Below are 55916 nucleotides of genomic sequence, written 5' to 3'. Positions count from 1 at the left end.
TGAACGTAATAAAGTTTGTTAAAATAAATAAATAATGTATCTCAAATGGTATAACCATTGATAAATATGTAAGAAATGCATAAAAAAATGTATGATAGAACGTGGATGTAGAAATAAACAAGAGTTATCACCTAGTTGGCTGTATAAAAGACTTGAAATAAAGCAAGAAGAGCAAAGCATTGACGATTCCAATAGAAAAAAATTAAGTTATTGGAAGAGTTTGCAGAACTATTTGATTATTGGGGAAGTGAATCTTAACTATGAAAAAGAAAACCATATATAAATGTACCAGTTGTGGTCAAGAACATCCAAAATGGCAAGGTTCGTGCAGTAGTTGTCGTGAGTGGAATACCCTTGAAGAAGATGATGTTACAATCGCTCCTAGCGGTGGTCAGAAGGGCATAATCAAAAAGAAGAATGTTATCATAAACCGTCTTACAGATACCGTATCCCAAAACAGTGATAGGATTGTTACCAAGTACAATGAATTTAATCGTGTAATGGGTGGAGGAATCGTTAAAGATTCTGTTACGATTATTACGGCTGTTCCAGGTGCTGGAAAATCCACACTCTTATTGCAAATATCAGATGATGTGGCAAAGCAAGGATTGAAAGTGCTGTATGCTTCAGGTGAAGAAAGTGATAGTCAGATAAAGAGAAGAGCAGAGCGAGTCTTGCAAGATATTCATAAAAACGTTTGGGTTTATTCTGATAATAGTTTGAATAATGTCTTAGGTTGTATTGACCAAGTAGACCCTGACCTCATTATTATTGATAGTATTCAAACTTTTGTATTAGAAGAATATCCGCAAAGACCTGGTTCACCTACGCAGACGATGGAATGCGCGAATACTCTCTTAAAGGTCGCAAAAGATGCACAAAGACCAAGAGCCATTATAATGGTTGGGCAGATGACCAAAGATAACGAATTAGCTGGGTTAAGAGCATTAGAACACTTGGTAGATGCTGTTCTTGTCCTCGAGGGGGAGGAAGGCGAGGAGCTAAAACAGCTATTTTCGACTAAAAATCGCTATGCCAGCACAGGAGAGCTTGGATTTTTCACAATGGGTGAGCAAGGATTAACACCTATTGATAATCCCTCAGAGTTCTTTATGACACAAAGAGACGAGAATGATGTAGTTAGTGGAAGTGCATTAACAGTCGTTAAAGAAGGTACAAGACCCATCATTTTGGAAATAGAAAGTCTGGTATCAACCACGTTCATGCCATACCCAAGCCGGATTGCTGAATGTTTAAAAAAGGACCATGTGAATACACTTATCAGCATCATGGAGCAAAGAGCCAATATCCCTCTTCATGATAAGAACGTGGTTGTTAAAACGACAGGCGGTATTCGTTTAAAAGAACAATCATCAAATTTAGCCGCGATAATGAGCATTGTTTCTTCCTGCAAGAATCAAGGTATCCCCAATGATACTGTATTTATCGCAGATATTGGATTAACGGGTGAATTAAAAAAAGTACCGACGTTAGAACTAAGAATTAGAGAGCTTGAAAGAATGGGTTTCAAACGTGTCTATATTGCGCTCAATGGATTGAAAAGCACAACTACGTTTTCTACAATAAAGGTAATCCCGTGTAAGACATTGAGTCAAGTCATCCACTCTGTATTTGGCGCTTCTTCTAAAGGCAAAGAGGAGAAAGCACCTTGGGATGAGGAAGATAATTAGAACTGATCTTTCAATATATACAACTTCTTTTAAAGGAATGAATTTTCCGTTATACTTAGTTGTAAGGATTTAGCAAATGAACTCCATCCAGTAGTACAGTTCGGATTAAGGGTGTTAGGTTGGATCAAAGCAGCATGAATTTCGAATGTGAAATGTATTATATATGTATGGGATTGTTTTAAGAAGAAGATTATAGACGGGACTTGTTCGGTGAGATCGGGTTGACCGGAGAAGTCAGCGGTGTATCCCGGATTAATCAACGTGTGAAGGAAGCGGAAAAGCTTGGATTCCGTAGAGTAACTATGCCGGAAAAAAGTTTGAAGGGATGAACTCATCCGCCCGGTATGGAGATTATCGGAGTGAACACGGTAGCAGAGGCATTGAAAGCGGCACTGGGTTAACTCGTGGTCATTCAACCTGCAAGCCTTCAGGAGGAAAATGATGAGCAAAGAAGAGATAAAGCGAGACGTCATGAGCCAACTGCTGCAAATGGTAGCACCTGGTACACCGTTCCGTGATGGGTTAGAGAATGTCCTACGCGCCAAAACGGGTGGACTTATTGTAGTTGGATATAGTACAGAAGTAACGGAAATCGTCGATGGCGGTTTTTCCATAGATTGTGATTTCTCCCCCAATTATTTATATGAGCTTGCTAAAATGGATGGTGCGATTATCCTTAGTGAGGACATCAAACGCATCCTATATGCGAACACACAATTAATCCCAGATTCCTCTATCTCATCATCGGAGACGGGAATCAGGCATAGGACTGCCGAACGTGTTGCGAAGCAAACCAATAAGTTGGTTGTTTCGATTTCACAGCGGCGTAACGTCATAACACTTTATCAAGGTAATTTGCGTTACGCGCTGAAAGATATTGGTGTTATCCTGACTAAGGCGAATCAAGCGATCCAGACATTGGAGCGTTACAAAGTTGTATTGGATCAGTCGCTTACCAATCTAAGCGCATCCGAGTTTGAAGAATTGGTAACATTGCACGATGTTACCAATGTCATTGCTCGGTTTGAGATGGTGCTGCGCATTAAGGCCGAGATTAACCGATACATTAATGAGCTTGGGAATGAAGGCCGCCTCATTAGCATGCAGCTTGAAGAACTTGTCGGGAATGCGGAACTTGAAGCGCGTTTGATCGTAAAAGATTATGTACGTGATTTATCGGAAGACCGCGTCAAAGAAATGCAAGCAGGCTTAAAGCGGTTATCCTCGGATGAACTGCTGGAGCCGCACCAAATCATCCGATTGCTTGGATATCCGCATACGAATTCAATTGCAGAAGAACCGGTGTCCCCTCGGGGGTTCCGAATTTTAGGGAAAATTCCGCGGCTACCGTCAATCATTATTGCCAATCTGGTCGAAAAGTTTGGTTACCTGCCTCATATGATGATGGCGACAATTGAAGAATTGGATGAAGTTGACGGAATCGGAGAGGTGAGAGCCCGCGCCATTAAGGAAGGTCTCAAAAGAATTCAAGAACAAGTGTTCATTGACAGACATATTTAAACTAGATACAATCATAAAGTATCATTGTTGAGGTTTTGTTAAGGCAAGGCAGTTTTATGCAGTCGAGGTTTTATTAAGTCGAGATAAGGGTATAGTAAATCCAGAGGTGGACAAAAACATATGTTAACGAAATCAATTCCCAGTCTTTTTACAGTAGGGAACTTATTCCTAGGTGTATTGTCAATTATTCTTGCTTTCAGTGGTGAACATGGAGTTGCAGCAGTACTTGTCATTGTCGCTATGTTGCTTGATGGACTTGACGGACGTGTAGCCAGAGCTTTGAACGCACAGAGTGAGTTCGGTAAAGAGTTAGATTCGCTGTCCGATGTCATTTCATTCGGTGTAGCACCCGCTTTTATCATGTATGTGGTTGCATTTAATGACCCGAATGTGATTAGTCCGGCATTTGCTTGGATTGTTACAGCGATCTTCCCGATTTGTGGAGCGCTCCGTTTAGCTCGTTTCAATGTTGTTGCCGGTACGCCTGGCTATTTTATCGGTCTTCCGATTCCAGCCGCGGGCGGAGTTCTTTGTACACTAGCTTTGTTCGTGAACGAAATTAATGTATATGTTTTGTTAGTGAGTACTATCCTGTTGTCTTACTTAATGGTAAGTACAGTGAAGTATCCAAACTTCAAAAAAGCGGGTATTCCGAAAGCAGCGATCTGGATTACGCCAATTATTGTTGCTGTAGCTATTTTGATCGCTATCAAGTGGCCAGAGTCTATTTCTAAAATGATTTTCGTACCCCTGTTAGCGTACGCGCTATATGGCCTAAAAAAAAACGTTGATGGGTTCTTCATCCGTCTCCGGAGAAAGAACAAAAGACGAGGCATGGACGACACGAATTCAGTGAAATCGGACGTTTAACACAGGTTTCGAAAATAAAAAGCATTTATTTTCTTCTGATGATTCAGAGAGAAAATAAATGCTTTTTTTCGTTTTCATGACATGTTGAATAGTCCCAGTGTTGTGCATTTCTTCGATTCGTTCTCAACGACTTGCTCCAAATTTACGTCTAGGATGTTACTAAGTGCAGACATATAGAAGAGGTTTCTACCCAGTTCCGTACTTACGACCTCAATGCATTGTTCACATAAGTGACCAGATACATGAGTGCCGAGTACATCCTTAGCCTCATCCAAAGTCATCTCAGGATGATACTCTTGCTTAGCTGCATGAACCTGAATACATCCACATTCCGTAATAGATTTCACCACGGAACGATTAGTAGCTGCGCCTGACTGTTGAAATTTGGATAAGACGTCAAGCAGACTTCGGTGACGGAGTAACAATTCAGATACTTGATCCTGAAACTGCTTTAAAGTCAAGGAGCTCATTCCATCCACCTCGGGTGTGTTGGTAACTTCTAATTTCATTATAAAGGAAGCCCTCTAATATTTCAATTTTCCATGTAAAGAAGTGATTAACGTTGGAGAAATTGGAACATAATTGTAATAAGGCTTAAAACAAGTTTGATTTAGGGGGTGAATCTGTGATGAGGAAATGGGTACAAATCATTTTGGCCATCATGGGTGGTAGTTTAGGTTATAGTTGGAGTGATTCGATCCTTCGAAAGACAGTGTTAATGAGTGATGCGGGACAAGTTATTTGGATTAATAGTTTATGCGCAGTAGGTATGTTCTTCCTTTCGTCATGGGTTGCTAGTCAGGGAATGAAACTGCTTATGAGAGGCGAAAGGAATGTAGCGGATATCCCGGTGTCCGATTTACTCTCAGGTACGTTAGGCTTAGTCATTGGACTGCTTATATCCGTATTGGTGTTCCCTGTACTGGAGCAGGCGAAGTGGGCTAGTCCCTTTTTACCGTTCATTGTGTCTGCGGTATTAGCTGTTATGGGGTTCCGTATCGGTTACAGCAAGCGGGAAGAGCTGGTTCAGATCATTGCAAAGAGTCGATCCACAGGCCCCGAGAAGCAGACACACCGTCCTTATGAGGAGCATAAGATTCTCGACACTAGTGTCATAATTGATGGCAGGATCGCTGATATTTGTAAAACAGGCTTTATCGAGGGTACCCTCGTTATTCCCGAATTTGTCTTGGAAGAGCTGCAGCACATTGCCGATTCATCGGATTTACTCAAGCGGAATCGCGGTCGACGCGGTCTGGACATTTTGAACAAAATTCAAAAGGAACTTGAAGTGAAAGTGCTCATTTACGAAGGAGATTTCGAGGAAATATCTGAAGTAGATAGCAAGCTAGTCCGACTCGCAAAAGTACTGCAAGGCAAAGTGATTACGAATGATTTCAATCTAAACAAAGTATGTGAACTGCAAGGTGTTTCTGTACTCAATATCAACGACCTCGCGAATGCAGTGAAGCCTGTTGTCCTACCGGGTGAAGAAATCATAGTTCAAGTCATTAAGGATGGCAAGGAGCATGGACAAGGTGTAGCTTATCTGGACGACGGTACGATGATCGTGGTGGAAGGCGGGCGTGAATTCATTGGGATGACACTCGAAGTGATGGTCACAAGTGTTCTGCAGACATCGGCGGGACGTATGATTTTCGCTAAACCGAAACTATTGGAAAAAGCACAGTAAAACCAGTATGATAAGGAGATGTAACATAGCTCTATGGGCCTATGCTTACGAAGAAAGCTTTCTTTTGAAAGCACTTAGTTGGAGGTCTTATGGGGAAGCTAGGAGTTATCATCGTGGCAGCGGGCAAGGGCTCGCGAATGGGAACGGCTGAAAGTAAACAATACTTACAACTGGGACACAAGCCAATTCTGGTACATACCTTGCAATTATTTCAAAACATACATGAAGTGGATGAAATCATTCTCGTTGTTGGGGGAACTGATGTAGATCGCTGTAGAGGCTTTGTGCAGGACTACGCTCTTTCCAAGGTCACTCATGTGCTAGCAGGAGGCGCCGAACGTCAAGATTCCGTTAGACGGGGTCTGGACTCCTTACAGAGGGATACAACGTGGGTACTCGTTCATGACGGTGTTAGGCCTTTTGTGAAAAAAGAACATGTGTTCGATTGTCTTGTGAAAGCACAAGAACAGGATGCAGCTGTACTGGCCGTTCCTGTTAAAGATACGATCAAAATCGTAGATACCGAGAAACGAATTCAATCTACACCCGATAGACGAAGCTTGTGGGCGATCCAAACGCCGCAAGCTTTTCGGCTTTCTCTTCTACAGGAAGCGCACGAACGGGCTCTTCAGGATGATTTCATGGGGACGGACGATGCGATGTTGGTTGAACGAATAGGAACAACGGTGCATGTGGTCGAAGGGGACTATTATAATATTAAGATTACGACACCGGAAGATTTGCCATGGGCAGAATGGATACTATACAACGTAAGGGGAGAGGGACAGCTATGATTCGCGTAGGACAAGGATTTGATGTTCATCAGTTGGTGGAAGGCCGTAAGTGCATTATTGGAGGCGTGACGATTCCTTATGAAAAAGGGCTGCTCGGTCACTCCGATGCGGACGTACTGCTGCACGCTATTAGCGATGCTATTTTAGGCGCACTGGGCTTAGGCGATATCGGGAAGCATTTCCCGGATACAGCTGCAGAGTTCAAGGATGCGGATAGTCTAGTACTGCTGAAGCAGGTATGGCAGCTGGCTAAGGACAAAGGTTATCACCTTGGGAATACGGACTCTACAATCATTGCGCAGAAGCCCAAAATGGCGCCGTACATCCCGCAGATGGTAGAAATTATTGCCGCTGCGCTAGACGCTAAGCCAGATCAAGTCAATGTGAAGGCTACGACGACGGAACAGCTTGGTTTCACGGGTCGAGGTGAAGGAATTGCTGCGCAATCGGTTGTTTGTTTAATTCGAGATGTGCTAGAATAGCAGGTAATATTGGGGAGAAGAGGGTACACACATGAATCAGCCTTTACGTGTGCGTTATGCACCTAGTCCGACTGGACATTTACATATTGGCGGTGCTCGTACAGCACTGTTTGATTATTTATTGGCGCGTCGCCATGGCGGTGCGTTCGTTGTTCGTTTTGAAGATACTGATCAAACTCGTCATAAAGAGTCTGGTATCGAGGATCAACTGAATGGCCTAAGATGGCTTGGTTTAGAGTGGGATGAGAGCGTAGATATCGGAGGTCCATACGGTCCTTATCGTCAGATGGAGCGCCTGGATATTTATAAGACGTATCTCGATCAATTGGTTCAGAGCGGCCACGCATACCATTGTTATTGCTCGGAAGCGGATTTGGAGCAGGAGCGGGCAGAGCAAGAAGCACGCGGGGAAATGGGCGGTTATTCAGGTAAATGCCGTAACTTAACACCTGAGCAGATTGCTGCTTATCAAGCTGAAGGACGCAAGCCTTCCATTCGTTTCCGTGTTCCAGAAGACCGGATTATCGGCTTTCAGGATAAGGTGCGAGAGCATGTTGAATTTGAATCCAATGGGATTGGTGATTTCATCATTGCACGTACCGATGGTATTCCAACCTATAATTTTGCTGTCATTGTGGACGATCATTTGATGAAAATCAATCTGGTTATTCGCGGTGAGGAGCATCTATCCAATACACCAAGACAAATCCTCATGTACGAAGCACTGGGACTTCCTGTGCCTGACTTTGCTCATTTAGCGCTTATCTTGAATCCAGATCGCAAAAAAATGAGTAAACGGGATGAATCCATCATTCAGTTTATCGAACAGTACAAAGAGCTAGGCTATCTGCCTGAAGCTGTTGTTAACTTCATTGCTCTGCTCGGCTGGTCTCCTGGCGGCGAAGAAGAAATGTTCACGAAAGAAGAACTTATTGCCCAGTTTGACCTGGATCGCGTATCCAAAAGTCCGGCTGTGTTTGATATGGATAAATTGAATTGGATGAACAATGCTTATTTGAAAAAGGCGCCGCTCTCCCGAGTGGTCGAGTTATGCGTGCCTCATCTGCAAAAGGCAGGATACATCCAAGGTGATTTGGATGCCGCAGTTCAAGAGTGGGTAACGGCTCTGGTAGGCCTCAATCAAGAGAGAATGCGTTTCGCGGCAGAGATCGTCGAGCTATCCAGCATCTTCTTCAAAGAAGAGTTGGTCATCGATGAGGAAGCAGCTGCTGTTTTGAAAGAGGAGCATGTGCCTGTTGTGCTAGCTAGCTTCCTCACGCAAGTCGAGCAAGCGGAAGCTTTCACCGTAGAAGCCATCCCTGCTTTGCTGAAACAAGTGCAGAAGGATACGGGCTTCAAAGGGAAACAACTATTCATGTCCATTCGTTCTGCTCTAACGGGGCAAGTGCACGGACCTGACTTAAATGTGTCTCTTTACTTACTTGGCAAAGAAAAAGTCGCATCACGTCTAAGGAACTTATTGTAAAGCGGGTTTCTTTTCGCTATACTTAGTTCAATATCGAATGCAATGATCAGGAGAGTACGTTTAACTAGGGATTTATCAGAGAGGATAATCGAAGCCGCGAGGCTTTGGCTGTGAGTTATCCAATTCCTGTAATCGGAAATGCACCTGGGAGCTGCCGCGCCGAATACTCGTAAGAGTAGGGTAGGCGCAGCCGGAATACCCACGTTACGGGAACTTAAGTTGGGAGACTTCCGAGTCACCAAGCAGAGTGGAACCGCGATAACTACGCCTCTGCAGCCATATGGCTGCGGGGGCTTTTTTTGTTTTAGAAGAAGAATCCTTGTATGATTTCTACGAAGAAGGTGAGAACATGTGGGCAACGATCAAATCTGATATATCCGCCGTATTCGATAACGACCCGGCTGCACGCAGCTGGTTTGAGGTTGTTTTTACGTATTCTGGTCTTCATGCGATTTGGTCCCATCGAATCGGTCATTGGTTTTACAAGCGAGGAATGTATACGATTGCTCGTATCGTTTCGCAGTGGAGCCGGTTCATGACAGGGATTGAGATTCATCCGGGTGCAACTATAGGGAAGAGACTATTTATTGATCATGGCATGGGTGTTGTTATCGGGGAAACCTGTGAGATTGGTGATGATGTCATCCTATACCAAGGGGTAACCTTAGGGGGGACGGGCAAAGAAAAAGGTAAGAGACATCCAACTATTGGCAATAATGTAGTTATTGGCTCTGGTGCCAAAATTCTTGGTTCTTTCCTTGTAGGCGAAAATTCACGTATTGGTTCTAATGCGGTAGTCATTCAGGAAGTTCCTTCCAATAGCACCGTCGTCACGATCCCTGCTAAACTTGTTAAGCGGGACGGGGTTCGTGTAAATCGTCTGGACCATGGGAACTTACCTGATCCTATTGTTGATATATTTCAGGAATTACAGAATCAGATTAATGATTTAAAACAGCAACTTGAACAAGAACGCCTTAAGAATGGAGAAACGAGAGAACATGACACTCAGAGTGTATAATACGCTAACGCGGAAAAAAGAAGAATTCGTTCCAATTGAACCAGGCAAAGTGAAGATGTACGTTTGCGGGCCTACTGTGTATAACTATATTCATATTGGTAACGGCAGACCGGTAATTTTCTTTGATGTTGTACGTCGCTATTTGGAATCTCAGAAGTATGAAGTGACCTATATTACGAACTTTACCGATGTGGACGATAAAATGATTCGTAAAGCCGAGGAGTTGGCTGTTACCGTTCCAGAGCTTGCAGAAACATTCATTCAAGCCTTTTTGGACGACGTCAAAACGCTTGGCGTTCACGATGCTACTTTGAATCCGCGTGTGACGGAGAACATCCAGGAAATTATAGATTTCATTGTCGCCCTAGTTGAGAAAGATTTTGCCTACGAAGCCGGCGGTGACGTTTATTACCGAACCAGCAAATTTGCGGAGTATGGCAAGTTATCCAATCAAAATCTGGAAGAGCTCCAATACGGTATCCGCATTGAAGTAGACGATCGCAAAGAGAGTCCTCAGGATTTTGTTCTGTGGAAAGCAGCCAAACCGGGAGAAATTTATTGGGATAGTCCATGGGGCCAAGGCCGTCCAGGCTGGCATATCGAATGTTCCGCCATGGTGCGCAAATATTTGGGTGAAACGATTGATATTCACGGTGGCGGACAAGACTTGACGTTCCCGCATCATGAATGTGAAATCGCTCAGACTGAAGCTGTAACGGGGCATCCGATGGCTAATTATTGGCTGCACAATGCCTTCCTTAACATTGACAATGAGAAGATGTCCAAGTCACTTGGCAACGGAATTCTTATTCGTGATCTCGTTAAACTAATCAAGCCGCAAGTATTCCGTTTCTTTATGTTATCCGCGCACTATCGCAATCCGCTGAATTTCAGCGATGAAAGCTTGAAACAAGCCTCTAACGCGTTAGAACGTATTCAGAATGCTTATGACAACTTGAAGCATCGACTTACTACTGCTTCTGCGACTAGCGAAATAGAATCAACATTAACGGATCGCCTGACTGCGATTGCGAGCCAGTTTGACGATAAGATGAACGACGATTTCAATACTCCGGATGCAATTACAGCGGTATTCGACCTTGTTGCTGAAGCGAACCTGTACCTGCAACAGGAGCGGGTAAATGCCGCCGCGCTGCAGCTTTTCTTAGATCAGCTGCAAGCGTTCGACCAAACCTTAGGGATTCTTTCGCAGCAAACGGATGAGTTGTTGGATGAAGAGATTGAGCAGTTGATTATCGAACGGACGGAATCGCGTAAGTCGAAGAACTGGGCTCGCGCGGATGAAATCCGTGATCTGCTCACAGAGAAAGGGATATTCCTTGAAGATACACCACAGGGAATACGTTGGCGACGTAAATGAGCGAGTCTATCCATGACGGTGCAAACCTTTTTATTTTTCCGCCATCTAAAAGTCCCCATTTACTGAATCCGCTTGTACTGGCATATATAGGGGATGCTGTGTATGAAGTATACATCAGGCAATATGTCATATCTGGACCTAACCATCGGCCGAACCATTTGCACAAAGCATCGACGGGATATGTCTCAGCCAAAGCGCAATCCAAATTGTTGGAGGCTTTGATGCCGATGCTATCGGAAGAAGAAGTAGACATGGTAAAGCGGGGACGCAATGCCAAATCAGGAACTACAGCCAAAAACGCGGAGGTGCTGGAATACCGGCACAGCACCGCGTTTGAGTGCTTAATCGGATATTTGTACTATAAACAATCTTTTGAGAGATTGAAGGAAATATTAGACTTTGCGATTACTTATAAGCAGAACAAGTAGCTTAAGCTAACGATGATTGTATTGTTCAAGCAAAACTTTTAGGAGGAACAGGAATGGATGAAGAATATATCGGCGGGAAGCACTCCGTTCTGGAGGCGCTTCGTGCAGGTCGGACGATTAATAAAATATGGATTGCAGAGAGTGCTCAGAAGCAATTCGCGGGTCCTATTGTAGCGGAAGCCAAAAATGTAGGCATTATCGTTCAGTTTTCGGACAAGCGCAAGCTGGACCAAATGGCTGAAGGACTTCAACACCAAGGGGTTGTAGCGCAAGTTGCTGCCTACGAGTATGTCGAAGTAGAAGATATTCTAGCTAAGGCTAAAGAACTCGGGCAAGAACCTTTTATCTTGATTCTTGATGAGATCGAGGATCCGCATAATTTGGGTTCGATCCTGCGAACTGCAGATTGCACAGGTGTTCATGGCGTCATTATTCCCAAACGTCGTTCCGTCGGACTTACAGCTACAGTTTCCAAGACTTCAGCTGGGGCTGTTGAATATGTTCCCGTTGCGCGTGTGACGAATATCGCGCAGACGATTGAGAAATTGAAAGAGCAGGGAGTTTGGGTCGCTGGAACGGATGTAACCGCCGCTCAAGACGTGTATAAAGCCAACTTTAGTATTCCAATAGCACTTGTTATTGGCAATGAAGGTAAAGGTGTTGGTCGATTAATTAAAGAGAAATGTGACTTCTTAGTTAAGCTTCCGATGGCAGGGCATGTGAATTCCTTGAATGCGTCCGTTGCCGCGGGGGTATTGATGTATGAAGTGGTTAGACAGCGTAATAAGAGTTAAATGAAATGGAACAGTTTCTGATTGTTGATGGCTACAATATTATTGGCGCTTGGCCGGAGCTGAGTAAGCTGAAGGACACGGATCTGGAGGGCGCTCGCGATCAGTTAATTCATATGCTAGCGGAGTATCAATCCTACTCGGGTATGAAGGTATATCTTGTTTTTGATGCCTATATGGTACCAGGACTTGGTAAGAAATATGTGCAGAGTAAGCTTACAGTACTCTATACCAAAGAGAAGGAAACGGCAGATGAACGGATCGAACGCCTGGTCACGAATCTGATGGGAAGGCGTAAGCAGATCTACGTAGCCACCTCGGATATGATTGAGCAGCATGTCATATTCGGTAAAGGAGCTCTTCGGATGCCCGCTGGTGAACTGCTAGTCAAAATCAAACAGAATCGCAAAGAAGTGAGAGAACGTATTCATCCTGAAACCTCATCCAAGCGTAATCCGTTCGAAAGTAAACTGAGCCATGAGCTCAAAGAGCAGTTCGAGCGGTGGCGAAGAGGAGAGTGAATCCTCCAAATGCTAGAAATGGTGCGGTTCCCCGTTGACGGTGTGAGTTTTCTTCATGTATACTTAACCTAAACTTTTATAGTGAATCTGGGTAGTCCTGCAGGCCGGAGGGATTGTTGGTGAGTGTCGACCTCAAAGAACTGAGAATGTATGATTATGACCTCAAGCCAGATGAAGACATCGTCGAAGCAGTTCGTGAAGGCAGTAGCGAAGCGTTGGAATACCTTATCAATAAATATAAGAATTTCGTACGTGCCAAAGCACGTTCTTATTTTTTGATAGGTGCAGACCGAGAAGACATTGTGCAGGAAGGTATGATAGGTTTATATAAATCTATTCGCGACTTCCGAGGAGACAAGCTTGCTTCATTCAAAGCCTTTGCTGAACTGTGCATCACTCGACAGATCATCACGGCTATCAAAACAGCAACGCGTCAGAAGCACATTCCTCTTAACTCCTACGTGTCACTGGACAAGCCTATCTATGATGAAGATTCTGATCGTACGCTGCTTGACGTTATTAGCGGTTCCCGGGTTACAGATCCTGAGGAGCTTGTAATCAATCAAGAAGAGTTTACGGGCCTTGAAGATAAAATGGGAGAGATATTAAGTGACCTAGAGCGCAGGGTGCTGATGCTCTATCTCGATGGCAGATCGTATCAAGAAATTGCCGTTGATCTCGATCGTCATGTGAAGTCTATTGATAATGCTCTTCAACGTGTTAAACGCAAACTTGAACGTTATCTAGAAGTCCGAGATTTGTAGGAAGTACCCGCGCCGCTTAAGCTGTGCGGGTGTTTTTCTTTGGGGGAATGTTTAACAATTGTCTAGAGGGTCTATACTGATGATACTCTCGCATTTATGAGACTTCTGCCTTGACACCCTATTACGGGTTGTGATAAAGTATTTCAGGTAGCCCTAAAAGTCGCTTTCTTTTTGACGCGCTTAGAAGGGCTTTAATTAGAAAGTGTCTGTAGGAGGTGTACATCATGCGGGTCATCATCACATTAGCGTGCACAAATTGCAAACAAAGAAACTATGCATCCACTAAAAATAAGCGCAACAATCCCGACCGTATTGAGTTGAAGAAATATTGCAAATTTTGCAATGAACATACTGCTCATCGCGAGACTAGGTAGTTCTTTGGAGGTGTAGTTTGTGGCGTTCTTGGCTAGAATGAGACAAAGCTTCGGATCCACTTTTTCCTTCTTCACCGACAGTTGGTCAGAACTCAAAAAGGTCAAGTGGCCAAGTCGCAAAGAAATGACTACCTATACGCTTGTCGTTATTGGTACCGTAACTTTTGTTGCCATCTATTTTTTTGTGCTGGATCTAGGAATTTCTGAGTTGCTGCGCCTTGTTTTTAAATAAACAGGACTATAGGTGAATTTATTCATGGAAAAAAGATGGTACGTCGTACATACCTATTCAGGGTATGAGAACAAAGTGAAAGCCAACCTAGAGAAACGCGTTGAATCTATGGAAATGACGGACAAGATCTTCCGTGTGCTTGTGCCTATGGAAGAAGAACTGGTAAACAAAGACGGCAAGAAAAAAGTCGTCATGCGTAAAGTTTATCCGGGTTATGTCCTCGTAGAAATGATTCAAACGGATGACTCTTGGTATGTCGTGCGTAATACGCCAGGAGTAACTGGATTCGTAGGTTCTACAGGATCCGGCTCTAAGCCGACTGCATTATTACCTGAGGAAGTTGAATCTATCCTGAAGCATATGGGTATGGAAGAGCCGAAGGAGAAAATCGACTTCGAACTCAAAGAAACCGTACGCGTCAAGGTAGGACCTTTCGCAAACTTTGTCGGCTCTGTTGAAGAAATTGTTGCTGACAAGGGTAAACTTAAGGTACACGTCAACATGTTTGGTAGAGAAACCCCGCTTGAGCTCGATTTCGACCAAGTGGAAAAGCTATAAAACAAGAAAACCAAGGGTTTCTACCAGGTCTATTCCTCGGGATAGACCTTCGTTAGTGGGATGGCAATGAGATCCCATATTAAAAGCAAGGAGGTGTCTATCATGGCAAAAAAGGTTATTAAAATCGTGAAGCTTCAAGTTCAAGCTGCGAAAGCAAATCCAGCACCACCGATCGGTCCAGCATTGGGTCAAGCAGGTGTGAACATCATGGCTTTCTGTAAAGAGTTTAACGCTCGTACTGCTGATCAAGTTGGTCTTATCATTCCAGTTGAAATCACTGTATTCGAGGATCGTTCCTTTACATTCATCACTAAAACGCCTCCGGCTGCAGTTCTTCTTCGCGTCGTTGCTGGTATCGAAAAAGGATCCGGTGAACCAAACAAAAAGAAAGTTGCAACTGTGAAACGCGCTAAAGTTCGCGAAATCGCTGAACAAAAAATGCCTGACCTAAATGCTGCATCCGTTGAGGCTGCAATGCGTATGGTTGAAGGTACTGCTCGCAGCATGGGAATCGTCATCGAAGATTAATTCCGCAAGGAATGCGGTTAAACGATAAGCGCAAGCTGTCGAAGTGGGTTTTCTTCGAGAAAACTCTTCAGCCGCTCGGTGGGAGGATTATCCGCTAATACCACTAAGGAGGATATTTAAAATGCCTAAACACGGTAAAAAATACCGCGAAGTATCTCAGCTTGTAAATGCTGAAACTTTGTATGATCCGTCAGAAGCAATCGAGCTTGTTAAGAAAACAGCTCCTGCTAAATTTGATGAAACTGTAGATGTTGCAGTTCGTCTGGGTGTTGACCCAAGAAAACAAGATCAGGCTGTTCGTGGTGTTGTTGTACTTCCACACGGTACTGGTAAAACGAAACGTGTACTTGTATTTGCTAAAGGCGAGAAAGCGAAAGAAGCTGAAGCGGCTGGTGCAGATTTTGTTGGTGATGCTGACATGATCAACAAAATTCAACAAGGTTGGTTCGAATTTGACGTTTGCGTAGCTACTCCGGACATGATGAGCGAAGTTGGTAAACTGGGTCGTATCCTCGGGGGTAAAGGTTTAATGCCAAACCCTAAAGCAGGAACAGTTACTTTCGACGTTACCAAAGCTGTTCAAGAGATCAAAGCAGGTAAAATCGAGTACCGTCTTGACAAAGCAGGCCAAATCCATGCTCCACTTGGCAAAGTATCTTTCGATGCTGATAAGTTGAACGAAAACTTCAAAGCATTGGTTGATGCACTTGTAAGAGCGAAACCAGCAGCTGCTAAAGGTGTTTACCTGAAAAACATTGCTGTATCCTCCACAATGGGCCCAAGCGTTCGCGTGAACCTGCAATCCTTCAGATAAGTAAAAGCTACCAGTTGACTTCGGTTGCTGGGCGTGATACTCTATCAAAGGTCATAAAAATGAATATGCAAACCGTAGACAGTAGGTGCCAACGTGCTTAATTTCCTACCGAGGTGTTATGATATATATAGCGATTTCTTTGTACATCAGGGAAAAAGTGAACACATCATGCCTTCGTAGCGTCTACGAAGGCATTTCTTATTTTAGATAAGGAATGCTGATGCTCCTACTGTTTGCGATCTTGAAAGATAAATGCATAAGAAGTGAGGTGTACTATGGCAAACGCGAAAATTCTTGCACAGAAAGAACAGGCAGTAGCTGAAGTAACTGAAAAGTTTAAAGCTAGTGCTTCTACAATCATAGCAGACTACCGCGGTTTGAACGTAGCTCAAGTAACGCAGCTGCGCAAAACCTTGCGCGAAGCTGGTATTGAATTCGTAGTTCTCAAGAACTCGTTGGCTAGACGCGCATCGGCAAATGCTGATTTAAGCGCATTGGATGAGTACCTAACAGGTCCAACTGCAATTGCTTTCAGCAATGACGATCTAGTCGCTCCAGCGAAAATCTTGACTGAATTTGCGAAAAAGAATGATCAATTGAGCGTAAAAGGCGGCGTGGTCGAAGGCCGCGTAGTTGGATACGATCAAATTAAAGCACTTGCTGAACTTCCATCCAGAGATGGTCTTCTCTCCATGTTGCTTAGCGTTCTTCAAGCTCCAGTTCGTAACTTTGCACTTGCTGTTAAAGCAGTTGCTGAGAAAAAAGAAGCTGAAGGTCAAGCTTAATTTTGTTTTACAACAACAACCACAAAATATATGAATGATAATGGAGGTTTAACCATGAGCAACAATGCAACGATCCTAGAAGCAATCAAAGGCATGACAATCTTGGAATTGAACGACCTGGTTAAAGCAATTGAAGAAGAGTTTGGCGTAACAGCAGCAGCTCCAGTAGCAGCTGGCGGTGGCGCAGCAGTAGCAGTTGAAGAAGCTCAAACTGAGTTTGATGTTATCTTGACTAGCGCTGGCGCATCCAAAATCAACGTAATTAAAGTAGTTCGCGAAATCACAGGTCTTGGCCTGAAAGAAGCGAAAGACTTGGTTGATGGCGCTCCTAAAGCAGTTAAAGAAAAAGTTAGCTCCGAAGAAGCAGAAGCTGTTAAAGCTAAGCTTACAGAAGCTGGCGCTTCCGTAGAAGTTAAGTAATCTTTCAATAGGAAACCTCTTGAAGCTTGACTTCAAGAGGTTTTTTTAACCGTTATAAGATGAGGTTTTTTACCCTTAGGAAAGCCTTAGGAACGCTCTCGTTATTTGATTTTCCTAAAGGTAAAAGTGAAGGAGGAATTCATAACGTGTCAGAGCATTACTATACGGAGCGACCGACGGTTAAACGAGATGTTCATACTATGCAGGAAGTACTGCGTGGCAAAACATATACGTTCCTGACGGATGCGGGAGTCTTTTCGAAAAAAGGTGTCGATTATGGTAGTAAGCATTTAATTGAAACCATGGAGCTGCGCGAGGATGCTAAGGTTCTTGATGTTGGGTGCGGCTACGGTCCTATTGGGCTAAGCGCAGCTGTGATGTGTCCGAAGGGGCATGTGACAATGGTCGACATCAATGAGAGAGCGATCGAGCTTTCTGTTGATAATGCGAAGCGTAACGGAATTACGAATGTGACCATACTCCAAAGTGATCTCTTGGAACAAGTACAGGGGCTGCGCTTTGACGCGGTTTTAACCAATCCGCCGATTCGTGCCGGCAAGGAAGTTGTTCATCGCATCTTTACAGATGCTTATGATTGCTTAGTTGATGGCGGGTCTATCTGGGTTGTTATTCAAAAAAAGCAGGGTGCTCCATCGGCTATGAAAAAACTCGAGTCTTTGTACAGTGAAGTTGCTGAGGTATCTAAAGATAAAGGGTACAAAATACTCAAAGCCACGAAGTAATCGAAAGCTTATTAAAGCAGTATGAAGTCTTTGTTGACAATCAAGGAAATTTGTTTGACTTGACATTTCACATGTGGTATTATTAAAAAATGTCAGTATTAAGATGGGACACATGTCTTTAGTTAACAAAAATGTCAAGTGTTTTTTTCTTCCGGAATGAATAAAATTTGAACTTGTAACGTATAATGTTTGAATTTTAGGAAATTCTAACAGGATGGGAAGAAATATTTGGAAAAGTCTTATTGATTACAGGGAAAAACCTTCCTTCATACAGTCGCTTAATTCGGACGGGCTCCACTAACGGAGGCGTCCTGAGTGTACGTCGGTAGAAGTTTTTCTTCTTCTTTTTATTTATTGAGTAGAGTTGAGGGGTGAATGAAAGTTGGCGGGACATCTTGTTCAATTTGGACGACGTAAACGCAGGACTTATGCACGAATTAATGAGGTGCTGGGCATTCCAAACCTGATTGAAATCCAGCAAAAATCGTATGAGTGGTTTTTGGAAGAAGGACTTCGCGAGATGTTTCAGGATATCTCTCCGATCCAGGATTTTACAGGTAACCTAGTACTGGAGTTTATTGACTATAGCTTAGGCGAGCCTAAGTATTCAGTTGATGAATCCAAAGAACGCGACGTAACCTATGCGGCGCCGTTAAGAGTCAAAGTCCGTTTGATTAATAAGGAAACCGGCGAGGTCAAAGAACAAGAAGTGTTCATGGGGGATTTCCCTATCATGACTGACACGGGAACGTTCATTATTAACGGTGCGGAGCGTGTAATCGTCTCCCAGCTCGTTCGTTCACCCAGTGTTTATTATAGCACGAAAGTGGATAAAAACGGCAAAAAAACATATACCGCAACCGTCATTCCGAACCGTGGAGCTTGGTTGGAGCTTGAAACTGATGCGAAAGATATCATCTATGTTCGTATCGACCGCACGCGTAAAATTCCAGTAACTGTCCTTCTTCGTTCCTTAGGATTTGGTACAGATGCTGAGATTTTGGATTTGCTGGGTGACAATGAATACATCCGTAATACGCTCGATAAAGATAACACGGATTCTACGGAAAAAGCGTTAATCGAAATCTATGAGCGTCTTCGTCCGGGCGAGCCTCCTACATTAGATAATGCTAGAAGCTTGATCGTTGCTCGTTTCTTTGATCCGAAGCGTTACGATTTAGCGAATGTAGGTCGCTACAAAATCAATAAAAAACTTCACATCAAAAACAGATTGTTCAATCAACGTTTGGCTGAAACACTGGTGGACTCCGAGACTGGAGAAATCATTGCAGAAGCTGGGCAATTGCTTGATCGTCGCGTTTTAGATGAAATCCTTCCTTTTATTGAAAAAGGTGCAGGGTATAAAGAATTTACGATTCCTAAAGGTGTAACGGGCGCGGATACGATTCCAGTTCAGTGCATCAACGTATATTCACCAACAGAAGAGGGCAAGGTCGTTAAAGTTATTTCTAACGGTGTTATTGATAAAACTGTCAAAAACATCACGCCTGCCGATATTATTTCATCCATTAACTATTTCATCAATTTGCTTCACGGTATCGGAAATACGGATGATATTGACCACTTAGGTAACCGTAGACTTCGTTCTGTAGGTGAATTGCTGCAAAATCAATTCCGTATTGGTCTTTCCCGTATGGAACGTGTTGTTCGTGAGCGAATGTCGATTCAAGACGCGAATGTGATTACACCGCAAGCGTTAATCAACATTCGTCCTGTTATCGCATCGATCAAAGAGTTCTTCGGTAGCTCCCAGCTTTCTCAGTTTATGGATCAAACGAATCCGCTTGCTGAATTGACGCACAAAAGACGTCTATCTGCACTCGGGCCCGGCGGTTTGACGAGAGAGCGCGCAGGGATGGAAGTTCGTGACGTTCATCACTCTCACTATGGCCGTATGTGTCCAATTGAGACGCCAGAGGGACCGAACATTGGTTTGATCAACTCCTTGTCTACGTTTGCCCGAATTAATGAGTATGGCTTCATTGAGGCGCCATATCGTTGGGTAGATCCGAAGTCAGGACTAGTAACGGACCAAATCGCTTACCTGACAGCAGACGAAGAGGATAACTATGTTATCGCTCAGGCGAATGCACAATTGACAGAAGATAATAAATTCGTTGAAGATGCGATTATCGTTCGTTATAAGGATGACAACTTAACACTTCCGGTTGAACGTGTCGACTACATGGACGTTTCTCCGAAGCAAGTTGTTTCCGTGGCAACGGCGTTAATTCCGTTCCTTGAAAATGATGACTCCAACCGTGCGCTTATGGGTTCAAACATGCAGCGTCAAGCGGTTCCGCTTTTGATCCCGAAAGCACCTCTTGTAGGAACGGGAATGGAGCATAAGGTCGCAAAAGACTCAGGAGTATGTATTGTCTCCAAATTCGATGGAATTATTGAGAAAGCTGCTGCGAATGAAATTTGGCTGCGTCGTCAAGAATTGGTCGATGGCAAGCTAGTTAGCGGCAACATCGTCAAATATAAACTTCACAAATTTATGCGTTCTAACCAAGGTACATGTATTAATCAACGTCCGATTGTTAAAAAAGGCCAATTGGTTAAAGCTGGCGATATTCTTGCAGATGGACCTTCAACAGAACAAGGTGAATTGGCACTTGGACGTAACGTTGTCGTAGCCTTCATGACTTGGGAAGGTTACAACTACGAGGATGCGATCTTGCTTAGCCAGAAACTTGTTAAAGAAGATGTGTACACCTCCATTCACATTGAGGAGTACGAGTCCGAAGCTCGTGATACGAAGCTGGGACCTGAAGAAATCACACGCGATATCCCGAACGTTGGGGAAGATGCACTGAAAAATCTTGACGAGCGCGGAATTATCCGTGTCGGTGCCGAAATCGGCGCAGGCGACATCCTCGTTGGTAAAGTAACACCTAAAGGTGTAACAGAACTGACAGCGGAAGAAAGATTGCTGCATGCGATCTTCGGCGAGAAGGCTCGTGAGGTTCGTGATACATCCCTTCGCGTACCGCATGGTACAGACGGTATTGTTGTTGATGTGAAAGTATTTACTCGTGAGAACGGCGATGAGCTGCCTCCTGGTGTGAACCAACTCGTTCGTGTCTATATCGCACAAAAACGGAAAATTTCCGAAGGCGATAAAATGGCGGGACGTCACGGTAACAAAGGGGTCGTAGCGCGTATTCTTCCAGAAGAAGATATGCCTTTCCTTCCAGATGGTACACCGGTTGAAGTTGTATTGAATCCACTAGGGGTTCCTTCACGTATGAACATCGGTCAAGTGCTTGAAGTTCACTTAGGTATGGCTTCCAAGTACCTAGGTATCCATGCTGCAACGCCAGTATTCGATGGAGCGCGTGAGTATGACGTGTTCGATGCGATGGAAGAAGCAGGTATGCAGCGCAGCGGTAAAACGATTCTGTACGATGGTCGTACAGGGGAGTCGTTCGAACGCGAAGTTACTGTTGGCGTCATGTACATGATTAAATTGGCGCACATGGTTGATGATAAAATCCATGCCCGTTCAACAGGACCTTACTCCCTTGTTACTCAGCAGCCGCTGGGTGGTAAAGCACAGTTCGGTGGACAACGTTTCGGGGAGATGGAGGTATGGGCGCTCGAGGCTTATGGAGCTGCTTATACACTGCAAGAAATTCTTACGGTGAAATCCGATGACGTTGTGGGCCGTGTGAAAACATATGAGTCTATCGTTAAAGGTGAGAATGTTCCAGAACCGGGTGTTCCGGAATCATTCAAAGTTTTGATCAAAGAGCTTCAAAGCTTAGGTATGGATGTTAAAATCCTCTCCGGCGACGAAGAAGAGATCGAAATGAGAGAAGCCGATGACGACGACGAAGTCACTAGCGATAAACTAAACCTAAACTTAGAGGGCTCTGAATTAGGAGTCAACGAATAAAGAACACCACAATAGATCGAGAACGATTCACTGCATAGTGGGTTTAAATTCTTAAAGGAGGGTTGCTCCTTGATGGACGTTAACAACTTCGAGTTTATGAAAATCGGCTTGGCATCACCCGATAAAATTCGCTCTTGGTCCCGTGGGGAAGTAAAGAAGCCGGAAACGATTAACTACAGAACCTTAAAGCCTGAGAAAGAAGGTCTTTTCTGCGAAAAGATCTTCGGGCCTACTAAAGATTGGGAATGTCATTGCGGTAAATACAAACGAGTTCGTTATAAAGGCGTAGTTTGTGACCGTTGCGGCGTTGAAGTGACACGTCAAAAGGTACGTCGTGAGCGCATGGGTCATATTGAACTTGCTGCTCCGGTATCTCATATTTGGTACTTCAAAGGTATTCCAAGCCGTATGGGACTTGCGCTAGATATGTCTCCAAGATCGTTGGAGGAAATTATCTATTTCGCTTCCTATGTGGTAACTGATCCAGGGGATACACCTTTGGAGAAGAAGCAACTGCTTTCCGAGAAAGAATACCGCAGCTATCGCGAGAAGTACGGTTATGCTTTCCAAGCGGGAATGGGTGCGGAAGCCGTTAAAAAGCTTCTAATCGATATTGATATCGAGCGTGAAGTAGATACACTCAAAGAAGAACTCAAAACTGCGCAAGGTCAACGTCGTAATCGTGCGATTAAGCGTTTGGAAGTTATGGAAGCATTCCGTAACTCGAAGAACTTACCGGGTTGGATGGTTCTGGATGTACTTCCAGTCATTCCTCCGGAGCTTCGTCCGATGGTACAACTCGATGGCGGCCGCTTCGCGACTTCTGACTTGAATGATCTGTATCGCCGCGTTATCAACCGTAACAACCGTTTGAAAAGATTGCTCGACCTAGGCGCTCCGGATATCATTGTTCAAAATGAGAAGCGGATGCTGCAAGAAGCGGTCGATGCTCTTATCGATAACGGTCGTCGCGGCCGTCCGGTAACAGGCCCGGGTAACCGTCCATTGAAATCCCTCAGCCATATGCTGAAAGGTAAACAAGGACGTTTCCGTCAAAACTTGCTCGGTAAACGTGTTGACTACTCCGGTCGTTCCGTTATCGTTGTAGGTCCTAACCTGAAGATGTACCAATGTGGTCTTCCGAAGGAAATGGCACTTGAGTTGTTCAAGCCTTTCGTGATGAAAGAGCTTGTAAATAAAGGTTTGGCCCATAACATCAAAAGTGCAAAACGTAAAGTTGAGCGCGTAAGTCCAGATGTTTGGGATGTTCTTGAAGAAGTCATCAAGGAGCACCCGGTTCTTCTGAACCGTGCCCCTACGCTGCATAGACTTGGTATTCAAGCTTTTGAACCGATTCTGGTTGAAGGTCGCGCTATTAAACTTCATCCGCTCGTTTGTACAGCTTACAACGCTGACTTCGACGGTGACCAAATGGCCGTTCACGTACCATTGTCTTCTGAAGCTCAAGCCGAAGCTCGCTTGCTCATGTTAGCGTCAGGTAACATCTTGAATCCGAAAGACGGTAAGCCTGTTGTTACGCCTTCACAGGATATGGTTCTGGGAAGTTTCTATTTAACAACAGACAACAAATTCGCTAAAGGTGCTGGTTCTATTATTAGAACGGTGCATGAAGCAGTTTCTTCTTACCAATCGGGCAAAATGGCACTGCATGCGCGGGTTGCTATTCCTGCAAGAGCACTGAACAAAGTTAGTTTCACTGAGAAACAGCAAAATGCAATTTTGATCACGACGATCGGTAAAATCATTATGAATGAGATTTTCCCTAGTGACTTCCCATTCATTAATGAACCAACCAAAACGAACCTACTGAGCGGGATTCCTGATTCTCACTTTGTTTTCGAAAAAGGTGCTGATCTTAGAGCTATTATGTTGGAACGTGATGAGAACAAAGCGGTAGGTAAAGAATATCTCGGTTCTATCATTGCTGAGTGTTTCCGTAAATACCACACAACTCAAACGTCCATGATCCTTGATAAAATTAAAGAGCTTGGATTCACGTACTCCACGAAAGCGGGTATTACCGTAGCTGTCTCTGACGTTGTGGTTCCTACTGAAAAAGTAGCGATTCTCAAAGAATGTGAAGAGAAAGTACGCGTAGTTACGAATCAATACCGCCGTGGTTTGATTACGGATGAAGAGCGTTATGACCGTGTTATTGCGATTTGGAGTAAAGCGAAGGATGAAATCACAGATATTTTGATGAAATCCCTTGATAAATACAACTCTATTAGCATGATGGTCGAATCCAAAGCCCGTGGTAATAAATCACAGATTACACAGCTTGGCGGTATGCGTGGTTTGATGGCGAATCCATCCGGTAAGATTATGGAGTTGCCAATTAAATCGAACTTCCGTGAAGGCTTAACAATCTTGGAGTACTTTATTTCCACGCACGGAGCGCGTAAAGGTCTTGCCGATACAGCACTTCGTACAGCGGATTCAGGGTACTTGACTCGCCGTCTCGTTGACGTTGCACAAGATGTTATTGTTCGCGAAGATGATTGTGGAACAGATAAAGGCTTCATGGTTAGCAAAATTCAAGATGGTAAAGAGGTTATTGAAGATCTCTATGACCGTATTGAAGGTCGTTATGCTTACGAAACCCTTCGTCATCCGAAAACTGGTGAAGTTATTGTTCAACGCAATGAGCTCATCGAATCGGGTATTGCAGATACAATTATTGAAGCAGGTATCGAGAAACTTCAAATCCGTTCCGTTCTTAGCTGCCGCACCAATCATGGTGTTTGTAAAAAATGTTACGGTCGTAACTTAGCTACTGGCCAGTTTGTTGAGGTTGGTGAAGCAGTTGGTATTATCGCTGCTCAATCCATTGGTGAGCCAGGAACACAGTTGACGATGCGTACGTTCCATACCGGTGGTGTTGCCGGAGATGATATTACGCAAGGTTTGCCGCGTATTCAAGAGCTCTTCGAAGCTCGGAATCCGAAAGGTCAAGCGATCATTTCCGAAATCGATGGTACAGTCAAAGAAATCCGTGAAGCTAAGGACCGTCGTGAGATTGAAGTCCAAGGGGAAGCGGAATCCAAGGTTTATGCGGTTCCTTACGGATCACGTGTCCGTGTCTCACTGAATCAACAGGTCGAGGCTGGAGATGAGCTTACTGATGGATCTATCGATCCAAAAGAAATGCTCCGCATCAAAGGTATTCGCGGCGTGCAGAACTACATTCTGCAAGAAGTTCAACGCGTATATCGTAACCAAGGGGTAGAAATTAACGATAAACATATCGAAGTTATGGTTCGCCAAATGCTGCGGAAAATCCGTATCGTTGACGCTGGAGATACTACGTTACTTCCTGGTTCCTTCGTAGACATTCATGAATACGAAGCTGCCAACAAAGTAGCATTGTTCGCTGGTAGTGAGCCTGCTGTTGCAAGACCAATCTTGCTCGGTATTACTAAGGCGTCCCTAGAGACCGATTCTTTCCTATCTGCAGCGTCTTTCCAAGAAACGACTCGTGTCTTGACAGATGCAGCGATTAAAGGCAAGGTTGATCAATTACTTGGTCTTAAGGAGAACGTTATTATCGGTAAACTTATTCCTGCAGGTACGGGTATGCCTCGTTACCGGAACATCCGTATTACGGATCCGAACGAAGTTCTTGTACAAGACGAGGATCTTGAAAAAGAGACTGTCGCTGTTGAATAGATTCGCGATGTAATCATGAGGGATAGCCACTTTATTGTGAAGTGTGCTGTCCCTTTTGATATACATTTACTAATCTAGTAAGAATAATAAAATATTAGAAGTTAATCCTTGACACCTGAAGTTCAAAGTGCTAATATATCGTAGTGTGCCTAAGTCAATATTCTTTCCTTTTCTTTGAAGGGGGTGCCTTATGTCTTATGATAAAGTCAAACAGGCGAAGAATATAAGTGTAGGTACGAAGAAAGTTACAAAAATAGTCGAACAAGGTAAGGCAGTCGAAGTTTTTGTTTCCAAAGATGCAGATCCGCGATTGACGATAAATCTGGTAACTCTCTGTACGCAGAAGGGTGTACCTGTCACCTATGTAGATTCTATGAAGATGCTAGGTAAAGCATGTGGAATTGAAGTTGGAGCTGCGGTAGCAGCTGTTGTAAATGAATAAACGCTAAAGACGTTTTTGTTAGTGGCTATAGCCTACATAAGTTCTAGTAACTTTTTGCAGCTATCCATGGCAAGGACTTTCTCTTTGCTCATTTATGACTCGCCTGGATCTGTGGGCTTGCAAGAAGATCATCATGTTATGAATGTAGGGAGGAGGTGGCGATATGCCAACAATTAACCAACTAGTACGTAAAGGTCGTCAAGCGAAGGTGGATAAGTCTAAATCACCAGCTTTGCAAAAAGGTTTTAACGCTTTGAAAAGAGAAGCAACGGATTTGAGTGCACCTCAAAAACGTGGTGTCTGCACGCGTGTAGGTACTATGACTCCTAAGAAGCCTAACTCCGCACTTCGTAAATATGCACGTGTTCGTTTAACGAACCGCGTAGAGGTGACAGCTTACATTCCAGGTATCGGTCACAACCTGCAAGAACACAGTGTTGTATTGATCCGTGGAGGTAGAATTAAAGATCTTCCAGGGGTACGTTATCACATCGTACGTGGCGCGTTGGATACTTCCGGTGTTAACAACCGTAAGCAATCCCGTTCCAAATACGGTACTAAACGTCCGAAAGTTAAAAAATAAGAGATAATAATCAGGGATGATTCTTATAAGAAAGGGGGATAACTATGCCTCGTAAAGGTCCAGTTACTCGCAGAGACGTATTGCCAGATCCAATTTATAATAGCAAACTTGTTACTCGTCTTATCAATCGCATTATGGTTGATGGAAAAAGAGGGGTAGCACAAACCATTCTATACAACGCTTTTAACCTCGTGAAAGATCGTACAGGTAAAGAGCCGATGGAAGTGTTTGAAGCTGCTATCAAAAATATTATGCCAGTACTAGAAGTTAAAGCTCGCCGTGTTGGTGGAGCAAACTATCAAGTGCCTATCGAAGTAAGACCTGATCGTCGTTCGACATTAGGCTTGCGTTGGTTGGTAAACTACTCACGTCTACGCGGTGAGAAGACGATGGAAGAAAGATTGGCTTATGAAATCATCGATGCTAGCAACAGCACAGGCTCTTCCGTTAAGAAACGTGAAGATACACACAAAATGGCTGAAGCTAATAAAGCATTCGCTCACTATCGTTGGTAGAATTCTAAATCAATTTCAGAAAGGAGACATAACGACCTATGGCTAGAGAGTTCTCCTTAAAAAACACACGTAATATCGGGATCATGGCTCATATCGATGCTGGTAAAACGACAACAACAGAGCGCATTCTGTACTATACTGGTAAAGTTCACAAAATCGGGGAAGTGCACGAAGGTGCTGCTACGATGGACTGGATGGAACAGGAACAAGAGCGCGGAATCACGATTACATCCGCCGCTACAACTGCGCAATGGGAAGGTCACCGCATCAATATTATTGATACCCCGGGACACGTTGACTTTACCGTTGAGGTAGAGCGTTCCCTTCGTGTGTTGGATGGAGCAGTTGGTGTATTTAGTGCGAAAGAGGGCGTTGAGCCTCAATCGGAGACAGTTTGGAGACAAGCTGATAAATACAACGTTCCACGGATTGCTTACGTAAACAAAATGGATATCATCGGCGCAGACTTCTTGCAAGTTGTTGAATCCATGCGTCAAAAACTTGGTGCAAATGCAGTAGCTATTCAACTTCCAATCGGTGCTGAAAATGAATTCAAAGGCATCATTGACTTGGTTGATGAAGTTGCTTATATGTACAAAGACGATCTTGGTAAGGATATCGAGAAAATCGAAATTCCTGCTGAGTTCAAAGATCAAGTTGCAGAACTTCGCTTGGAATTGATTGAGAAAGTTGCTGAGCTCGATGAAGAGCTTACAATGAAGTATCTTGAAGGTGAAGAAATTTCTGTTGACGAAATCAAAGCAGCTCTACGTAAAGGTGTCTGTGAAGTGAAAATCTTCCCAGTTATCGTAGGGTCTTCTTACAGAAACAAAGGTGTTCAATTGATGTTGGATGCGGTAATTAGTTACCTGCCATCACCACTTGATGTACCTGACATTAAAGGTGTACTTGACGATGGTACTGAAGTGGTTCGTAAGTCTGCTGATGATCAACCTTTCTCAGCGCTTGCATTCAAAATCATGACAGATCCTTTCGTTGGTCGTCTTACTTTCTTCCGTGTTTACTCTGGTACCTTGAACTCCGGTTCCTACGTTGTTAACGCAACAAAAGGCAAACGTGAGCGCGTTGGTCGTATTCTGCAAATGCATGCGAACAGCCGTCAAGAAATCAGCATTGTATACGCTGGTGACATCGCCGCGGCCGTTGGATTGAAAGATACAACGACTGGTGATACACTTTGTGATGAGAAAAATCCAGTTATTCTTGAGAAAATGGTCTTCCCTGAACCGGTTATCCAGCTTGCTGTTGAACCGAAGACGAAAGCCGACCAAGATAAAATGGGTATCGCATTGCAAAAACTTGCTGAAGAAGATCCGACTTTCCGTGCTTCCACAGACGAAGAAACAGGACAAACGATCATCGCAGGTATGGGTGAGCTTCACCTTGAGATCCTAGTTGACCGTATGCTTCGCGAGTTCAAAGTAGAAACCAATGTAGGTAAACCACAAGTTGCTTATCGTGAAACATTCCGTGCAGCAGCTAAAGTTGAAGGTAAATTCGTTCGTCAATCCGGTGGTCGTGGTCAATACGGACATTGTTGGGTTGAGTTCGAACCTCAAGAAGCTGGCACAGGTTTCATTTTCGAAAGCAAAGTAGTGGGCGGATCTATTCCTAGAGAATATATCGCACCTATTCAAGCTGGTATCGAAGAGTCCATGAAAAACGGTGTAATCGCTGGATTCCCGCTTGTGGATATCAAAGCTACTGTTGTTGATGGATCTTACCATGATGTTGACTCCAATGAAATGGCGTTCAAAATCGCAGGTTCCATGGCACTTAAAGCTGCTAAAGAAAAATGTAAACCGGTTCTTCTTGAGCCAATCATGAAGGTTGAAGTTACTGTACCAGAAGAGTACATGGGCGATGTTATGGGTGACCTTAACTCCCGTCGTGGACGTATTGAAGGTATGGATAACCGTCATGGCGCGCAAATCATCCGTGCTAAGGTGCCTTTGTCCGAAATGTTTGGATATTCCACAACACTTCGTTCGAGAACACAAGGCCGTGGTGTTTACTCCATGGAACTTTCACATTATGAAGAAGTACCTAAGTCCATTGCAGAAGAAATTATTGCAAAAGGCAAAGGCGCTTAATATAAAACTATTAGTCACTCTAAGGAGGAATCGTTTAAAATGGCAAAGGCTAAATTTGAACGTAACAAACCGCATGTTAACATCGGTACTATCGGTCACGTTGACCATGGTAAAACAACTTTGACAGCAGCTATTACAACTGTATTGTCCAAAAGATACGGTGGAGCTGCAGTAGCATTCGACCAAATCGATAAAGCACCAGAAGAGCGCGAGCGCGGTATCACTATCTCCACAGCTCACGTTGAGTACGAAACACCTAACCGTCACTACGCACACGTTGACTGCCCAGGACATGCTGACTATGTTAAAAACATGATCACTGGTGCTGCTCAAATGGACGGAGCGATCCTGGTTGTATCCGCAGCTGACGGCCCTATGCCGCAAACTCGCGAGCACATCCTTCTTTCCCGTCAAGTAGGCGTACCTTACATCGTAGTATTCCTAAACAAATGTGATATGGTTGAAGACGAAGAGTTGCTTGAATTGGTTGAGATGGAAGTTCGCGACCTTCTTAACGAATATGAGTTCCCAGGCGATGATACTCCAATCATCCGTGGTGCAGCTCGTGAAGCTCTTTCTAACCCAGATGGTCCTTGGGCTGACAAGATCATCGAGTTGTTCGAACAAGTTGATACTTACATCCCAACTCCTGAGCGTCAAACTGACAAGCCTTTCCTTATGCCAGTTGAGGATGTATTCTCAATCACTGGTCGTGGAACAGTTGCAACTGGTCGTGTTGAGCGTGGTACTGTTAAAGTACAAGAAGAAGTTGAAATCGTTGGTATCGCTGAAGAAACTCGTAAATGCATCGTAACTGGTGTAGAGATGTTCCGTAAATTGCTTGATTCCGCTCAAGCTGGTGACAACATTGGAGCTTTGCTTCGTGGTGTAGACCGTAAAGATATCGAGCGTGGACAAGTACTTGCGAAACCAGGTTCAGTTAAACCACACACGAACTTCACAGCACAAATCTACGTTCTAACTAAAGAAGAGGGTGGCCGTCATAAGCCTTTCTTCACAGGTTACCGTCCACAGTTCTACTTCCGTACAACTGACGTAACGGGTATCATCTCCCTTCCAGAAGGTACAGAGATGGTTATGCCTGGTGATAACATCACAGTTACTGTTGAACTGATCAACCCAATCGCAATCGAAGAAGGAACACGCTTCGCGATTCGTGAAGGCGGACGTACAGTTGGTGCGGGCGCGGTTGCAACAATTCAAAAGTAATACCTATATATAGAAGAAACACTCATCGTTTAGGCGATGGGTGTTTTTTTTATGCATATGCCTAAAATTTCGCTTGCTTTTCGTTTTCAAATTTTATATAATATAAAACGTTGGTCTGTGACGTTGCGATGATGCGAAAGGTTGCCGACACACCTGGCCCCTTTGCCATGGGGAAGGCTGTTGGAGAATTTTCGCGGAGTATGTCCGATACTAAATTGGGCGATAGAAGGAGGGACTTATATGGCAAAGCAAAAAATTCGTATCCGTTTGAAAGCTTATGATCACAGAATTATTGATCAATCAGCTGAGAAAATCGTGGAAACTGCCAAGCGTTCCGGTGCAGGTGTATCCGGTCCGATTCCGCTTCCGACAGAGAAGCAAATCATCACGATTCTTCGTGCGGTGCACAAGTACAAGGATTCGCGTGAGCAATTCGAAATGCGTACGCATAAGCGTCTAATCGATATTGTGAATCCAACACCACAAACAGTTGATGCTTTGATGCGTCTAGACTTACCGTCTGGCGTTGACATCGAGATCAAACTGTAAAACAACTATAGAATGAACGTTTAGGAAGGAAATGAGGTGTCAACGATGAAAGGTATCTTAGGAAAAAAACTTGGGATGACACAGTTGTTTACTCCGGAGGGTAATGTAGTTCCGGTAACTGTCATTCAAGCGGGACCATGTGTGGTACTGCAAAAGAAAGATGTGGATAACGACGGATATGAGTCAATCCAAATCGGTTTTGATGATGTGAAAGCTAGCAGAATCATTAAACCAGAGCTTGGCCATGCGAAAAAAGCAGGGGCAACGCCTAAGCGCTACGTTAAAGAAATTCGTGGCATTCAGTTGGGTGACTATGAAGTTGGTCAAGAACTGAAAGCAGATCTGTTTACAGAGGGCGAATTCGTTGATGTAACGGGTACTTCCAAAGGTAAAGGTTTCCAAGGTAACATCAAAAGACATAACCAATCCACAGGCCCTATGGCTCACGGATCACGTTATCACCGCGGACCAGGTTCCATGGGTTCAATTCAAGCAAACCGCGTTCCTAAAGGTAAGAAATTGCCAGGGCACATGGGTAACGAAACAGTAACTTTGCAAAACCTGCAAATCATTAAAGTAGATGCTGAGCGTAATGTATTGCTAGTTAAAGGTTCCATTCCGGGTCCTAGAAACAGCTACGTTAGCGTGAAGTCTGCTGTTAAAAAGTAAGAAAGGAGGAAGACAGATGCCAAAAGTAGCTTTATATAATGTAACAGGTGCTCAGGTAGGAGAAGTTGAACTGTCTGACGTTGTTTTCGGAATTGAGCCTCACGTTCATGCGATCCACGAAGCTGTTCTTTTGCAACAAGCAGCTGTGCGTCAAGGAACACACAAAACAAAAGGTCGTTCGGAAGTTCGCGGCGGTGGTCGTAAGCCTTGGAAACAAAAAGGTACAGGTCGTGCGCGTCAAGGTAGTATTCGTGCTCCACAGTGGAAAGGCGGCGGTACCGTATTCGGACCGACACCTCGTAGCTATGGTTTCAAATTGCCTAGAAAAGTTCGTCGCTTAGCGATCAAATCCGCTTTGTCCTCGAAACTTATCGATAACAACTTGATCGTATTGGATCAGCTTCAATTGAATGCTCCAAAAACGAAAGACTTCGTAGCTATTTTGAACAACCTAAAAGTAGATCGTAAAGTATTAGTTGTAGGCGTTGCTAACGACTCCAATGTTGCTTTATCTGCTCGTAATATCCCAGGTGTGAAATTTGTTGCTGCTGATGGAGTTAATGTTCTTGATGTCATGTTATATGACAAATTGATCATTACACAAGAAGCTGTACAGAAAGTTGAGGAGGTGCTTGCACAATGAAAAATCCACGCGACATTATCAAGCGCCCGATCATCACTGAGCGTACAAGCGACCTAATGGCTAACAAAAAGTATGTTTTCGAAGTGGATCTTCGCGCTAACAAAACAGAAATTAAACAAGCTATTGAAGCTATCTTCAAAGTAAAAGTTACAAATGTAAACACATTGAGAATGCCAGCTAAGCCTAAACGTTATGGCAAACACTCCGGTTACACTTCCATTTGGAAGAAAGCTATCGTGTCCCTAAGCGCAGAAAGCAAAGAATTGGAATTCTTTGAATCGGTATAACCCATTTCTTGAAGTAAGGAGGAAATCAGAGTGCCAATTAAAAAATACAAACCAACCTCACCAGCTCGACGTGCGATGTCGGTTTCTACTTTTGAAGAAATCACAACATCAACACCGGAGAAATCATTGCTTGCTCCTCTGTTCAAGCATGCTGGTCGTAACAACCAAGGTAAAATTACGGTTCGTCACCATGGTGGTGGACACAAACGTAAATACCGTATTATCGATTTCAAACGTAGTAAAGATGGAATACCAGGACGCGTTGCTACAGTTGAGTACGATCCTAACCGTTCCGCAAACATCGCATTGATTCATTATGCGGATGGCGAGAAAAAATATATCATCGCTCCTAAAGGTCTTAAAGTGGACGATCGTATCGTTTCTGGACCACAAGCAGATATCAAAGTAGGTAACGCTCTTCCATTGGAAAACATTCCAGTTGGTACAGTTATCCACAACATCGAGTTGAAGCCTGGTAAAGGTGCACAACTAGTGCGCGCTGCTGGTACGGAAGCTCAACTTCTTGGTAAAGAAGAAACTTACGTAACAATTCGCCTTTCATCCGGTGAAGTTCGTAAAGTCCTTAAAGTTTGCCGCGCAACAATCGGTTCTGTTGGTAACGAAGATCACGAGCTCGTGAAAATCGGTAAAGCAGGACGTAATCGTTGGAAAGGCAATCGTCCACAAGTTCGTGGGGTCGTAATGAACCCGAATGATCACCCACACGGTGGTGGTGAAGGACGCGCACCAATCGGACGTAAATCACCTATGTCACCATGGGGTAAACCGACGCTTGGTTTCAAAACTCGTAAAAAAGGCAAAGCATCCGATAAATACATTGTACGTCGCCGTACGAAGTAATCTAGGATATATGAATTCTCTTGAGGTTCAAGGAAGGGAGGAACACCCATGGGTCGCAGCTTAAAGAAGGGTCCATTTATTGATGGATACTTACTGAAAAAAGTAGAAGACTTGAACACTTCCAGCAAAAAACTGGTTATCAAAACGTGGTCCCGTCGTTCTACGATTTACCCGCAATTCGTTGGTCACACTTTCGGAGTATATGATGGAAGAAAACACGTGCCTGTGTATGTAACCGAAGATATGGTTGGACACAAGCTTGGTGAATTTGCACCAACTCGTACTTACAAAGGTCACGATGACGATAAGAAAACCGGAAAACGTTAATTTCATTTTTAACCGAGAGGAGGTACTACCATGCAAGCTAAAGCAATATTGAACCACGCTCGGATTGCTCCTCGTAAAGCAAAGCTAGTTGTTGACTTGATTCGGGGAAAAGCGGTAGGTGAAGCGATTGCGATTCTGCGTCACACACCTAAAGCAGCTTCTCCAATTCTGGAGAAACTACTGAATTCCGCAATTGCCAATGCAGAGCATAACTATTCATTAGATCCTAATAAATTAGTGGTATCTGAGACGTTTGTTAACCAAGGACCTACAATGAAAAGGTTCCAACAACGTGCAATGGGTCGCGCTAGCGCGATCAAAAAACGTACCAGCCACATCACAATCGTGGTATCTGAAAAATAAGGAGGGATAACGTGTGGGTCAGAAAGTAAACCCGGTAGGCTTTAGAATTGGTATTATTCGTGATTGGGAGTCCAAATGGTTCGCAGAGAAAGATTTCGGAACTCTGTTGCTTGAAGACGTCAAAATCCGCGAATACTTAAAAAATAAACTTAAAGACTCAGCAGTTTCCCACATCGATATCGAGCGCGCGGCTAACCGTGTGAACGTTACGATTCATACTGCTAAACCAGGAATGGTTATTGGAAAAGGCGGAGCTGAAGTTGAAGTTATTCGCAACTACATCGCTGGCATGTCCAATAAAAAAGTTCACATCAACATTTCTGAAATCAAAAGCCCAGATCTTGATGCTATTCTCGTAGCTGAAGCTATTGCACTTCAATTGGAACGTCGCGTTTCATTCCGTCGTGCTATGAAACAAGCTATGCAAAGAACAATGAGATCCGGCGCTAAAGGTATTAAAGTAGCAACTAGCGGACGTCTTGGCGGTGCTGAGATTGCTCGTACGGAAGGATATAGCGAAGGAACAGTTCCACTTCATACGCTTCGTGCGGATATCGACTATGGTACTGCTGAAGCAGCCACTACTTATGGACGTATCGGTGTAAAAGTATGGATTTATCGTGGAGAAGTGCTTCCGCCAGCTAAGAAAAAGGCTCAGCCGGAAGGAGGAATTTAAATCATGTTAGTACCTAAACGTGTAAAACACCGTAAAGAACACCGCGGTAACATGAAAGGTCGCGCTAAAGGCGGAACGGAAGTAGCTTTTGGCGAATATGGTCTGCAAGCGGTAGAACCGGCTTGGGTATCCAACCGTCAAATCGAAGCAGCACGTATTGCCATGACACGTTACATCAAACGTGGCGGTAAAGTTTGGATTAAAATCTTCCCAGCTAAGCCAGTTACACAAAAACCGCTTGAAGTCCGTATGGGTAGTGGTAAAGGTAACGTGGAGAAATGGGTAGCTGTAGTAAAACCGGGTAAAATTTTGTTTGAACTTGCTGGTGTAAGTGAAGAGGTCGCTCGTGAAGCGATGCGTCTTGCTGCTCACAAGCTTCCAATCAAAACGAAGTTCGTGAAAAGAGAAGAAGTAGGCGGTGAAGCAAATGAAGGGTAGTGAATTCCGGAACTTAACCACTGCTGAAATTGAGCAAAAAGTTAATGGTTTTAAAGAAGAACTTTTTAACCTCCGTTTTCAACTAGCTACTGGTCAATTGGACAACCCGACTCAAATTCGTGATTTGCGTAAAGAGATCGCTCGTGCCAAGACTATTTTGCGTGAAAGAGAATTGGGGATTGGGTAACCAAATCTAGAAGGGAGGGTTCCTTAGATGGCTGAACGCAACGATCGTAAAGTGCAGGTCGGTAAAGTTGTCAGTGATAAAATGGATAAAACCATTGTTGTTGCTGTTGAAACTTACAAAAAACATGATCTCTATCACAAGAGAATCAAATATACGAAAAAGTTTAAAGCTCATGATGAAAACAACCAAGCTAAAATTGGTGACACTGTAAAAATCAGTGAAACTAGACCGTTATCCAAAGATAAAAGCTGGAGATTGGTTGAAATTATTGAAGTTGCTGTTGTTATCTAATATTTTAGACATGAACCCCGAAAGGAGGGAATACGATGATTCAACCATTTACTCGTTTGGCTGTCGCTGACAACTCTGGTGCGAAACAATTAATGTGTATCCGCGTTTTGGGTGGTACTGGTCGTCGCGTTGGTCACATTGGTGATTTGATCGTCTGTTCAGTAAAAGAAGCAACACCAGGTGGCGTTGTCAAAAAAGGTGACGTTGTTAAAGCAGTTATCGTTCGTACGAAGAGCGGTGCTCGCCGTAAAGACGGATCATATATCTCATTCGATGAGAATGCGGCTGTTATCGTGAAAGAAGATAAAAGTCCACGTGGTACACGTATCTTTGGACCAGTTGCACGCGAACTTCGTGACAGAGACTTCATGAAGATCGTATCCTTGGCTCCAGAAGTTATCTAAGAACAGTTACGATGTTTGTTTTCCTAACGGGAAACCTCAGGAGGTGTAGAAGCTAATGCCAAGATTAAAAAAGAGACTAGAATCTCATAACAATAAACTGCACGTGAAAAAAGACGATACGGTTTTTGTAATCACTGGTAAAGACAAAGGTAAGAAGGGTCGCGTTATCGCTGCTTATCCTCGTCAAAACCGTGTGCTTGTAGAAGGTGTAAACATGGTTAAGAAACATGCAAAACCATCTCAACAAAATCCACAAGGCGGTATCTTGAATCAAGAAGCTGCAATCCACGTTTCTAACGTGATGCTAATTGATCCTAAGAGCGGCAAACCTACTCGCGTAGGATACAAAGTATTGGATAACGGAACGAAAGTTCGTATCGCGAAAAAATCCGGCGAAGTTATCGATTAATACAAACAAGCATGGAAAGGAGGCAAATGAGTCATGGCAGTAAGAATGAAAGATCGTTATTTGAACGAAATCACACCAGCGTTAATTCAAAAGTTTAACTACACAACTGTAATGCAAGTACCTAAAATCGAGAAAATCGTTATCAACATGGGTGTTGGTGAGGCTGTATCGAATTCCAAAGTACTTGACACTGCAGTAGAAGATCTTCAAAAGATCTCTGGTCAAAAACCAGTTGTAACAAAATCCAAAAAAGCTATCGCGGGTTTCAAACTTCGTGAAAATATGCCAATCGGCGTGAAAGTAACTCTTCGCGGCGAGCGCATGTATCATTTCTTGGATAAACTCTTCAACGTATCACTTCCACGTGTACGTGACTTCCGTGGTATTTCCAACAAGGCTTTTGATGGCCGTGGAAACTATACACTTGGTCTGAAAGAACAACTCATTTTCCCAGAAATTGAGTATGATAAAGTTGATAAAGTTCGTGGTATGGATATTGTTATCGTAACAACGGCTAAGTCCGACGAGGAAGCTCGCGAGCTTTTAACACAACTCGGAGCGCCTTTCGTTAAATAGGTTACCAGTCGTACCTATCAGGAGGTGTTATATTAAGTGGCAAAAACTTCGATGAAAGTCAAACAGCAACGTACCCCGAAGTTTAAAGTGCAAGCATACACACGTTGTGAGCGCTGCGGACGTCCGCATTCAGTGCTTCGCAAGTTCAAAATTTGTCGGATTTGTTTCCGCGAATTAGCACACAAAGGTCAGATTCCAGGCGTTAAAAAAGCAAGCTGGTAATCACCCTATTTTCGGGAAGGAGGTTTACACAAAATGGTCATGTCAGATCCAATTGCAGATATGCTAACTCGCATTCGTAATGCGAATATCGTACGTCATGAAACAGTTGAAATTCCTGCGTCAAAAGTGAAGAGGGAAATCGCTGAAATCCTTAAAAAAGAAGGATTTATCCGTGACGCTGAGTACGTTGAAGATAGCAAACAAGGTATCATTCGTTTGTTCCTGAAATACGGTTCAAACAATGAGCGTGTTATCTCCGGTTTGAAAAGAATTTCCAAACCAGGTCTACGCGTTTACACTAAATCACAAGAAATCCCTCGTGTTCTGGGCGGATTAGGGATTGCCATCATCTCCACATCTAAAGGAGTTATGACGGATAAAGATGCTCGTCAATCCAAAGCTGGCGGAGAGGTTATCTGCTACGTTTGGTAATACAATTGTAATTGAATGGAGGTGCAAACATGTCTCGTATTGGTCGTAAGCCAATCACCATTCCAAGTGGTGTAAATGTAACACTAGACAATACTCAAATCACGGTTAAAGGCCCTAAAGGTTCCTTGTCCCGTGAACTTCATAAAGATATGAAAGTAAATGTTCTAGAAAACGAGATTTCCGTTGAGCGTCCTTCCGATAACAAACTCCACCGTTCCCTGCATGGTACAACACGTAGTGTTGTTGCCAACATGGTAAGTGGTGTAACGGAAGGTTTCACGAAATCTTTGGATCTAGTTGGCGTTGGTTACCGTGCTAACAAGAGCGGCGACAAATTAGTTCTCAACGTTGGGTACTCCCATCCAGTTGAAATCACTCCTGAAAACGGCATTGAGTTCGATGTTCCTACGAACACGAAAATCATCGTTAAAGGTATTGATAAAGAATTAGTAGGCGCTATGGCAGCTAAAGTTCGTTCCGTACGTGAACCAGAGCCGTATAAAGGTAAAGGTATCAAGTATGAAGGCGAACGCATTCTTCGTAAAGAAGGTAAAGCTGGTAAGAAGAAATAAGATCGTTAGATCGCGGGTAATAGCTAAGAGTTTTCGCATGAAAACTTGCTACGTAAGCATAAGCCTCGCATCATAAGATGATGAAAGGAGTGTAAGTATAGATGATTACTAAAAGCGATAAAAATAAAGCTCGTTTGAAAAGACATCTTCGTGTTCGTAAGAAAATCGAAGGTACAACTGCTCGTCCGCGCTTGAACATTTTCCGCTCTTCCAAACACATGTATGCTCAACTTATCGATGATACAACGGGTATTACTATCGTTGCTGCATCGACTCAAGATAAAGAACTGAAAAGTGATATTGGTAATGGCGGTAACGTTGAAGCTGCTCGTAAAGTTGGCGCATTAATCGCTCAACGCGCGAAAGAAAAAGGTTTAGACAAAGTGGTATTTGACCGCGGTGGATACCTTTATCATGGACGTGTTCAAGCATTAGCTGACGCAGCTCGTGAAGCTGGACTTGAATTCTAGGAAAAACATATATAAGGAGGTAAAAGACTTGCGTGTAGATCCTAATACTTTAGAGCTAACAGAAAAAGTCGTTAATATTAATCGCGTAGCTAAAGTAGTAAAAGGCGGACGTCGTTTCAGCTTCAGCGCACTTGTTGTCGTTGGCGATGGCAATGGCTGGGTTGGCGCAGGAATCGGTAAAGCTTCCGAAGTTCCTGATGCAATCCGCAAAGGTATTGAAGATGCGAAAAAGAACTTGATTCATGTTCCTATCGTAGGCACTTCGATTCCTCACCTTGTAACAGGTAAGTTTGGTGCAGGACGCGTTCTGCTAAAACCAGCTTCCCAAGGTACAGGAGTTATCGCAGGCGGACCAGTTCGTGCAGTTCTTGAGCTTGCTGGTATCGGCGATATCTTGACAAAATCCCTTGGTTCATCGAACTCCATGAACATGGTTAACGCTACGCTTGAAGGCTTGAGCCGCTTGAAAAAAGCGGAAGAAGTTGCAAAGCTTCGCGGTAAAACAGTTCAAGAGCTATTAGGTTAGGAGGGGTAAACATGGCGAAACAATTACAAATTACCCTAAAACGCAGCCTGATTGGCCGCCCTGAAACACAACGCGTTACTGTGAAAACACTTGGTCTTCGCAAGATGCACCAAACTGTTCTTCATCAAGATAATGCTGCGATCAGAGGCATGGTTAATCAAGTGAGCCATTTGGTAGAAGTTAAAGAAATCGAAGCATAGTAGCAAGATATTAAGATCTAGAGGAGGTGTGCAACGATGAAGTTACATGAGCTAAGTTCTGCTACTGGTTCTCGTCACACTCGTAAACGTGTTGGCCGTGGTACAAGTAGCGGCATGGGTAAAACATCAACTCGCGGACATAAAGGGCAAAACGCACGTTCCGGTGGAGGCGTTCGTCCTGGATTCGAGGGTGGACAAAACCCGTTATACCGTCGTTTACCTAAACGTGGTTTCACGAATCGTTTCCGTACGGAATACGCAATCGTGAATCTTGAAGATTTGAACAATTTCGCAGCTGGTACCGAAGTTACTCCACAAGTATTGATGGAGACTGGTATTGTTAAAGCTCCTAAAGATGGCATTAAGATTTTAGGAAACGGTGAAATCACAGTAAAATTAACCGTTAAAGCGAATAAGTTCTCTCAATCTGCGATTGAGAAAATCCAAGCTGCCGGCGGTCAAACCGAGGTGATTTAATGTTCAATACCATAGCCAACATCTTCAAAGTAGAAGACTTACGCAGAAGAATTATATTCACACTCGTCTTGCTAATCGTCTACCGATTAGGCGTTTTTATTCCAGTGCCTAACATAAATACAGATGTTCTGAAACTTCAAGATCAAGCGAATCAGAGCGATGTCTTTGGTTTGCTTAACACGTTTTCTGGTGGGGCGCTCTTTCAGTTTTCCATCTTCGCGATGGGAATCACCCCTTACATCACGGCTTCGATCATCGTACAACTTTTATCCATGGATGTAGTCCCGCGCTTTGCGCAATGGGCAAAAGAAGGCGATGTCGGAAGAAAGAAAATGACACAAGTTACTCGTTACGGTACGATTATACTAGGTGTGATTCAAGCATTTGGTCTTTCCATTGGGTTTAACCGTTTGTATAGCGGACTCGTGATTGACTCAGGCTTCACTACCTTCGCACTAATCGCTATCGTACTGACAGCTGGTACAGCTTTCTTGATGTGGCTAGGTGAGCAAATCACGGAGTTTGGGATTGGGAACGGTATTTCCATTATCATCTTTGCTGGTATCGTCGCGGCGATTCCGACAAGCATTCAACAAATTTACAAATCACTTTTTGCGACCGAAGGGGCTTTGTTCCTGAATATCGTGAAACTGATCATTATTGCTTTGGTTGTTATACTGATTATTGCCGGGGTCATATTCGTGCAGCAAGGTGTTCGTAAGATACCTGTACAATATGCGAAACGGGTAGTTGGTCGTAAAATGTATGGTGGTCAAACCACTCACATTCCTCTTAAAGTGAATGCGGCTGGTGTAATCCCAGTAATCTTTGCACTTTCGTTATTGATGTTCCCTCCTACCATTGCTAGTTACTGGAGAGGAAATGTTGTTGCAGAATGGATAATTAACAATTTAAGCATTAACCAAACTGCACCGCTAGCGATTGTACTTTACGTACTGCTGATTATTGGATTCACTTACTTTTATACCTTCGTACAAATTAATCCAGTTCAAATGGCTGACCAGATGAAGAAAAATGGTGGCTATATACCAGGTATTAGACCCGGTAAGACAACATCGACTTATCTGACTCGCGTAATGACTAGAATTACTCTTTCTGGGGCTTTGTTTCTCTCAGCGATCTCGATTCTTCCGATGCTATTCGGAGGACTTGCCGGTTTGCCTAGTTCGGTTCGGATTGGTGGTACATCTTTACTTATCGTAGTAGGCGTTGGTCTTGAGACGATGAAACAAATCGAGAGCCAATTGATTAAGCGTCATTACAAAGGATTTATCAATAAATAGCTAATAGGTTCTGATGGGGCAATATCTGCGACATCGGCACCTATTGTGCTGTTCGTAATGCCGAGTGCGATGGGAGGTTTTAAGTGTGAACGTAATTTTTATGGGGCCTCCTGGTGCAGGCAAAGGTACGCAAGCTGAAAAAATCGTTAACGAATTTCAAATTCCTCATATCTCAACTGGAGATGCTTTTCGCTTGGCGATGAGTCAAGGAACACCACTTGGTGTTGAAGCCAAAGGTTATGTGGATAAGGGACTTCTGGTTCCTGATGAAATAACGAACGGTATTGTGAGAGAGCGTCTTGCCCAACCGGATTGCGATAAAGGTTTTTTGCTTGACGGGTTCCCTCGAACTGTTGCTCAAGCAGATGCATTGTCTGAAATCGTAGATTCATTAGGCAAGAAGATTGAAGTAGTTATCAATCTTTCCGTTGATCGCAGTTTCTTGCTTGCAAGACTAACTGGCCGAAGAATTTGTAAATCCTGTGGTTCTACGTATCATGTAATCTTCAACCCACCAAAGCAAGAAGGCGTATGCGATAAATGTTCGGGTGAGTTGTACCAACGATCTGATGATACGGAAGAGAAAGTCGGAACTCGTTTGGATGAATACATCAATAAAACGGCTCCGCTACTGGATTACTACCAAAAGAGGGAATTATTGCGTGAGGTTAACGGGGAACAAGACATTCATGCGGTAACCGAACAAATTAGCTCACTGCTACGAGGTCTAGCGTAATGATCATTTGTAAGTCCGAGGTTGAACTAGACCTAATGCGAGAAGCTGGTCGTATCGTAGCCGAAACGCACCGCTTATTGGCAAGGGCGATTCGTCCGAACATTACAACGAAAGAACTTGATCAGATCGCAGAGGAATTCATTCGCAGTCAGGGAGCGATTCCATCTTTTAAAGGCTACAACGGTTTTCCTGGAAGCATTTGTGCTTCAGTCAACGAAGAATTAGTTCATGGTATTCCTGGTCCAAGAAAGCTGACTGAGGGCGATATTATCAGTATAGATATTGGTGCTCAGTATAAAGGTTATCATGGAGATTCTGCTTGGACGTATCCTGTCGGTGAAATTTCTGAAACAGCTCGGCGTTTGTTAGCTGTGACAGAACAATCACTTTATCGAGGCATAGCAGAAGCTAAACCGGATGCTAGACTCTACACGTTGTCGCATGCAATCCAAACTTGTATTGAAGACGCAGGCTTCTCCGTGGTTATAGAGTATGTCGGTCACGGTATCGGAACGGATCTTCACGAAGAACCACAAATTCCGAATTATGGTGTTCCAGACAAAGGTCCTCGTCTCAAACCAGGCATGGTCCTAGCCATTGAACCGATGGTGGTCGTTGGCGAAAGATTTGTCCAAACACTCGAAGACGATTGGACTGTAGTCACTGCGGATCGTACCCTATGTGCTCATTTTGAACATACGATTGCAATTACGGCAGCCGGTTATGAAATATTAACTTTGCCTAGATCGTAGGTGATGATGAATGGATAGCAAGATTCCGAAGGTGGGTCAAATCGTAAAGGTGCTTCGCGGTCGAGATCCCGGAGAATATGCGGTCGTAATTGGAATTGTCGATCATCGCTTTGTCTGGCTTGCCGACGGTGATCATCGCAAATTCGATCAACCGAAGAAGAAGAACCTGAATCATCTTCAGTTACAAGAAACGATTAGCAGTGAAGTGGAGTCAAGCATTAGGGAAACAGGTCGTGTTACTAATGGAAAGTTGCGCTTCGCAATTGCCAAATTCGTTGAACTTATGCAAGATGAAGCACAAGAGAAAGGAGAATGACTGTGGCCAAAGAAGATGTAATTGAAGTAGAAGGTACAGTGATTGAACCTCTTCCGAATGCAATGTTTAAGGTTGAATTGGAAAATGGTCATAAAATCCTAGCCCATGTATCCGGTAAGATCAGAATGCATTTTATCCGCATTTTGCCTGGAGATAAGGTTACCGTAGAATTATCGCCTTATGATTTAACGAGAGGCCGTATAACCTACCGTTTCAAATAAATGTTCGGCTTACATGTAAGTTACTCTCTCAAGGCGTATGCTTACGAAGCAAGTTTTCTAATAGAAAACGCAACATGGTTGCTTACGATGATAAGGAGGGCTTAAAAATGAAAGTTAGACCGTCGGTTAAACCGATTTGCGAGAAATGCAAAGTTATTCGCCGTAAAGGTAATATCATGGTTATTTGTGAAAATCCTAAGCACAAACAAAAACAAGGTTAAAAGGAGGTGCAATCTGTAGATGGCACGTTTAGCTGGAGTTGACTTACCTCGTGACAAACGAGTTGTAATCGCGTTGACTTACATTTTCGGTATCGGCACTACAACTGCTCAGAAAATCATTGCTTCCACAGGTATCGACGCTAGTACTCGCGTTCGTGACTTGACTGAAGATGAAGTGAGCAAGATCCGTGATGTAATTGACAAAACCCTTAAAGTAGAAGGCGACCTTCGTCGCGAAATTTCTCTAAACATCAAACGTCTAATCGAAATCGGATCCTACCGTGGTCTTCGTCACCGTCGTGGTCTTCCTGTTCGTGGACAACGTACTAAAACTAATGCTCGTACACGTAAAGGTCCTCGTCGTACGGTAGCTAATAAGAAGAAATAATAAAGGGGGTTAGAGCTAATGGCAAAACCTAAAAAAGTCGTCCGTACGAAACGTCGTGACCGGAAAAATATTGAGAGCGGTGTAGCACACATCCGTTCAACATTTAACAACACGATCGTAACGATCACGGATCCGCATGGTAACGCAATTTCCTGGGCAAGTTCAGGAAACCTTGGATTCAAAGGTTCCCGTAAAAGTACTCCTTTTGCAGCGCAAATGGCAGCTGAAAAAGCAGCTAAAGCAGCTATGGAGCATGGTTTGAAAACTGTTGAAGTTATGGTTAAAGGTCCAGGAGCTGGCCGCGAAGCAGCAATCCGCTCTTTGCAAGCAGCAGGTCTTGAAGTAAACCTGATTAAAGACGTGACTCCGGTTCCTCATAATGGCTGCCGTCCTCCAAAACGTCGTCGCGTATAATTCAGGATCACTTTGTAGTATAATTATTCCAAAATCGTGAATAATGGTTTGAAGGATAGGAATACTATGAAATTTTCAGGCGAAGTATCCAGAGGGAAACGACGTATTGAATGGAGGGTACATTTCATGATCGAAATCGAAAAGCCAAAAATAGAAACCGTAGCATTAAGTGAAGATGGCGCTTATGGTAGATTTATCATCGAGCCGTTGGAGCGTGGCTATGGTACAACCTTAGGTAACTCACTACGTCGTATCTTACTGTCCTCTTTACCGGGGGCAGCAGTAACCTCTGTCCAAATCGATGGCGTTTTGCATGAGTTTTCAACGATTCCTGGCGTGCTTGAGGATGTAACGGAAATTATCCTCAACTTGAAAGGCCTATCATTGAAAATTCACTCCGATGAGGAGAAAGTGCTTGAAATTGATGCAGAAGGAGAAGGTAATATTACCGCGGCTGATATCCGTGGTGATAGCGATGTGGAGATTCTTAACCCGGATCTGCATATTGCAACCTTGTCTCCGGACGCACGTCTTCACATGAGGATTCATGCGGGCAGAGGACGCGGTTACGTCCAATCGGACAAAAATAAGCATGAAGAACAACCAATTGGAGTGATTCCAATTGATTCGATCTACACGCCTATTACCCGAGTGAACTATGCTATTGAGAATACTCGCGTCGGCCAAGTGACTAACTATGATAAGTTGACCCTCGAAGTGTGGACTGATGGAAGTATTCGACCAGAAGAAGCAGTGAGCTTGGGTGCCAAAATCTTAACAGAACATCTGAACTTGTTCGTCGGTTTGACGGATGAAGCGAAAGATGCTGAGATTATGGTAGAGAAAGAAGAAGATAAGAAAGAGAAAGTTCTGGAGATGACTATCGAGGAACTTGATCTATCTGTTCGTTCTTACAACTGTCTCAAGCGTGCAGGGATTAACACCGTACAAGAGCTGATTACCAAAACAGAAGAAGACATGATGAAAGTTCGGAACTTAGGACGCAAATCACTTGAAGAAGTTCAAGAGAAGCTCGAAGAGCTGGGTTTGGGACTACGTACTGAGGAATAATCTTGTCAGAAGGAGGTTAATTCAATGAACTACAGAAAATTGAACCGCGATTCCAGTAATCGTAAAGCATTATTCCGTGATCTGGTTACAGATCTGTTCATACATGAACGCATCCAAACTACAGAAGCAAAAGCAAAAGAAATTCGTTCTATCGCTGAGAAGTTAATCACTCTTGCGAAGCGCGGAGATCTTCATGCACGCCGTCAGGTTGCTGCTTTTGTTCGTAGAGAAGCTGCAAACGAGAATCAAGATGCGATTCAAAAACTGTTCTCCGAATTGGCTACTCGTTACTCCGAGCGTCCAGGTGGATACACTCGTATCCTTAAACTGGGACCACGCCGCGGTGACGCAGCACCAATGGTTTACCTAGAGCTAGTAGATCGCGCATAAAGACGGATGGGAAAGGGTGGACGGAATCACTAGATTCTGGTGAAGCCCTTTTTTTGCAGTCTTAGCACGCTCTCTAGAAGTGAATTTAGCTAAGGCTAATCACTTAGATAGGAAGGATGACTCATGGAGGAACAAGCCTTGAGAAATCTACGTTTTACCATAAGTTATGATGGGACTGCTTATTCAGGTTTTCAGATTCAACCTAAAGCAGATACTATTCAATATCGTTTAGAGCAGGCTGTTTTCATGTTGACTGGTGAGAGGGTGAAAGTCATCTCATCTGGGCGTACAGATGCCGGTGTACACGCGAAAGCACAAGTTATTAATTTCAGCACGAATTCAAAGATTCCAGTGGAACGTTGGTGTTTAGCTTTAAATGCTAGACTGCCCAGAGATATCGTCGCACATACCGCGGAAGAAGTCCTTCCTTCCTTTCATTCTCGCAAAGCCGCGAAACGCAAAACTTACTGCTTTTCAATTCGCTCGGCGCGCTTCCCTGATGTCTTTCACCGCAACTATGAATACCATCATCCTACGCATTTGAATGTGGAAGCCATGAGAGAGGCGCTCCCTTGCTTGCTAGGTGAGCATGATTTTACTTCGTTTTGTACGGTGAGAACAGATAAGGAAGTAAAGGTGAGAACCCTCTACGAGGTTCGTTTGGAAACGGAAGCTGACGAGTTGTCTACGACGGGGAAAATCGCCAGAATCCGGTTAATTGTAACGGGTAATGGTTTCCTTTATAACATGGTTAGGATCATCGCAGGAACGCTGATTCAGATTGGAGAAGGTAAGAGGCCTAGCAGCGATATGCAGCGAATTCTTGAAGCTAGAGACCGATCTCAAGCAGGTCCTACGGCCGAAGCTATGGGTTTAACGTTATGGAGAGTCGACTATTAAAATCTTAAAACACTACTTGCTTCTTATCGATGTTTCGTGTAAAATATAACTTGGCGTTTCGTGATCGGCTACCCCACAGCCCCTGATCACAAATGGCCGTCAACCATCCATCATTTATGTAAACTAACAATAATAATTATGTATTGAGATATATTTTTAGGAGGATTAAGCATGCGCACCACATATATGGCTAAGCCAAATGAAGTAGAGCGTAAATGGTACATTGTTGACGCTGCAGGCCAAACACTTGGCCGTCTTGCAAGTGAAGTTGCTAGCATTATCCGCGGTAAGCACAAACCGGAGTTCACTCCACACGTAGATACTGGTGATTTCGTTGTTGTTATCAATGCTTCCCAAATTAAGCTAACTGGTAAAAAAATGCAAAACAAAATGTACTACCGTCACTCTTTATACCAAGGTGGTTTAAAAGTGACTTCCGCTCAGGATTTGCTGAACAGCAAACCTGATCGCATGATTGAGTTTGCCGTACATGGTATGCTTCCTAAGAACCGTCTTGGCGACAGCTTGAAAACTAAGCTTAAAGTCTACGGTGGAGCAGAGCACCCGCACCAAGCACAACTACCAGAAGTCTGGAATCTTCGCGGTTAATATAAGGAGGAACGTTTCGTGGCACAAGTTCAATATTATGGAACGGGTCGTCGTAAACACTCGGTAGCGCGTGTGCGCTTAGTACCGGGTGAAGGACGCATCATTATCAATAAACGTGATCTAGATGAGTATTTCGGTCTAGAAACGTTGAAACTGATCGTTAAACAACCATTGACATTAACTGAGACTGTCGGTAAATACGATGTTCTAGTTCTTGCAAATGGTGGTGGAATCAGCGGACAAGCTGGAGCGATTCGTCACGGGATTTCCCGTGCATTGCTGAAAGCTGATCCGGAATACCGTGGATCCCTGAAAAAAGCAGGTTTCTTAACACGTGATTCCCGTATGAAAGAGCGTAAAAAATATGGATTGAAAGCCGCTCGTCGCGCTCCTCAATTCTCCAAACGTTAAGATTGCGCGCCTTTGGCGCTCAAGAGAGACCTTTCCTGCATTATGCCGGAAAGGTTTTTTCTTTTTATGCCAAAGTGAGGAGTTATTCCAACCAAAATTGTAGATTTTAACGAAGTTAATACCAAAATGATAAAAAGTAATTGACACAAAGGAGAACTCAGCTATAATTAAATATAAATCATACAATAACAGTCGGGATTATAAACTTTAGGAGGTATTTAATATGAATCTCTTTGAAAAAGAAGCTTTTGTAACAAAAGCTGCTGAAGAATTCGAAAATCAATCACCAGAAGCGATATTGAAACTTGCCGTTGATACATTCCCAAGCTTAACGCTTGCTTGTAGTTTTGGTGCAGAAGATGTTGTGCTTGTTGATATGCTGCAAAAAATTAATCCGAACGTAGATATTTTCTACTTGGATACGAATGTTCATTTTCAAGAAACATATGATACAAGAGATCGTCTAGAGCAGCATTACGGCACAAAGTTTGTTCAAGTATTGCCGAAGCTAACTCTTGAAGAACAAGCTGAGAAATTTGGCGATGAACTATGGAAAAGCGATGCTAACCAATGCTGTAACATTCGAAAAGTAGATCCATTAACGGATATCCTAAAAAATTATGATGCCTGGATCACAGGAATTCGCCGCGACCAAGCACCTACTCGTGCAAATGCTAAAAAAGTGGAATATGACGTGAAATTTGGTTTAATCAAATTTAATCCTCTTGCTGGTTGGACTTCGGAAGATGTGTGGAATTACATCCGTGAGAATGATGTTATCTACAATCCCTTACATGATCGCAACTATCCAAGTATCGGGTGCACACATTGCACACGTCCTGTAGCCGAAGGTGAAGATCCACGTGCGGGTCGTTGGGCTAGTATTGAAAAAACAGAATGCGGACTTCATAAGTAATCATTGATATTACGGAGGTGACTACGTAATGACGACGATTAAGCCACATGGCGGAGAATTAATTAACCGCTTGGTGTCAGCAGAGCAAAGAGAAGAGCTTCTAAAACGTGCAGCATTATTGAAACAAATTCGAGTGAATTCATGGACCATTTCTGACCTGGATCTGATTGGGGTAGGTGCATTTTCACCATTAGTTGGATTCCTTGACGAAAAAAACTATACTTCAGTTGTGGAAACAATGCGTCTTTCTGATGGAACAGTGTGGAGTATTCCTGTTACCTTATCGATTGATCCGGAAGTTGCAGGTTCCATCTCAATCGGTGAGCAAGTAGCTCTTATCGGTGAAGAAGATAATGTGATATATGCTATCTTAGATGTGACTAGCATTTACAAAGTTGATCAACAAAATGAAGCAATTAAGGTATTTAAGACAGATGATACGGCTCACCCTGGCGTGGATAAACTGTTTTCGCGTTCTTCTATGAATATCGGAGGACCTATTCAACTGCTTAGTAGACCAAAGCCTCAGAAGTTTGAAGAGTTTTATTTTGATCCATCCGAAACACGTCGCATTTTTGCGAAAAACGGGTGGAAAACTGTCGTTGGCTTTCAAACACGTAATCCTGTCCATAGAGCTCATGAATACATTCAAAAGTCGGCCATGGAAATCGTGGATGCACTTTTCCTAAATCCGCTTGTAGGTGAGACTAAATCCGATGACATCTCTGCAGATGTTCGTATGAAAAGCTATTTGGTTTTGCTAGGTAACTACTATCCGAAGGATCGAACTTTCTTAGGTGTATACCCGGCTGCTATGCGTTATGCAGGTCCTCGTGAGGCGATTCTACACGCTATTGTACGTAGAAACTATGGATGTACTCATTTCATCGTAGGACGCGATCACGCGGGTGTTGGCGATTACTACGGCACGTATGAGGCGCAGGAAATTTTCAGTAATTTTACGGTAGAAGAAATTGGGATTACCCCATTATTCTTTGAACATAGTTTCTTCTGTACGAAATGTGGCAATATGGCATCTAGCAAAACTTGTCCGCATAATAAGTCCCACCATATGCATCTCTCCGGCACCAAGGTTCGTGGATTGCTCAGAGACGGTCAATGCCCGCCTCCGGAGTTCACACGCCCTGAGGTCGCCCAGGTTCTTATTGAAGGTCTAAGAGACCCTGAATATCAAGTGTAAGTAAGGTATATTTGTCCACCCTGTCCCATATAGATGTTACAGAGTCTATGGGGAACAGAGGTGGATTTTTTATGCGCAAAAGGAAGAAGAGGCTGGTCGTCTGGCTGACTTTTAACAGTAGTCTTAAGCTTGTTCTCTCGACCTTGCTGGTCGCACTTGTTGTTTTCATCTATGCCTATGAGCTGCCGGCAACGAAGACGTGGTCGGATTGGACTTTACCTTTGTCAGGTAAAACAATTGCTCTGGATGCTGGTCATGGTGGACCTGATGGTGGAGCTTCTAGCAAGGAAGGAGTTGTTGAGAAAGATATCAATTTAGCGATCACACTTCATCTTCGCGATTACTTGCAGCAGGCGGGTGCAATCGTCGTTATGACAAGGGAAACGGATACCGATTTGGCTGAAGCCGGCACGAAGGGATATAGTAAAAGAAAGACGCAAGATCTCCACAATCGTGCCGATCTCATCAATGAGAATAATGCGGATTTGTTTCTGAGTGTGCATTTAAACAGCATTCCTTCTCAGAAATGGAGAGGGGCACAAACGTTCTATTATCCGAATAACCCGAATAATCCTAATTTAGCCGCACTCATTCAATTGGAACTAAAGAAAAACTTAGAGAACACCGATCGTATTGCCAAGCAGGCGGACAAGACCGTTTACTTGTTAAAAACGCTGAAAATACCGAGTGCTCTTGTAGAGGTGGGTTTCCTTTCAAACCCAGAAGAAGCAAGATTGCTTGCGAGTGAGAAGTATCAGAAGATGGTGGCAGCATCAGTCTATCAAGGTATCTTAAGATTTTATGCTGGGGAAAAAGTGGGATCTTAATCAAAATGTGTTATAATTAAGGCCACAATTACAATGTCCCAATAAAGGTATGGTGTGGCTATGATAAACAAAGACCAGCTATTAGAAGCGTTACGACCTCTTGTGGAACCTCATTACAATAAAAGCGTTGTGGAACTTAATTTAGTTAGAGATGTGATGTTTAAAGAGGATAACGTATCTTTAAGCTTAATTGTCACGACCGAGGATGAGGCGTTCAAAGAAAAGGCGAAGGTTTATATTCAGCAAACTTTAGAAAAATTGGGTATAGCACAAGTACATATTCGTTTTAGACTAATGACTGATTATGAACGTAATCAGATTAAAGATGTGGTTCAACCGGCCGCAGAGAAGCAAACCCAACCAGTCCAACCACCGATTGAGCAACCGATATTGGGAGAAGCCTCCACAGTTGAATTTATAGCCGTTGCAAGTGGCAAAGGCGGTGTTGGTAAATCAACCGTAACTGTTAATTTAGCCGTTGCCTTAGCTCGCCAAGGGAAAAAGGTTGGAATCATCGATGCTGATATATACGGTTTCAGTATCCCTGATATGATGGGCATCGAAGAACAGCCGAAGCTTGTCGATAATGTCATTATGCCAGTTGAGAAATTTGGTGTAAAAGTAATCTCTATGGGTTTCTTTGTTCAAGATAATGCACCTGTCGTTTGGCGTGGTCCTATGCTAGGGAAAATGCTTCGCAATTTCTTTAATGAAGTTAATTGGGGAGATGTTGAATACATCCTACTGGATCTTCCTCCAGGTACGGGAGATGTAGCGTTAGATGTGCATCAGCTCATCCCGCAAAGTAAAGAAGTTATTGTAACAACACCGCATGCCACAGCAGCCTTTGTAGCCGCTAGGGCGGGAGCTATGGCCATTCAAACAAACCATGAAATATTAGGTATTGTGGAAAACATGTCCTATTATGAATGCAAAGATGGCAGCATAGATTACGTATTCGGTAAGGGTGGAGGAGCTAAGCTTGCGGAAGATTTGCATAGCGAATTATTAGCGCAGATTCCACTTGGAGCTCCCGACAATCATGTCTCGGAAATCGACTATTCACCGTCTGTCTACAAGTCAGACTCAAAAGCTGGACAAATCTATTTGGATATGGCTGCAAATATCATTACCAAATTGGAAAAATAATAGAAAGGGCATACGGAGAAATCCGCATGCCCTTTTATTTTCATATTTAGGAATCAGAAGCACTAGAGTCATCCTTTTTCTTTCCACTGTCTTGCTTTTGGGAGTCACTAGAATCACTTTTCTCATCTTTCTTTTTGTCTTCTCCGCTATCTCCCTTGCCGCCGCCTTCCTCTTTCTTTTGAGCACTCTTAGCCGTAGGCATCTGCTCGGGCTTACTTTGTTGGGCAATGGCAGCCTTAAGAAGGTCAACCATATGTGCACGGAACAAAGGACTTTGGATGGATTCTTCCATAACCGTCATCATTTGCTGGCGATAGGCTGCTGTTTTCATGACATCCAGCATCATCTTTTCATATTCTGGGTTTTTCATTACATCAACGAGTGATTTTTGATATTCTGGGTCCTTTAAAAGCTCTTTGAACATCTGTTTGGTTTCTTTTTGAATAGCCTTAGCAAAATCGCCGGCAAATTTAGGGTCTTTCATCATATCAGTGAGGAACATGTTATTCTCTTTTGCTGTGAGAACATCCTTCACTGCCATCTGCAATTGCAAAGATTCATTTGCTGACAAAAGCTTGATTTGAGATTGACCAGCTACACCATTGGCGCCCACATCACCATTCATTATGCTGCGGTTTGCTGCACTTATGGCTTTCTTCCCATCCTCTGACTTCAGAATATCAAGAATCATGGTCTTTTGCTCTTTATACGTATTAGCTTGAGATTGACCCTGACCTTGTGATGAACTATCTGATCCACATGAAGCGAGAAGTAAGGCGATAGAAATGAGTGGTAGGACTTGCAGCTTCCTGAACTTAGTTGTTAACATAAAAGCATGCTCCCTTCCCTAACTTAATAGTTGTTAGTATGTGTGGTTCGGGATAGATTATAAGGGCCATTCATTGGCTTTTTACCGTAAACGTTGGTACAATTAACAATTAGAGTTGAAGTATGGGGGTAATTGATCTTGACGCTGCGGAAGTGGTTTCACTTATTTTGGACAACATTGTTATTAGGAATGATTGTATCTATAGGAATTGGACTCATCTTACAATATTCCGACAAAGAATTTTCGGTTATGGGGTTATCGGCAGTAGGTTTTAATGTATTAAATATGTTGCTTGGTGGTGCCACGATAAGCGTGCTGAGCCAAATGGGCTTTTTTGCTTATCTGATTGTCAGATTTATTGCTGCGGGTATTATTCGCTCCAAAACGGTATGGGATCTTTTACAATTGGCTGTCGTTATTGTTGTCCTATTTGATCTCGTATATCTGAGAATGACTAATTTTGAGGGCACAGAATCCGTTTTGAGCTACTCCATTTTACCTGCTATCATATTGGTAATTTCCGTTGCAGTTGCGTATTGGAAGGTAAAGATGACGAATCGGAACGCTTTTATCCCGACATTGTTCTTTATGTGCGCTGTATCCGTCCTTGAAGCCGTACCTGCATTAAAACTAGATAACGCAGCATCAAGTCTATTTATGTTGGCTCCGTTGCTTGTTTGTAATGCATGGCAAATTTTGATTCTACATAAAATATTGGATAACAAAAAGAGCTAATTTAATTAGCTCTTTTTTGAATCTGAGCATAGCTCATTAATTGATTTGTTTCATTGCCTGATCTTCAACTGGTTTCGTCTCTACCTGGGTTTGCTTAATTAGCTCACTTACCGTAACGAATTCGTAACCCTTAGCTCTTAACTGCTCAATGATAACTGGTAAGGCCTCATGTGTTTGCTGAGACGAATCGCTGGCGTGCAGTAATATAATATCACCTGGATGCGCTTTGGTTACTACACGGTTAATGATTGTATCAACACCTTTATTTAACCAGTCTTGAGAGTCGGTATCCCATTGGATGACCGAATACCCTAAATCATCCGCAATTCGAAGCACTCGTTTGTCGAAGTCACCATTGGGAAGACGAATTAGGTTCGGTTCTTTTCCGATCAATTCCGTTAAAATGCCATGGGCTGTAGTAATCTGTTTGCGTATTTCTTCATCACTTAGCGTACTATAATTATCGTGTTTGTTGCCATGGCTTCCAATTTCGAAACCATCCTTCTTGATATGTTCCACAATCTCTGGGTGGCTTTTACTCCACGGAGAGGATAGGAAGAAGGTTGCATTCTTAACACCTTTTTCCTTAAGAATATTCAAAATAGGTTCCGCACGTTTCTCTCCCCATGAAATATCAAAGGTCAGAGCTATAACCTTTCTTTCGGTCTGAACGCTATAAATAGCGGAAGGCTCTGCAGTGGAGAAGACGGATACATTACTTTGTTCCGAATAAACAATAGCGGCAGCGAACACAATGGCAAGCGCGATAAACACATATTGTTTAAACTTACGAGCATTTACAACGAAAAAGTAGTTCATGGATAGCTTGTACCTCCTCTAAGCCTTACATACGGGCAAGGCTTGTATACTCTTTAGTAAATAATGTATGCTCGTACACAGTACTTATGCTTCCGAAATTGGAGGGAACGAAAATGAAATTCCGACAACTGTTCCAACATTTTAAAGAAATGAAACATTACTTCATCGTCGTCGTTTTAGTTTTTGGGTTTAGTTTATATTTAGGTTGGGCGAATTCAGATCAGTTTTCTCACTTCTTAGAAGGGCAGATGAAGGGGCTCAAATCTTTAAGTCAATCTCTGAGCAGTAAGGATAATCCCCAATTATGGTTTTTTATTTTCATCTTTCTAAACAACGCGATTAAGTCAGTGGTCATTATCTTTCTTGGCCTATTACTAGGTATTCTGCCACTCTTTATGTTGATCGCTAATGGGATGATACTCGGTTACGTACTTTCCTTACAAACGCAAGAAAGCACATTGTCGATTGTTCTGAAGGGGATACTTCCGCATGGTATCATAGAAATTCCGGTCATATTAATTGCTTGTGCATATGGGCTTAAATTAGGTTTATTGGTCTGGAAATCCGGAGCACAGCTCTTTGTACCCGATAAAGAGAAGACCGCACGTGCGGAGCTGGTTAAAATACTTCATCTAACTAAGCCATTAATCGTATCCATTGTTGTACTTTTGCTGGTCGCGGCAATTATTGAAAGTACACTTACATACTGGTTGGTGCATCTGTAAAATATTTTCAGAACTTCTGTCATAAAAATGGCAAAATCTGAGCATAACAGTAAAACGGTAAGGAGAGCGGACCGAATAAGGGTCGGCTCTTCTTTCAATCAAACTGTAAGTGCCATAAATCTCTACAGTCGAGAGGGGTTTGGATGGATGTATGCTCGGATTTTTGTTCAATGATCGGGAATGCAGAGAGTTGGATTATGTACTTCGCAAAGAGTTAGATGAAATGTTGTTCGATCTCAATGACAAAAGAATTGATCAAGAGATTAAAGGGGCCATAGAATCCAGATATAAAGTGATCTTCCGGATGTATGCTCGAATAGCGACGCCAAAGGAAATATCAAAGTATGCAAGAAATCGTAACTATCAAGCTCAAAAAAAATAGGGGGTAGGTGCTTGACTTACCCTCTCATCCTATGGTATTTTATAACTCGCCCCTTCGAAAAGAACGACAAGAAGTTGATGAAGAAGATGACTTTCATAATTCTTCAAAAAATACTTGCAATCTTCTAGGTCGATGTGGTATATTAAAAAAGTCGCCGCTAAATGGATGGTGAAGAAATAAGAAAGAAATTGATCTTTGAAAACTGAACAACGAGTGAGTAAGCATGGACGAGAAATCGTTCAAAATAGAGACTGCAAAATCTCGCTAGCAACGCAAATGAGCAATTAAGCTTTCAGATATACGGACGAGCAATCGTTCACTATTATGGAGAGTTTGATCCTGGCTCAGGACGAACGCTGGCGGCGTGCCTAATACATGCAAGTCGAGCGGACTTATCCTTCGGGATAAGTTAGCGGCGGACGGGTGAGTAACACGTAGGTAACCTGCCTATAAGATCGGGATAACTATCGGAAACGATAGCTAAGACCGGATAATTGGTTTTCTCGCATGAGAGAACTATGAAACACGGAGCAATCTGTGGCTTATAGATGGGCCTGCGGCGCATTAGCTAGTTGGTAGGGTAACGGCCTACCAAGGCGACGATGCGTAGCCGACCTGAGAGGGTGAA

72 protein-coding genes, 1 rRNA gene, 1 pseudogene and 1 other annotated feature are annotated in these 55916 nt (G+C 43.3%); of the genes and pseudogenes, 71 read left to right on the top strand and 3 right to left on the bottom strand.

Annotation, left to right across the window (positions count from 1 at the left end):
• Positions 1–260: 260 nt before the first annotated feature.
• The 4 genes and pseudogenes from radA to pssA all read left to right on the top strand — a co-directional run bounded on the left by radA (position 261) and on the right by pssA (position 4082).
• Entirely contained in the window at positions 261–1691 is a 1431-nt protein-coding gene (radA, locus tag AC58U0_RS33705) for a DNA repair protein RadA (protein ID WP_497383089.1), read from the top strand.
• A gap of 203 nt (positions 1692–1894) precedes the next feature.
• Positions 1895–2092, top strand: a pseudogene (locus AC58U0_RS33700) (DNA repair protein RadA); the annotation flags it as partial.
• A gap of 40 nt (positions 2093–2132) precedes the next feature.
• The gene (disA, locus tag AC58U0_RS33695) at positions 2133–3212 is read left to right on the top strand and encodes a DNA integrity scanning diadenylate cyclase DisA (RefSeq protein ID WP_082562248.1); all 1080 of its coding nucleotides are present in this window, start codon (positions 2133–2135) and stop codon (positions 3210–3212) included.
• A gap of 120 nt (positions 3213–3332) precedes the next feature.
• Positions 3333–4082: a CDP-diacylglycerol--serine O-phosphatidyltransferase gene (pssA, locus tag AC58U0_RS33690; protein WP_057304282.1), complete on the top strand. Its 750-nt coding sequence runs from the start codon at positions 3333–3335 to the stop codon at positions 4080–4082.
• Positions 4083–4156: 74 nt separating this feature from the next.
• On the opposite strand, the gene AC58U0_RS33685 is transcribed toward pssA, so the two are convergent.
• Positions 4157–4552 carry a hypothetical protein gene (locus AC58U0_RS33685; protein WP_047683251.1) on the bottom strand — a complete coding sequence of 132 codons (396 nt, stop codon included), beginning with the start codon at positions 4550–4552 and terminating at the stop codon, positions 4157–4159.
• Between the two features lie 155 nt (positions 4553–4707).
• Here AC58U0_RS33685 and AC58U0_RS33680 point away from each other — a divergent pair, with 155 nt between their 5' ends.
• From AC58U0_RS33680 to salA, 63 genes are all read left to right on the top strand, one after another.
• Positions 4708–5775, top strand: a complete 1068-nt coding sequence (locus tag AC58U0_RS33680) for a PIN/TRAM domain-containing protein (protein WP_057304281.1) — start codon at positions 4708–4710, stop codon at positions 5773–5775.
• Between the two features lie 89 nt (positions 5776–5864).
• Positions 5865–6569, top strand: coding sequence for a 2-C-methyl-D-erythritol 4-phosphate cytidylyltransferase (ispD, locus tag AC58U0_RS33675; protein WP_497383088.1), 705 nt, complete (start codon positions 5865–5867; stop codon positions 6567–6569).
• Complete coding sequence (gene ispF, locus AC58U0_RS33670) at positions 6566–7051, top strand: 2-C-methyl-D-erythritol 2,4-cyclodiphosphate synthase (protein ID WP_057304279.1); 486 nt, start codon at positions 6566–6568, stop codon at positions 7049–7051. Before ispD ends, ispF begins: the two co-directional genes overlap by 4 nt.
• 31 nt (positions 7052–7082) lie before the next feature.
• Positions 7083–8537 carry a glutamate--tRNA ligase gene (gene gltX / locus AC58U0_RS33665; RefSeq protein ID WP_497383087.1) on the top strand — a complete coding sequence of 485 codons (1455 nt, stop codon included), beginning with the start codon at positions 7083–7085 and terminating at the stop codon, positions 8535–8537.
• 349 nt (positions 8538–8886) lie between these two features.
• The gene (cysE, locus tag AC58U0_RS33660; RefSeq protein WP_246321031.1) at positions 8887–9558 is read left to right on the top strand and encodes a serine O-acetyltransferase; all 672 of its coding nucleotides are present in this window, start codon (positions 8887–8889) and stop codon (positions 9556–9558) included.
• Positions 9539–10939, top strand: a complete 1401-nt coding sequence (gene cysS / locus AC58U0_RS33655) for a cysteine--tRNA ligase (RefSeq protein ID WP_497383086.1) — start codon at positions 9539–9541, stop codon at positions 10937–10939. Before cysE ends, cysS begins: the two co-directional genes overlap by 20 nt.
• Positions 10936–11367, top strand: a complete 432-nt coding sequence (locus AC58U0_RS33650) for a Mini-ribonuclease 3 (protein ID WP_497383085.1) — start codon at positions 10936–10938, stop codon at positions 11365–11367. Before cysS ends, AC58U0_RS33650 begins: the two co-directional genes overlap by 4 nt.
• A gap of 53 nt (positions 11368–11420) precedes the next feature.
• Complete coding sequence (rlmB, locus tag AC58U0_RS33645) at positions 11421–12161, top strand: 23S rRNA (guanosine(2251)-2'-O)-methyltransferase RlmB (RefSeq protein ID WP_497383084.1); 741 nt, start codon at positions 11421–11423, stop codon at positions 12159–12161.
• 5 nt (positions 12162–12166) lie between these two features.
• Complete coding sequence (locus AC58U0_RS33640) at positions 12167–12679, top strand: NYN domain-containing protein (protein ID WP_261303083.1); 513 nt, start codon at positions 12167–12169, stop codon at positions 12677–12679.
• A gap of 119 nt (positions 12680–12798) precedes the next feature.
• Complete coding sequence (sigH, locus tag AC58U0_RS33635; protein WP_028557511.1) at positions 12799–13443, top strand: RNA polymerase sporulation sigma factor SigH; 645 nt, start codon at positions 12799–12801, stop codon at positions 13441–13443.
• 224 nt (positions 13444–13667) lie between these two features.
• A complete protein-coding gene (rpmG, locus tag AC58U0_RS33630) occupies positions 13668–13817 on the top strand; it encodes a 50S ribosomal protein L33 (protein ID WP_079418041.1) in 150 nt (49 codons plus the stop codon).
• Between the two features lie 19 nt (positions 13818–13836).
• Positions 13837–14049, top strand: a complete 213-nt coding sequence (secE, locus tag AC58U0_RS33625; protein ID WP_047683213.1) for a preprotein translocase subunit SecE — start codon at positions 13837–13839, stop codon at positions 14047–14049.
• Positions 14050–14073: 24 nt separating this feature from the next.
• Complete coding sequence (gene nusG / locus AC58U0_RS33620; protein ID WP_029196473.1) at positions 14074–14607, top strand: transcription termination/antitermination protein NusG; 534 nt, start codon at positions 14074–14076, stop codon at positions 14605–14607.
• Positions 14608–14709: 102 nt separating this feature from the next.
• The gene (gene rplK / locus AC58U0_RS33615) at positions 14710–15135 is read left to right on the top strand and encodes a 50S ribosomal protein L11 (RefSeq protein ID WP_028557508.1); all 426 of its coding nucleotides are present in this window, start codon (positions 14710–14712) and stop codon (positions 15133–15135) included.
• Positions 15136–15256: 121 nt separating this feature from the next.
• Positions 15257–15949, top strand: a complete 693-nt coding sequence (rplA, locus tag AC58U0_RS33610) for a 50S ribosomal protein L1 (protein ID WP_029196471.1) — start codon at positions 15257–15259, stop codon at positions 15947–15949.
• A 54-nt stretch (positions 15950–16003) separates the two neighbouring features.
• Positions 16004–16158: a sequence feature (ribosomal protein L10 leader region), on the top strand.
• 66 nt (positions 16159–16224) lie between these two features.
• Positions 16225–16734: a 50S ribosomal protein L10 gene (rplJ, locus tag AC58U0_RS33605; protein WP_057304272.1), complete on the top strand. Its 510-nt coding sequence runs from the start codon at positions 16225–16227 to the stop codon at positions 16732–16734.
• A gap of 54 nt (positions 16735–16788) precedes the next feature.
• Positions 16789–17154, top strand: a complete 366-nt coding sequence (gene rplL / locus AC58U0_RS33600; RefSeq protein WP_029196469.1) for a 50S ribosomal protein L7/L12 — start codon at positions 16789–16791, stop codon at positions 17152–17154.
• A gap of 146 nt (positions 17155–17300) precedes the next feature.
• Positions 17301–17897: a class I SAM-dependent methyltransferase gene (locus tag AC58U0_RS33595; RefSeq protein WP_497383081.1), complete on the top strand. Its 597-nt coding sequence runs from the start codon at positions 17301–17303 to the stop codon at positions 17895–17897.
• Positions 17898–18279: 382 nt separating this feature from the next.
• Positions 18280–21819 carry a DNA-directed RNA polymerase subunit beta gene (gene rpoB, locus AC58U0_RS33590; protein WP_171642875.1) on the top strand — a complete coding sequence of 1180 codons (3540 nt, stop codon included), beginning with the start codon at positions 18280–18282 and terminating at the stop codon, positions 21817–21819.
• Between the two features lie 69 nt (positions 21820–21888).
• Positions 21889–25509 carry a DNA-directed RNA polymerase subunit beta' gene (gene rpoC, locus AC58U0_RS33585; RefSeq protein WP_464648441.1) on the top strand — a complete coding sequence of 1207 codons (3621 nt, stop codon included), beginning with the start codon at positions 21889–21891 and terminating at the stop codon, positions 25507–25509.
• Positions 25510–25699: 190 nt separating this feature from the next.
• Entirely contained in the window at positions 25700–25951 is a 252-nt protein-coding gene (locus AC58U0_RS33580) for a ribosomal L7Ae/L30e/S12e/Gadd45 family protein (RefSeq protein ID WP_056834178.1), read from the top strand.
• A 163-nt stretch (positions 25952–26114) separates the two neighbouring features.
• The gene (gene rpsL / locus AC58U0_RS33575; protein ID WP_028557500.1) at positions 26115–26534 is read left to right on the top strand and encodes a 30S ribosomal protein S12; all 420 of its coding nucleotides are present in this window, start codon (positions 26115–26117) and stop codon (positions 26532–26534) included.
• 44 nt (positions 26535–26578) lie between these two features.
• Positions 26579–27049, top strand: a complete 471-nt coding sequence (gene rpsG / locus AC58U0_RS33570; RefSeq protein WP_028557499.1) for a 30S ribosomal protein S7 — start codon at positions 26579–26581, stop codon at positions 27047–27049.
• A 38-nt stretch (positions 27050–27087) separates the two neighbouring features.
• The gene (gene fusA, locus AC58U0_RS33565; protein WP_056834176.1) at positions 27088–29163 is read left to right on the top strand and encodes an elongation factor G; all 2076 of its coding nucleotides are present in this window, start codon (positions 27088–27090) and stop codon (positions 29161–29163) included.
• A 39-nt stretch (positions 29164–29202) separates the two neighbouring features.
• Positions 29203–30393, top strand: a complete 1191-nt coding sequence (gene tuf, locus AC58U0_RS33560) for an elongation factor Tu (RefSeq protein WP_497383080.1) — start codon at positions 29203–29205, stop codon at positions 30391–30393.
• A 240-nt stretch (positions 30394–30633) separates the two neighbouring features.
• Positions 30634–30942, top strand: coding sequence for a 30S ribosomal protein S10 (rpsJ, locus tag AC58U0_RS33555; RefSeq protein WP_028557496.1), 309 nt, complete (start codon positions 30634–30636; stop codon positions 30940–30942).
• A gap of 45 nt (positions 30943–30987) precedes the next feature.
• On the top strand, positions 30988–31611 hold the full coding sequence (gene rplC, locus AC58U0_RS33550; RefSeq protein WP_028557495.1) for a 50S ribosomal protein L3: 624 nt from the start codon (positions 30988–30990) through the stop codon (positions 31609–31611).
• 16 nt (positions 31612–31627) lie between these two features.
• A complete protein-coding gene (rplD, locus tag AC58U0_RS33545; RefSeq protein ID WP_029196462.1) occupies positions 31628–32254 on the top strand; it encodes a 50S ribosomal protein L4 in 627 nt (208 codons plus the stop codon).
• Positions 32251–32541, top strand: a complete 291-nt coding sequence (gene rplW, locus AC58U0_RS33540) for a 50S ribosomal protein L23 (protein ID WP_028557493.1) — start codon at positions 32251–32253, stop codon at positions 32539–32541. Before rplD ends, rplW begins: the two co-directional genes overlap by 4 nt.
• Positions 32542–32571: 30 nt before the next feature.
• Entirely contained in the window at positions 32572–33402 is an 831-nt protein-coding gene (rplB, locus tag AC58U0_RS33535; RefSeq protein WP_497383079.1) for a 50S ribosomal protein L2, read from the top strand.
• 48 nt (positions 33403–33450) lie between these two features.
• Complete coding sequence (gene rpsS, locus AC58U0_RS33530) at positions 33451–33729, top strand: 30S ribosomal protein S19 (RefSeq protein WP_029196461.1); 279 nt, start codon at positions 33451–33453, stop codon at positions 33727–33729.
• Between the two features lie 30 nt (positions 33730–33759).
• Positions 33760–34092, top strand: a complete 333-nt coding sequence (rplV, locus tag AC58U0_RS33525) for a 50S ribosomal protein L22 (protein WP_028557490.1) — start codon at positions 33760–33762, stop codon at positions 34090–34092.
• Between the two features lie 13 nt (positions 34093–34105).
• Positions 34106–34768 carry a 30S ribosomal protein S3 gene (gene rpsC, locus AC58U0_RS33520; protein WP_029196460.1) on the top strand — a complete coding sequence of 221 codons (663 nt, stop codon included), beginning with the start codon at positions 34106–34108 and terminating at the stop codon, positions 34766–34768.
• 3 nt (positions 34769–34771) lie between these two features.
• Entirely contained in the window at positions 34772–35206 is a 435-nt protein-coding gene (gene rplP, locus AC58U0_RS33515; protein ID WP_029196459.1) for a 50S ribosomal protein L16, read from the top strand.
• Positions 35196–35393 carry a 50S ribosomal protein L29 gene (gene rpmC, locus AC58U0_RS33510; protein ID WP_028557487.1) on the top strand — a complete coding sequence of 66 codons (198 nt, stop codon included), beginning with the start codon at positions 35196–35198 and terminating at the stop codon, positions 35391–35393. Before rplP ends, rpmC begins: the two co-directional genes overlap by 11 nt.
• A 27-nt stretch (positions 35394–35420) precedes the next feature.
• Positions 35421–35684 (top strand): 30S ribosomal protein S17, encoded by a 264-nt coding sequence (rpsQ, locus tag AC58U0_RS33505; protein ID WP_090826701.1) that lies wholly within the window; start codon positions 35421–35423, stop codon positions 35682–35684.
• 35 nt (positions 35685–35719) lie between these two features.
• Positions 35720–36088, top strand: coding sequence for a 50S ribosomal protein L14 (gene rplN / locus AC58U0_RS33500; protein WP_028557485.1), 369 nt, complete (start codon positions 35720–35722; stop codon positions 36086–36088).
• 55 nt (positions 36089–36143) lie between these two features.
• Complete coding sequence (gene rplX / locus AC58U0_RS33495) at positions 36144–36497, top strand: 50S ribosomal protein L24 (RefSeq protein ID WP_079418006.1); 354 nt, start codon at positions 36144–36146, stop codon at positions 36495–36497.
• A gap of 33 nt (positions 36498–36530) precedes the next feature.
• Positions 36531–37073 (top strand): 50S ribosomal protein L5, encoded by a 543-nt coding sequence (gene rplE / locus AC58U0_RS33490; RefSeq protein WP_056834174.1) that lies wholly within the window; start codon positions 36531–36533, stop codon positions 37071–37073.
• 36 nt (positions 37074–37109) lie between these two features.
• The gene (locus tag AC58U0_RS33485) at positions 37110–37295 is read left to right on the top strand and encodes a type Z 30S ribosomal protein S14 (protein WP_029196455.1); all 186 of its coding nucleotides are present in this window, start codon (positions 37110–37112) and stop codon (positions 37293–37295) included.
• Between the two features lie 33 nt (positions 37296–37328).
• Positions 37329–37727, top strand: a complete 399-nt coding sequence (gene rpsH / locus AC58U0_RS33480; protein ID WP_029196454.1) for a 30S ribosomal protein S8 — start codon at positions 37329–37331, stop codon at positions 37725–37727.
• A 29-nt stretch (positions 37728–37756) separates the two neighbouring features.
• Entirely contained in the window at positions 37757–38299 is a 543-nt protein-coding gene (gene rplF / locus AC58U0_RS33475; RefSeq protein ID WP_047683181.1) for a 50S ribosomal protein L6, read from the top strand.
• A 101-nt stretch (positions 38300–38400) separates the two neighbouring features.
• On the top strand, positions 38401–38769 hold the full coding sequence (gene rplR, locus AC58U0_RS33470) for a 50S ribosomal protein L18 (RefSeq protein ID WP_497383078.1): 369 nt from the start codon (positions 38401–38403) through the stop codon (positions 38767–38769).
• 28 nt (positions 38770–38797) lie between these two features.
• Positions 38798–39295, top strand: a complete 498-nt coding sequence (gene rpsE, locus AC58U0_RS33465; protein WP_029196451.1) for a 30S ribosomal protein S5 — start codon at positions 38798–38800, stop codon at positions 39293–39295.
• A gap of 11 nt (positions 39296–39306) precedes the next feature.
• On the top strand, positions 39307–39495 hold the full coding sequence (rpmD, locus tag AC58U0_RS33460; RefSeq protein WP_029196450.1) for a 50S ribosomal protein L30: 189 nt from the start codon (positions 39307–39309) through the stop codon (positions 39493–39495).
• 36 nt (positions 39496–39531) lie between these two features.
• Positions 39532–39972: a 50S ribosomal protein L15 gene (gene rplO / locus AC58U0_RS33455; protein ID WP_029196449.1), complete on the top strand. Its 441-nt coding sequence runs from the start codon at positions 39532–39534 to the stop codon at positions 39970–39972.
• A complete protein-coding gene (gene secY / locus AC58U0_RS33450; protein ID WP_057304265.1) occupies positions 39972–41276 on the top strand; it encodes a preprotein translocase subunit SecY in 1305 nt (434 codons plus the stop codon). The genes rplO and secY overlap by 1 nt, the downstream gene beginning before the upstream one ends.
• An 85-nt stretch (positions 41277–41361) precedes the next feature.
• Entirely contained in the window at positions 41362–42012 is a 651-nt protein-coding gene (locus tag AC58U0_RS33445; protein WP_029196447.1) for an adenylate kinase, read from the top strand.
• Positions 42012–42764, top strand: a complete 753-nt coding sequence (gene map, locus AC58U0_RS33440; RefSeq protein ID WP_056834166.1) for a type I methionyl aminopeptidase — start codon at positions 42012–42014, stop codon at positions 42762–42764. The genes AC58U0_RS33445 and map overlap by 1 nt, the downstream gene beginning before the upstream one ends.
• A gap of 10 nt (positions 42765–42774) precedes the next feature.
• Complete coding sequence (locus AC58U0_RS33435; RefSeq protein ID WP_029196445.1) at positions 42775–43080, top strand: KOW domain-containing RNA-binding protein; 306 nt, start codon at positions 42775–42777, stop codon at positions 43078–43080.
• A 2-nt stretch (positions 43081–43082) separates the two neighbouring features.
• Positions 43083–43301 (top strand): translation initiation factor IF-1, encoded by a 219-nt coding sequence (infA, locus tag AC58U0_RS33430; RefSeq protein WP_009676800.1) that lies wholly within the window; start codon positions 43083–43085, stop codon positions 43299–43301.
• A 107-nt stretch (positions 43302–43408) separates the two neighbouring features.
• On the top strand, positions 43409–43522 hold the full coding sequence (rpmJ, locus tag AC58U0_RS33425) for a 50S ribosomal protein L36 (protein ID WP_029196444.1): 114 nt from the start codon (positions 43409–43411) through the stop codon (positions 43520–43522).
• A 19-nt stretch (positions 43523–43541) separates the two neighbouring features.
• Entirely contained in the window at positions 43542–43910 is a 369-nt protein-coding gene (gene rpsM, locus AC58U0_RS33420) for a 30S ribosomal protein S13 (RefSeq protein ID WP_028557471.1), read from the top strand.
• Positions 43911–43928: 18 nt separating this feature from the next.
• Positions 43929–44324 carry a 30S ribosomal protein S11 gene (gene rpsK, locus AC58U0_RS33415; protein ID WP_028557470.1) on the top strand — a complete coding sequence of 132 codons (396 nt, stop codon included), beginning with the start codon at positions 43929–43931 and terminating at the stop codon, positions 44322–44324.
• A 126-nt stretch (positions 44325–44450) separates the two neighbouring features.
• Entirely contained in the window at positions 44451–45395 is a 945-nt protein-coding gene (locus AC58U0_RS33410) for a DNA-directed RNA polymerase subunit alpha (protein ID WP_028557469.1), read from the top strand.
• Positions 45396–45419: 24 nt separating this feature from the next.
• Entirely contained in the window at positions 45420–45785 is a 366-nt protein-coding gene (gene rplQ / locus AC58U0_RS33405; RefSeq protein ID WP_163953683.1) for a 50S ribosomal protein L17, read from the top strand.
• Positions 45786–45923: 138 nt separating this feature from the next.
• Positions 45924–46685 (top strand): tRNA pseudouridine(38-40) synthase TruA, encoded by a 762-nt coding sequence (gene truA, locus AC58U0_RS33400; protein WP_057304287.1) that lies wholly within the window; start codon positions 45924–45926, stop codon positions 46683–46685.
• 171 nt (positions 46686–46856) lie between these two features.
• The gene (gene rplM / locus AC58U0_RS33395) at positions 46857–47294 is read left to right on the top strand and encodes a 50S ribosomal protein L13 (protein ID WP_029196440.1); all 438 of its coding nucleotides are present in this window, start codon (positions 46857–46859) and stop codon (positions 47292–47294) included.
• An 18-nt stretch (positions 47295–47312) separates the two neighbouring features.
• On the top strand, positions 47313–47705 hold the full coding sequence (rpsI, locus tag AC58U0_RS33390) for a 30S ribosomal protein S9 (protein ID WP_029196439.1): 393 nt from the start codon (positions 47313–47315) through the stop codon (positions 47703–47705).
• 223 nt (positions 47706–47928) lie between these two features.
• The gene (locus AC58U0_RS33385) at positions 47929–48621 is read left to right on the top strand and encodes a phosphoadenylyl-sulfate reductase (protein ID WP_497383076.1); all 693 of its coding nucleotides are present in this window, start codon (positions 47929–47931) and stop codon (positions 48619–48621) included.
• A gap of 28 nt (positions 48622–48649) precedes the next feature.
• Complete coding sequence (gene sat, locus AC58U0_RS33380) at positions 48650–49822, top strand: sulfate adenylyltransferase (protein WP_497383075.1); 1173 nt, start codon at positions 48650–48652, stop codon at positions 49820–49822.
• Positions 49823–49893: 71 nt separating this feature from the next.
• Positions 49894–50649 (top strand): N-acetylmuramoyl-L-alanine amidase CwlD, encoded by a 756-nt coding sequence (gene cwlD / locus AC58U0_RS33375; RefSeq protein WP_497383074.1) that lies wholly within the window; start codon positions 49894–49896, stop codon positions 50647–50649.
• Between the two features lie 60 nt (positions 50650–50709).
• A complete protein-coding gene (salA, locus tag AC58U0_RS33370; protein ID WP_497383073.1) occupies positions 50710–51798 on the top strand; it encodes an iron-sulfur carrier protein/transcriptional regulator SalA in 1089 nt (362 codons plus the stop codon).
• A gap of 46 nt (positions 51799–51844) precedes the next feature.
• Here salA and gerD read toward each other — a convergent pair whose 3' ends face one another.
• Entirely contained in the window at positions 51845–52627 is a 783-nt protein-coding gene (gene gerD, locus AC58U0_RS33365; RefSeq protein WP_497383072.1) for a spore germination lipoprotein GerD, read from the bottom strand.
• A gap of 138 nt (positions 52628–52765) precedes the next feature.
• Between gerD and AC58U0_RS33360 the strand changes: the two genes are divergently transcribed.
• Positions 52766–53362: a KinB-signaling pathway activation protein gene (locus AC58U0_RS33360; RefSeq protein ID WP_497383071.1), complete on the top strand. Its 597-nt coding sequence runs from the start codon at positions 52766–52768 to the stop codon at positions 53360–53362.
• 36 nt (positions 53363–53398) lie between these two features.
• On the opposite strand, the gene pdaB is transcribed toward AC58U0_RS33360, so the two are convergent.
• Positions 53399–54181 (bottom strand): polysaccharide deacetylase family sporulation protein PdaB, encoded by a 783-nt coding sequence (pdaB, locus tag AC58U0_RS33355; RefSeq protein WP_497383070.1) that lies wholly within the window; start codon positions 54179–54181, stop codon positions 53399–53401.
• A gap of 113 nt (positions 54182–54294) precedes the next feature.
• On the opposite strand from pdaB, the gene AC58U0_RS33350 reads away from it, so the two are divergent.
• The 3 genes from AC58U0_RS33350 to AC58U0_RS33340 all read left to right on the top strand — a co-directional run.
• Positions 54295–54906 carry a stage II sporulation protein M gene (locus tag AC58U0_RS33350; RefSeq protein ID WP_497383069.1) on the top strand — a complete coding sequence of 204 codons (612 nt, stop codon included), beginning with the start codon at positions 54295–54297 and terminating at the stop codon, positions 54904–54906.
• Between the two features lie 151 nt (positions 54907–55057).
• A complete protein-coding gene (locus AC58U0_RS33345) occupies positions 55058–55288 on the top strand; it encodes a regulator of G-protein signaling domain-containing protein (protein WP_029196431.1) in 231 nt (76 codons plus the stop codon).
• Between the two features lie 321 nt (positions 55289–55609).
• A 16S ribosomal RNA gene (locus tag AC58U0_RS33340) occupies positions 55610–55916 on the top strand; the annotation flags it as partial.

The sequence above is a fragment of the Paenibacillus sp. J31P190 genome, from assembly GCF_059692075.1.
This window is presented reverse-complemented; position numbering and strand designations above follow the sequence as displayed.

Excerpts from the sequence above, each read along its gene's own strand:
- radA (WP_497383089.1), top strand. The coding sequence starts at position 261 with ATGAAAAAGAAAACCATATATAAATGTACCAGTTGTGGTCAAGAACAT.
- disA (WP_082562248.1), top strand. The coding sequence starts at position 2,133 with ATGAGCAAAGAAGAGATAAAGCGAGACGTCATGAGCCAACTGCTGCAA.
- pssA (WP_057304282.1), top strand. The coding sequence starts at position 3,333 with ATGTTAACGAAATCAATTCCCAGTCTTTTTACAGTAGGGAACTTATTC.
- AC58U0_RS33685 (WP_047683251.1), bottom strand. The coding sequence starts at position 4,552 with ATGAGCTCCTTGACTTTAAAGCAGTTTCAGGATCAAGTATCTGAATTG.
- ispD (WP_497383088.1), top strand. The coding sequence starts at position 5,865 with ATGGGGAAGCTAGGAGTTATCATCGTGGCAGCGGGCAAGGGCTCGCGA.
- ispF (WP_057304279.1), top strand. The coding sequence starts at position 6,566 with ATGATTCGCGTAGGACAAGGATTTGATGTTCATCAGTTGGTGGAAGGC.
- gltX (WP_497383087.1), top strand. The coding sequence starts at position 7,083 with ATGAATCAGCCTTTACGTGTGCGTTATGCACCTAGTCCGACTGGACAT.
- cysE (WP_246321031.1), top strand. The coding sequence starts at position 8,887 with ATGTGGGCAACGATCAAATCTGATATATCCGCCGTATTCGATAACGAC.
- cysS (WP_497383086.1), top strand. The coding sequence starts at position 9,539 with ATGACACTCAGAGTGTATAATACGCTAACGCGGAAAAAAGAAGAATTC.
- AC58U0_RS33650 (WP_497383085.1), top strand. The coding sequence starts at position 10,936 with ATGAGCGAGTCTATCCATGACGGTGCAAACCTTTTTATTTTTCCGCCA.
- rlmB (WP_497383084.1), top strand. The coding sequence starts at position 11,421 with ATGGATGAAGAATATATCGGCGGGAAGCACTCCGTTCTGGAGGCGCTT.
- AC58U0_RS33640 (WP_261303083.1), top strand. The coding sequence starts at position 12,167 with ATGGAACAGTTTCTGATTGTTGATGGCTACAATATTATTGGCGCTTGG.
- rpmG (WP_079418041.1), top strand. The coding sequence starts at position 13,668 with ATGCGGGTCATCATCACATTAGCGTGCACAAATTGCAAACAAAGAAAC.
- nusG (WP_029196473.1), top strand. The coding sequence starts at position 14,074 with ATGGAAAAAAGATGGTACGTCGTACATACCTATTCAGGGTATGAGAAC.
- rplK (WP_028557508.1), top strand. The coding sequence starts at position 14,710 with ATGGCAAAAAAGGTTATTAAAATCGTGAAGCTTCAAGTTCAAGCTGCG.
- rplA (WP_029196471.1), top strand. The coding sequence starts at position 15,257 with ATGCCTAAACACGGTAAAAAATACCGCGAAGTATCTCAGCTTGTAAAT.
- rplJ (WP_057304272.1), top strand. The coding sequence starts at position 16,225 with ATGGCAAACGCGAAAATTCTTGCACAGAAAGAACAGGCAGTAGCTGAA.
- rplL (WP_029196469.1), top strand. The coding sequence starts at position 16,789 with ATGAGCAACAATGCAACGATCCTAGAAGCAATCAAAGGCATGACAATC.
- AC58U0_RS33580 (WP_056834178.1), top strand. The coding sequence starts at position 25,700 with ATGTCTTATGATAAAGTCAAACAGGCGAAGAATATAAGTGTAGGTACG.
- rpsL (WP_028557500.1), top strand. The coding sequence starts at position 26,115 with ATGCCAACAATTAACCAACTAGTACGTAAAGGTCGTCAAGCGAAGGTG.
- rpsG (WP_028557499.1), top strand. The coding sequence starts at position 26,579 with ATGCCTCGTAAAGGTCCAGTTACTCGCAGAGACGTATTGCCAGATCCA.
- fusA (WP_056834176.1), top strand. The coding sequence starts at position 27,088 with ATGGCTAGAGAGTTCTCCTTAAAAAACACACGTAATATCGGGATCATG.
- tuf (WP_497383080.1), top strand. The coding sequence starts at position 29,203 with ATGGCAAAGGCTAAATTTGAACGTAACAAACCGCATGTTAACATCGGT.
- rpsJ (WP_028557496.1), top strand. The coding sequence starts at position 30,634 with ATGGCAAAGCAAAAAATTCGTATCCGTTTGAAAGCTTATGATCACAGA.
- rplC (WP_028557495.1), top strand. The coding sequence starts at position 30,988 with ATGAAAGGTATCTTAGGAAAAAAACTTGGGATGACACAGTTGTTTACT.
- rplD (WP_029196462.1), top strand. The coding sequence starts at position 31,628 with ATGCCAAAAGTAGCTTTATATAATGTAACAGGTGCTCAGGTAGGAGAA.
- rplW (WP_028557493.1), top strand. The coding sequence starts at position 32,251 with ATGAAAAATCCACGCGACATTATCAAGCGCCCGATCATCACTGAGCGT.
- rpsS (WP_029196461.1), top strand. The coding sequence starts at position 33,451 with ATGGGTCGCAGCTTAAAGAAGGGTCCATTTATTGATGGATACTTACTG.
- rplV (WP_028557490.1), top strand. The coding sequence starts at position 33,760 with ATGCAAGCTAAAGCAATATTGAACCACGCTCGGATTGCTCCTCGTAAA.
- rplP (WP_029196459.1), top strand. The coding sequence starts at position 34,772 with ATGTTAGTACCTAAACGTGTAAAACACCGTAAAGAACACCGCGGTAAC.
- rpmC (WP_028557487.1), top strand. The coding sequence starts at position 35,196 with ATGAAGGGTAGTGAATTCCGGAACTTAACCACTGCTGAAATTGAGCAA.
- rpsQ (WP_090826701.1), top strand. The coding sequence starts at position 35,421 with ATGGCTGAACGCAACGATCGTAAAGTGCAGGTCGGTAAAGTTGTCAGT.
- rplN (WP_028557485.1), top strand. The coding sequence starts at position 35,720 with ATGATTCAACCATTTACTCGTTTGGCTGTCGCTGACAACTCTGGTGCG.
- rplX (WP_079418006.1), top strand. The coding sequence starts at position 36,144 with ATGCCAAGATTAAAAAAGAGACTAGAATCTCATAACAATAAACTGCAC.
- rplE (WP_056834174.1), top strand. The coding sequence starts at position 36,531 with ATGGCAGTAAGAATGAAAGATCGTTATTTGAACGAAATCACACCAGCG.
- rpsH (WP_029196454.1), top strand. The coding sequence starts at position 37,329 with ATGGTCATGTCAGATCCAATTGCAGATATGCTAACTCGCATTCGTAAT.
- rplF (WP_047683181.1), top strand. The coding sequence starts at position 37,757 with ATGTCTCGTATTGGTCGTAAGCCAATCACCATTCCAAGTGGTGTAAAT.
- rplR (WP_497383078.1), top strand. The coding sequence starts at position 38,401 with ATGATTACTAAAAGCGATAAAAATAAAGCTCGTTTGAAAAGACATCTT.
- rpmD (WP_029196450.1), top strand. The coding sequence starts at position 39,307 with ATGGCGAAACAATTACAAATTACCCTAAAACGCAGCCTGATTGGCCGC.
- rplO (WP_029196449.1), top strand. The coding sequence starts at position 39,532 with ATGAAGTTACATGAGCTAAGTTCTGCTACTGGTTCTCGTCACACTCGT.
- secY (WP_057304265.1), top strand. The coding sequence starts at position 39,972 with ATGTTCAATACCATAGCCAACATCTTCAAAGTAGAAGACTTACGCAGA.
- map (WP_056834166.1), top strand. The coding sequence starts at position 42,012 with ATGATCATTTGTAAGTCCGAGGTTGAACTAGACCTAATGCGAGAAGCT.
- AC58U0_RS33435 (WP_029196445.1), top strand. The coding sequence starts at position 42,775 with ATGGATAGCAAGATTCCGAAGGTGGGTCAAATCGTAAAGGTGCTTCGC.
- rpmJ (WP_029196444.1), top strand. The coding sequence starts at position 43,409 with ATGAAAGTTAGACCGTCGGTTAAACCGATTTGCGAGAAATGCAAAGTT.
- rpsM (WP_028557471.1), top strand. The coding sequence starts at position 43,542 with ATGGCACGTTTAGCTGGAGTTGACTTACCTCGTGACAAACGAGTTGTA.
- rpsK (WP_028557470.1), top strand. The coding sequence starts at position 43,929 with ATGGCAAAACCTAAAAAAGTCGTCCGTACGAAACGTCGTGACCGGAAA.
- AC58U0_RS33410 (WP_028557469.1), top strand. The coding sequence starts at position 44,451 with ATGATCGAAATCGAAAAGCCAAAAATAGAAACCGTAGCATTAAGTGAA.
- rplQ (WP_163953683.1), top strand. The coding sequence starts at position 45,420 with ATGAACTACAGAAAATTGAACCGCGATTCCAGTAATCGTAAAGCATTA.
- rplM (WP_029196440.1), top strand. The coding sequence starts at position 46,857 with ATGCGCACCACATATATGGCTAAGCCAAATGAAGTAGAGCGTAAATGG.
- AC58U0_RS33385 (WP_497383076.1), top strand. The coding sequence starts at position 47,929 with ATGAATCTCTTTGAAAAAGAAGCTTTTGTAACAAAAGCTGCTGAAGAA.
- sat (WP_497383075.1), top strand. The coding sequence starts at position 48,650 with ATGACGACGATTAAGCCACATGGCGGAGAATTAATTAACCGCTTGGTG.
- cwlD (WP_497383074.1), top strand. The coding sequence starts at position 49,894 with ATGCGCAAAAGGAAGAAGAGGCTGGTCGTCTGGCTGACTTTTAACAGT.
- salA (WP_497383073.1), top strand. The coding sequence starts at position 50,710 with ATGATAAACAAAGACCAGCTATTAGAAGCGTTACGACCTCTTGTGGAA.
- gerD (WP_497383072.1), bottom strand. The coding sequence starts at position 52,627 with ATGTTAACAACTAAGTTCAGGAAGCTGCAAGTCCTACCACTCATTTCT.
- pdaB (WP_497383070.1), bottom strand. The coding sequence starts at position 54,181 with ATGAACTACTTTTTCGTTGTAAATGCTCGTAAGTTTAAACAATATGTG.
- AC58U0_RS33350 (WP_497383069.1), top strand. The coding sequence starts at position 54,295 with ATGAAATTCCGACAACTGTTCCAACATTTTAAAGAAATGAAACATTAC.
- AC58U0_RS33345 (WP_029196431.1), top strand. The coding sequence starts at position 55,058 with ATGCTCGGATTTTTGTTCAATGATCGGGAATGCAGAGAGTTGGATTAT.